Here is a 57,671-nt window from a genome sequence, read left to right as displayed (position 1 = left end):
CGCGAGAACGTCGCGTGGACCCCCTCGATGAATTGCAACACCTCGGCGGGAGGCAGGCTGTTGTTCGCCACATACGCGGCGACGATGTCGGCCGTCACCGAGATGAGCCCCGCCTTGCTCAAGACCTGCCCGACATCACTGCTCATGCGTTGACCTCCAGCTTCGACCAATATGTCATATTCTTTACATGCCGCGTCTCAAGATGAGGTTCAAGCACAATTCCGAACCGCTGCCGAATACTGAACATCTATTTTTCCCTTCCGGTCGCCGGCCTCTCCGTCCGCGGGCTGCCGGCGACCGTGGACGGGGCCTGCGGCTTCGGACCTGGATGGGCGCCTTTTCGGATGAATCGGATGGATTGACAAAGAGATAGGGCGGCGGACACGCAACGGACCGCGCCGTGTGGGCTTGCCCGATATTCGGGGAAACTGCCCAGGGAGGCCGGATACGACCCCTGGCGGCTGCCTACTTATAGTGCAGGCAGGGTTGCAAGAGCTGCAAGTGCAGCCCCGCTGCCGAGCGTGTATTGTGCGCCGGCGGGCGGTCCCGTCTCCCTCCCCATCCCCTTAACACCCTGTCCAGCCACGATCGAGCAGAGTTGCTATTTTGACCACGCCTGCCGAGGATCCTTCCTCCCCCGACCGTTCATCCGCGCCCGGCGCGGCTGCCGGAGAACCGACGCAGCCGGCGCGGGATCGTGCCGCGAACGCGCCCAATCCCGACCGGCGGGGGGTCGGCATCCTGCTCGTCATCGCCGGCTCGATGGCGATGACGGGCGTCGATTCGTCCGCGAAATGGCTGCTGCTAAACGGCTTCGGCGCGGGGCAGTCCATCTTCGTCCGCTTCCTGCTTCCGTGCATCGTGCTGACGCTCATCTTCCTGCCCCGCCACGGCCTCGCGGTGGTGCGCACGCAATCGCTGAAGCTCGAGGTCGCGCGCGCGGTCAGCATGATCACCATCACCGGGCTCAACTTCATGGCGCTGCGGCATCTGCCCATGACGATCACCGGCTCGATCGCGTTCTCCTCGCCGCTGATCATCTGCCTGCTGTCGGGATTTGCCCTCGGGGAGCGGATCGACTGGCAGCGATGGATAGCTGTGATCGCCGGCTTCGTCGGCGTGCTCATCATCATCAATCCGGATTCCGTCCCGTTCCATCCGGCGATGCTCTATTCGCTGGGAGTGGCGGTGATGCTGGCGGTCTACGCCATCCTGACCCGCAAGCTCGCCGGCGTCGATTCCAACGTGACGCAGCAGTTCTACGCGTCCTTCGTCGGCCTTCTCTTCTCCCTGCCGTTCGCCTTCCAGCAGTGGACGTGGCCGCAGTCCGCGCCGGAATGGTTCGTCTGCGCGCTGATCGGCACGGCGGGCCTGCTCGGCCATATCCTCTACTCGGCGGGCCACCTGTTCGCGCCCGCCACGACGCTGGCGCCGTTCACCTACACGCAGCTGATCTTCATGGCGCTGGTGAGCTGGCTCGTGTTCGCGCAAGGACCAGACGTCAGTTTCTTCATCGGCCTGCCGATCCTGGTCGGCTCGGGACTGTTCATCTGGTTTCGCGAATTCAGCATCGCGACCCGCGGGCGCAGCGCCTGATCGCGTTTCTCCCGAGCCGGGAGAAGCGGAACCGGCGCATCCGCATCGCTTCTCCCCCTGCGCCTTTCGGTCAGCCGAGCGTCGGATAGTCCGTGTATCCGTGCTCGCCGCCGCCATAGAGCGTATCCGGCACGATTTCGTTGAGCGGCGCGTTCTCCCGGAAGCGGCGCACAAGATCGGGGTTGGCGATGAAGGGCTTGCCGAACGTGACGAGATCCGCCCTGCCCTCCGTGATCGCCGCCTGCGCCAGATCCCGCGTATAGCCGTTGTTGACGATCCACGCCCCTGCGCCGCCGGCCTCCCGGTAGGCGGCCTTGAGCGCAGCGTAGTCGAAGGGCGCATCCCCCTGCCGGTAGTCGCGGGCGCCTCCGGTCGCACCCTCGACGACATGGATGTAGGCGAGGCCGAGCTTGGCGAGTTCGCGCACATAGGCCTCGAACAGCGGCTGCGGGTCGGGGTCGCTGGCGTCGTTGGCGGGCGTCACGGGCGAGATGCGGATGCCGGTGCGCTTGCCGCCGATCTCCTCGGCGATGGCGCGCGTCACGTCGAGCGGAAAGCGAATGCGGTTCTCGATGCTGCCGCCGTATTCGTCGGTGCGATGGTTGGAGCCCGAGCGCAGAAACTGGTCGAGCAGATAGCCGTTGGCGGAATGGATCTCGACGCCGTCGAAGCCCGCGACGTCGATCGCGCCGCGCACGGCCTTGCGGTAATCTTCGACGATGCCGGGCAGTTCGGAGACTTCGAGCGCCCGCGGCTCGGAAACATCGGCGAACTTGTCCTTGCTGCCGGAGTCGATCAGGTAGGTCTTCGCCTTCGCGCGGATGGCGGAGGGCGCGACGGGCGCCTGGCCCCCGGGCTGCAGCGAGTTATGCGAGATGCGGCCGACATGCCAGAGCTGCACGAAGATATGGCCGCCGGCTGCGTGGACCGCGTCCGTCACCTTGCGCCAGCCCTGAAGCTGCTCGGGCGCGTAGAGGCCCGGCACGTCGGCATAGCCCTGTCCCTGCTGGGTGATGGCGGTCGCCTCCGTGATCAGCAGGCCGGCGGTCGCGCGCTGGGTGTAATAGAGCACCGACAGGTCCGTCGGCACCGCGCCGGGCGAGCGGTTGCGGGTGAGCGGCGCGAGCGCGATGCGGTTCGGCAGGGTCAAATCGCCAACGGTTACGGGATCGAACAGGGTCGCCATGATGATCGTCCTCATGAGTGCGCGAGGCGGCGGAGAGGGCTGCCTTGCATGCGCCGATTGCTGCATGTGCGAAACATAGTATGGCGAAGCACAAGCCTCGCAAGCGCGCTCGCCGCCGGACAGCGCGTCTCCGGCGCGGGCCGTGCGTCTCCGCACGTCAATGGTTACAACGGCATCCAACGGAAAGCGTGAGGGGTGCGTGCCGTAACAATCTTCCGCGCGCCGGCCTCCGGGCTCATGGTTTATTGTTATTTTGGCTGCGCCCGTCCACGCCGTCTGGACTTGGACAATGGCCGGGATACTATGACGGGCAAGGCATCCCGTTCATGAGCGATGCCGGTGAACAACGCTTTGGAACAAACAAGGCTTGGAAACAGAAGGGGAGCGACCATGACGGTGAGGTCGGTGCCGGCGGCGTCCGGCGGCGGGCGGCTAAGCCTGCATGTGCCGGAACCCGAGGTGCGCCCCGGCGGCGCGCCGGATTTCTCCAACGTGCGCATCCCCAGGGCGGGCGCGGTGCCGCGTCCCGACATCGACGTCAACCCCGAGGACATCCGCGATCTCGCCTTCTCCATCATCCGCGTGCTGAACCGTTCAGGCGAGGCGACGGGGCCGTGGGCGGGGCTGCTCACCGACGAGGAACTGCTCGTCGGCATGCGCGACATGATGACGCTGCGCACCTTCGACGCGCGCATGCAGATCGCCCAGCGCCAGGGCAAGACCTCCTTCTACATGCAGCATCTGGGCGAGGAGGCGATTTCCTGCGCCTTCCGCAAGGTGCTCTCGCCCGGCGACATGAACTTCCCCACCTATCGGCAGGCGGGACTACTGATCGCGGGCGGCTATCCGCTCGTCGAGATGATGAACCAGATCTACTCGAACGCCCGTGATCCGCTGAAGGGCCGGCAACTGCCGATCATGTACGCATCGAAGGAGCACGGCTTCTTCACCATCTCCGGCAATCTGGCGACGCAGTTTCCGCAGGCGGTGGGCTGGGCCATGGCGTCGGCCATCATGAACGACGACAGGATCGCCGCCGCCTGGATCGGCGACGGCTCGACGGCGGAATCGGACTTTCACGCCGGCCTCGTGTTCGCCTCCACCTACCGGGCGCCGGTGGTGCTCAACGTGGTCAACAACCAGTGGGCGATCTCGACCTTCCAGGGCATCGCGCGCGGCGGCTCGGGCACGTTCGCGGCGCGCGGGCTCGGCTTCGGCCTGCCGTCGCTGCGCGTCGACGGCAACGACTACCTCGCGGTTCACGCCGTGGCGAAATGGGCGGTGGAGCGGGCGCGGCGCAATCTCGGGCCGACCCTCATCGAATACGTCACCTACCGGGCGGGCGCGCACTCGACGTCGGACGACCCGTCCGCCTATCGCCCCAAGGACGAATCCGACGCCTGGCCGCTCGGCGACCCCATCATCCGGCTCAAGAACCACCTCATCCTGCGCGGGGTGTGGTCCGAGGATCGCCACAAGCAGACGGAGGCGGAAATCCTCGATACCGTCATCGCCGCCCAGAAGGAGGCCGAGAGCTCCGGCACGCTGCATTCCGGCGGCAAGCCTTCGGTGCGCGACATGTTCGAGGGCGTCTATGCCGAAATGCCGCCGCATCTCGTGCGCCAGCGCCAGCAGACGGGGGTTTGAGTCATGACCCGGACAGCTTTGGCCCGCATGTCGATGATCGAGGCCGTGCGCAGCGCCATGGACGTCTCCATGGAACGCGACGGGACCGTCGTCGTCTATGGCGAGGACGTGGGCTATTTCGGCGGCGTGTTCCGCTGCACCCAGGGGCTGCAGCAGAAATACGGCAAGACGCGCTGCTTCGATGCGCCGATCAGCGAATCCGGCATCGTCGGCACCGCTATCGGCATGGCGGCCTATGGGCTGAAGCCCTGCGTCGAGATCCAGTTCGCGGACTACATGTATCCGGCCTACGACCAGATCACCCAGGAGGCGGCGCGCATCCGCTACCGCTCCAATGGCCAGTTCACTTGCCCGATCACCATCCGCATGCCGACGGGCGGCGGCATCTTCGGCGGCCAGACCCACAGCCAGAGCCCGGAGGCACTGTTCACCCACGTCTCCGGCCTGAAAACCGTCGTGCCCTCCAACCCCTATGACGCCAAGGGCCTCCTGATCGCCGCCATCGAGGACCCGGACCCGGTCATCTTCCTGGAGCCCAAGCGCCTCTACAACGGCCCCTTCGACGGCCACCACGAGCGGCCGGTGACGCCGTGGTCGAAGCACCCGGCCGGCGAGGTGCCGGAGGGGCACTACACCGTGCCGCTCGGCAAGGCGGCCGTCGCACGTCCCGGCTCCGCCGTCACGGTGCTGGCCTACGGCACCATGGTCTACGTGGCGCAGGCGGCGGCCGAGGAAACCGGCATCGACGCCGAGGTCATCGACCTGCGCACGCTGCTGCCGCTCGACCTCGAAACCATCGTTGCCTCTGTACGCAAGACCGGACGCTGCGTCGTGGTGCACGAGGCGACGCTGACCTCGGGCTTCGGCGGCGAGCTCGCAGCGCTGGTGCAGGAGCACTGCTTCTACCATCTCGAAGCCCCCATCGCCCGTGTCGCCGGATGGGACACGCCCTACCCGCACGCGCAGGAGTGGGACTACTTCCCCGGCCCCGCCCGCGTCGGCCGCGCGCTTGTACAGACGATCGAAGGCTGATTGGGAGGGCTGATATGGGCGAATACGTGATCCGCATGCCTGATGTCGGCGAAGGCATCGCCGAGGCCGAACTCGTCGAGTGGCAGGTCAAGCCCGGCGACCTCGTGCGCGAGGACCAGGTGCTCGCCGCCGTCATGACGGACAAGGCCACCGTCGAGATCCCCTCCTCCGTCCACGGCGAGGTGCTGTGGCTCGGCGCGGAGATCGGCGCGAAGGTCGCCATCGGCGCGCCGCTCATCCGCCTCAAGGTCGAGGGAGAGGGCAACGTGGGGGCGGATGAGGCCGTGCCCGAGGCGCGGGCTTCCGCCGAGTCACTCTCCGTCGCATTGCCCGCCCCCGAATTGCCTGCCGCCGAAACCGCCGCCGCACCGGCACCCGCCGCCCGGCCGCAGCCGCCGAAACCGCCTGCTCCCGCCGCCAAGGTCGCCTCCAAGGCGGCTCCCAAGACGGCCGTCGCAGCCGCGGTAACGGCCGCTCCCCGGCCCGAGGGCGAGAAGCCGCTGGCCGCGCCCTCCGTGCGCCAGCGCGCCCGCGAGGCCGGCGTCGACCTGCGGCAGGTGGCGGGTTCCGGCCCCGCCGGCCGCATCACCCATGAAGACCTCGACGGCTTCATTGCCCGCGGCGGCCAGACCGCGCCCGCGCGCGGGCCGGGGCTTTCGCCGCGCACCGGGGTGGAGGAGATCCGCGTCATCGGCCTGCGCCGGCGCATCGCCGAGAAGATGGCGCTGTCGAAGTCGCGCATTCCGCACATCATGTATGCGGAAGAGGTGGACGTGACCGCGCTCGAGGATCTGCGCACCGCGCTCAACAAGGACAAGAAGCCCGAGCAGCCACGCCTCACTATCCTGCCCTTCCTGATGCGGGCGCTGGTGCGCGCCATTGCCGACCATCCGCAGATGAACGCCCGCTTCGACGACGAGGCCAGCGTGATCCATCGCCATGCCGGCATTCATATCGGCATCGCGGCGCAGACGCCTGCGGGCCTCGTCGTGCCGGTGGTGAAGCACGCGGAGGCGCGCGACCTGTGGGACTGCGCCATCGAGCTCGACCGCCTGTCACAGGCGGCGAAGGCGGGCACCGCGAGCCGCGACGATCTTTCGGGCTCGACCATCACCATCTCATCGCTCGGCCCGATGGGCGGCATCGTCTCGACGCCGGTGATCAACCATCCCGAGGTCGCCATCGTCGGCGTCAACAAGATCGCCGTCAGGCCGGTCTGGGACGGCGGCACGTTCGTGCCGAGGAAGATCATGAACCTGTCGTCGAGCTTCGACCACCGCGTCATCGACGGCTGGGACGCGGCGAGCTTCATCCAGCGCCTGCGCGCCCTTCTGGAAACGCCCGCGCTCATCTTCGTGGAGGGCTGACGATGCCGAACCCCGCAACCGCCAGGGAAATCACCTGCAAGCTGCTGGTCATCGGCGCCGGGCCCGGCGGCTACGTCACCGCCATCCGCGCCGGGCAACTGGGCATCGACACCGTGATCGTGGAGGCGCGCAAGGTCGGCGGCACCTGCCTCATGGTCGGCTGCATCCCCTCCAAGGCGCTCATCCACGCGGCCGAGGAATTCGACCGCATCAACCATCTGGCCATGGGCGACAACCCGCTCGGCATCGCCGCCACCGCGCCCGCCATCGACCTCGCCAGAACAGTCCAGTGGAAGGACGAGATCGTCTCGCGCCTCAACAGCGGCGTGGCGGCGCTGCTGAAGAAGGCGCGGGTGAAGATCGTCACCGGCCAGGCACGCTTCGTCGACGGCCGCACGGTCGCGGTCGAGACCGATGTCGGCACGCGCATCGTGCGCGCCGAGACGGTCGTCATCGCCACCGGTTCCGCGCCGGTCGAGCTGCCGTTCCTGCCCTTCGGCGGCGACGTCATCTCGTCGACCGAAGCGCTGGCGCTCACCGAGGTGCCCGGGCGGCTCGCCATCATCGGCGGCGGCTACATCGGGCTGGAGCTCGGCACCGCCTTCGCCAAGCTCGGCAGCCGCGTGACCGTGGTGGAGGCGGCGTCGCGCATCCTGCCGCAATACGACACCGACCTGACGCGCCCCGTCCTGAAGCGCCTTAACGCGCTCGACATCGCGGTGCTGACGGACACCAAGGCGCGCGGCCTCGACGGCGCCGGCAAGCTGCTGGTGGAGGGCGCGGACGGCGCGGAAAGAAGGATCGCCGCCGACAAGGTCCTCGTCACGGTGGGCCGCAGGCCGGTGACCGAGGGCTGGGGCCGCGAGGAGCTGCTCATCGACATGGACGGCCGTTTCCTGCGCATCGACGCGCAATGCCGTACGTCGATGCGCGGCATCTACGCCATCGGCGACGTCACCGGCGAGCCGATGCTGGCGCACCGCGCCATGGCGCAGGGCGAGATGGTGGCGGAGATCGTCGCCGGCCACCGGCGGCAATGGGACAGGCAGGCGATCCCGGCCGTGTGCTTCACCGATCCCGAGATCGTCAGCGTCGGCCTGTCGCCGGACGAGGCACGGGCTGCCGCGCGCGAGATCAAGGTGGGCACCTTCCCCTTCAGCGCCAACGGCCGCGCCATGACGAAGCTCGCCGAGGACGGTTTCGTGCGCGTGACGGCGCGCGCCGACAACCACGTCGTGCTCGGCATCCAGGCTGTGGGCGCCGGCATCTCGGAACTCGCGGCGGCCTTCGGGCTGGCGCTGGAGATGGGCGCCCGCCTCGAAGACATCGCCGCCACCATCCACGCGCACCCGACGCAAGGCGAGGCGCTGCAGGAGGCGGCGCTGAGGGCGCTCGGGCGGGCGATTCATATGTAATGATGAGCCTAAACTCAACACAATAATTTATACAGAAATATTAACATTAGAATTTAAGCACATAAATATTCTTATAAAATAATAATATTTAATATTATTAAACATCTGTAATAGAATATGAGATTTATTTCTTGATTTAATTTTCTGTTGCAATATTGTTTCCATATCATTATGCTTGTTGATGGATATTTATTGTTGCGCAATGTTTGAGGGTAATATGTCTGAGTCAATTGGTAGACCACATTTTACGACACCTTCCGCAACTGCCCTTCAGGACTCCACACCCACGGGGGCGACGGCGACGGGCCAGAGCAGGCGAGAGGACGGGTCGCCCCAAATCGTAACGCAGGGGGAGGCGCAGCTGCCCAAGACGCCCTCCAGCCGTGCGGCCAATACCGTTGTTACGGCGGAAAGCAGACCACGCTACATGCAGGGGACCGAAAGTTCCGCCCGGAGAGAGGACTACACACAAGCCCTCTACCAGTATGACATAGCCGATGGCCGAAAGGCTGCACAGCAACGCCGGGATGACAGGGATTATTTCAAGGGGAACGGGGAAGGCGACCAGACGGTCACCTCCCGTGCCCGGTTTGAAGCAACTTCGGTCGTGCGCCAGTTTAATGCTTATAAACTGGAACAAAGACAGGCGGAAAAGACCCTAAAGTAAAGACGAATAAAACTCTGCTCGGCGGTCTCCGGGCAAGCTCGACGCGTTTCTCGACAGCGCGCCTCCGTCGCAAGGTGAAAGCGGAGCGCTCTTGTGCCCGAGCAGGATGCAGAAGCCCGGCTGGGCCAGCCTGTGCAACGGGGCGAGATCCGGCTGTCCACCTGCTAGATGCAAAGGATATACCATGTCCATCAGCAATAATTCTGTTTCTTACCGCCCGCCCCGTCAGCAATCCGACACGGGATTCTCGCCATCCCCCGCGAGCGAGACGGCGACGTCACACCGCCCCTCTCCGGCCCTGATCGCCGGGGGACAGCTGGTCATCAAGGCGGAGGCCGACAGGAAACACCGGCGCGTGACCGCCCCAAAAGCGATCCCGAAACAGGCGCATGCCGAAGCGCCGAAGCCGACTTACACGTTCCGGCAGTCGGACATTCTCGCCCGGATGGGATGGGAAATCGCGCACAACGGAGGTGACGACGACAGGACCATGGTGGTGAAATACTGGCCCAAGGACAGCGTCCTGCCCAGGGCCCTGCTCGTGGTGCGCTATCCCGCAGGGACAGTCCATCCGTGGGCAACGATCAGGGCCGGCACGATACGGGTGCCGCGTGCCCGCGCCACGCCGCCCCGGCAGCAGCCCGTGATCCAGACGCGGGAGACGACCGCTCCCCCGGTGCCCGGCCCTCGTGCGCGAAGGGGTAGCGACGCCGGCCTGGAACACCTGTCCGACGCCGCGCGGCTCCAGCCATTGCCCGCCGGCGACAAGGGCTGATGCCCCGTTCTCGATGATCGATCCCGCGCAACGCGGCGTCGGCCCCCGCCGTTGCCGCGCCGTGTCGTGTATTGCGCTTGTCATTGGGGCTGAGTAAGCTTGATCAGCACCTCAGTCTGGACATCCAGCTACAGCGCATGAGGAACGACAATGAGCGAGATCGCGGTCAGAACGCCCCTGCAATATCTCGACAAGGCTGTCAGCAGCCTGCGGGAACTCGGCCTCGTGCAGAACGGCGCGGCGGAGGAGTCGCCCATCACCGGCTTGCTTCAGAAAATCGCCGATATCGAGCCGGACAAGATTGCCATCATCACCCGCACCCTGCAGCAGATGAGCGTGTTCAACGAGGTGGTGCGCAACCAGGTGTCGCAGATCTCGGTCGGCGAGCGCTACGAGACCATCGCCCGCTCCTTTGACTCCATCCGCGACGACGCCAAGCGCCTTGTCGACCAGCTCGACGACGGCAAGATCGACCTGTTCGAACGCGCCACCAACGTCTGGATCAAGGTGTCGCGCGGCGACATCGGCGCGCGCTTCGACACCATCAAGGACACCTACCTCTCCGTCTCGAAGGACACCCGCGACGCCATCGAGCGCGAGCATATCATCCTTGAGGCCTATCGCGATTTCCGCGGCGCGCTCAAGCAGGCCGAGGTCGCGGCGCTCGAAATCCTCAAAACCGCCGAGGGCAAGCTCGACGCGGCGCGGGCCGGACTCAAGACCGCCTCCGACAACGTGGCCAATTTCCCGGCCGAGGACGACGTCAGCGAGCGGGCGAAGCTCGAACTGCTGCGCGACGAACACCTGCGCCACGTGCAGAGCGAGGAAGCCCGCTACCAGATCGCCAAGGACCTCGCCGACAACCTCACCATCAGCTACAACACCTCCGAGGTCGTCATCGCGCGCCTCCAGCAGACGACGAACGCCAAGGAGCGGGTGTACCAGCAGGCGGTGAGCTTCTTCACCACCAATGAATCCGTGCTGACCGCGCTGCGCGCCTCCTTCACCGGCCTGTTCGGCCTGCACGAGGCCACCGAGACGCTGAACGAACTCAAGGAAGGCGTCTCCAAGTCGCTCGAGGTGCTGGCCGACATCGGCGGCAAGGTGCAGGAGGAAGCGCTCAAGGCCGGCTACGGCCCCACCGTGCGCGCCGACGCGGTGAAGAAGCTCGTCGACAGCGTGGTGAACTATCAGGTCCGCTCCATCGAGATCGTCAAGGAACTGCGCGAGCAGTCCACGAAGAACAGCGAGGAAATCCGCGCCGCCGTGGAAGACGGCAAGCGCCGCATCGCCCGCCTCGCCGAGGAGGGCAATGCCCTTGTCATCGACGGCTGATGCGCCGGGTCAGGCAAGTACCGGCAACAGCGCCGGCAAGCTCGACGAGGTCATGCTGGCCATGGACGTGGTGGACACGCTGCGTCACAACGAAAACCTCGCCCTGAGGGAGCTCGGGCAGGACGGCCGCGACGGGGACCTCAAGGAGCGCCTGCGCCGCATCTATGAAAGCCAGGGCCTTGAGGTCTCCGACCGCATCCTGGACGAAGGCATCAAGGCGCTGAAGGAAAGCCGCTTCACCTATGAGCCGGCGCAGACGGGCTCGCGCCGGCTCGCGCATATCTGGGTGCGGCGCGGGTTCTACGGCAGGATCGCCGGCATCGTCGTCCTGCTGCTCGCCGCCTGGATCGGCGTGTCGTCGTGGCAGCGCGCCAGCCACGAACGGGCCGTCGAGGCGGCGCGCGTGGAGTTGGCCGAGACCCTGCCACAAAGGCTCGAGGAGATAGCCAACCGGGCGCTCGCCGAGGCGCGCACGGACGATGCGCAGGCACGGGCGCATGCCCTGCTGGAAGACGGGGTGGCCGCCCTGTCGAACGGCGACGCCGACGCGGCGCGGGGCGTGATCGCCTCGCTGGAGCGGCTGCGCGCGGAACTCGCGCAGACCTACCGGCTGCGCATCGTGTCGCGGCCCGGCGAGGACACCGGCGTCTTCCGCATTCCGGATGTCAACACCAACGCGCGCAACTACTATCTGATCGTCGAGGCGGTGACGCCCGACGGCACGGTGCTGTCGCTGCCGATCCGCAGCGAGGAGGATGGCAAGGTCCGGACGGTCACCCGCTGGGGCGTGCGTGTGCCGGAGCGCACATTCGAGGCCGTGCGGCGCGACAAGCAGGACGACGGCATCCTCCAGAACGACACGCTGGGCGAAAAGCCGCGCGGGGCGCTGGAACCCGTCTATCATATGAACGTGTCGCAGGGCACGATTACGGAATGGTGAGGCCATGCTGAGCGCGGGCGATACGTTCAGGGTCATCGAGCAGGCTGTGGGGCGCGTGCAGGCGGACGAGGGTCGGGTGGCCTCGGTCATCGAGCAGACGACGGCGGAGGCCGCACGGCTGCGCGGCGAGCAGGCCGCGCTCTACCGCGATCTGGCGCGCCTGCGCCTCGACGCGCTGGGCCAGCAGCAGGTGGCCGGCAAGCTCGACGCCGCCGAGCGGCAGGCACTAGCGACGTTGGAAGCGCACAACCGCCAGGTGGCGGCCATCCGCCAGCAGCACGAGGGGCTGGCCGAGGATCTGGCGGCGCTGCGCCGCGAGCGCGCCGCCCGCGCCCAGGCGGTGCAGGAGGCGGCCGCCAGCATCGACGCGCAGCAGGAGGCGACCGAAAACCGCCTTGCCGAGGACGTCGCATGGCAGGCGCAGTCGGCGAAGCTGGAGGGCGCGCTGGCGAGGGCGCAAGCGGCGGAGGAAAAGGCGGAGCAGGCCGAGGCCGATCGCGACGCCAAGTCGAAGCCCTATCTCGCCGACCGCCTCTTCGCCTATCTGTGGGAGCGCGGCTACGGCACGCCCGCCTATCGCGGCGGTTTCCTGACGCGCTGGGGCGACGACTACGTCGCCCGCCTCATCCGCTATGAGCCGGCACGGCAGAATTTCTTTCTGCTCAACGAGATCCCCAAGCGTCTGCGCGAGCATGCCGAACGGTTGAAGGCGACGGCCGAGGAAGAGGGCGCCCGCCTTCAGGCGCTGGAGCGCGCCGGGCTGGAGACCGACGGCATCGCCGCGCTGGAGGCCGCGCAGGCCGAGGCGGTGGCGGCGCTCGACGCGCACGACGCGAAGCAGGCCGAGCTGGAAAAAGCGCTTGCCGCGACCGAGGCGCGGCGCGCGGCGCTGACCGAGGGCGAGAACTCCGGCCTGACACGCGCGCAGGAGGAGCTTGCGGATTCGCTGAAGCGCGAGGACCTGCGCAGCCTGCTGCGCGAGGCGCTCAAAACGCCGACCCCCGAGGACGAGCGCATCGTGCGCCGCCTGCAGGACATCGAAACCGCGCTGGAGCGCCTCGCCAAGGAGGCGGAGGAGGCGCGCAAGGTCGCGGTGGACCTCGCCCGCAAGCGCGTGGAGCTGGAGCGCTCGCGCGAGGACTTTCGCCAGTCCGGCTACGAGCGCCAGGGTGGCGGCTTCGTCAACGACAAGCTGATCGGCGACATTCTCGGCGGCATCATCGGCGGCGTGCTGTCGTCGCGCGATCTTGGCGACGCGCTGCGCAGCGGCTACCGGCGCGGCCACCAGCCCCGCGACCAGCGCTGGAACCGCCCGCCGCCCACCCGCGGCGGCTGGGGCGGCGGATTCGGGACGGGAGGCGGCTTCGGCGGCGGGCGCTCATCGCGCGGTTCGTCGGGCGGCGGCGGTGGCGGGTTTCGCACCGGCGGACGGTTTTAAGGCACCCGCGCCCGGTCCTTCAGACGGCAATCCGGCCGATCGGCAATCGCTCAAGACACGAAAGGCGCTCCCGCTTTCTCCAGTGCCGCCCTGAGCGTGCCCTGAACGGCGTCGCGATGCAGCCCATACGCGCGCACGACATCGGGATCCGTTACCTGCACATGCGGCGAATCGGCGCCGTTGACGAGACGCTGCACGAGGGCTGCGACGACGGCAAGCCGCCGGTCGCCGCCGCCCATGTCGGCGGCAGCGTGGTTGAGGGCGCTGCATGCGCCGCGCAGAAAGAGGTTGTTGATGTAGAGCGTGGTGATGGCCTTGTTCAAAGTGGCCGGACTTCCGCGCTCAGCGGCGATCCTCCGCGCGTATTGGCCGCTCACCTTGAGATAATCATCGCCGGCGCGTCTGAAGACGCTCACGGCGTCGCCGGAGTCGAGCAGCCGGTCCACCAGCCGGTGCGCCGTCTCGACGAGGGCCTTCTGTTGTTCGGATGTCAGGGTCGCGACGAGGACCGGCCCCTGCTTATCGGACCCCAGAATCTCATCGAGCTCCGTCCGGAGCGACGACGCCATTTCCTGCCCGTAGGCAGCCCCGGCGAACGCACCGTCCCGAACGCTCGTCAGGTAGGCGCCCGGATCGTCATCCCGGCTCCTGTTGTCGCTGCGCAGGAAATTGCCGAGGCCGCGCCTGACCTCCTCGGCATCGCGGGAGGAGAGGAAGGCAATATCCTGCGTCCAGTTGGCGAGAACGGCGGACGGGATCACCGGAGCGCCGCTTCTTGAACGCGTCACGACGACAGGGGTGACCGCCTCAGCCTCCACGGCGGGCGTCGGCAGACGGACAACCTGCCTGTCGCCGCCGGATCGCTCCCGGGTCGGCGGGGCGAGAAAGTCATCCGCGAGCACCAACACCTCCGGAGCCCCCGGAAGCACAGCGACGACGCGTTGCCTGTCCTCGCCCGGCAGCGCGGCGGTCGTTTGCACTATGGGCGTGGCCGCGGCGAGCGCGCCGGAAGCCGTCAAGCGCCGCGCCTCCGGAGGATCGGGCGTCTGACGAGGGTCCACGGGAAGGGGTGGCACATCTGTGACGGACATCAATTCCCCCGCAAGACCGTACGCAGCGTCAGACGGAACGCCGTATTGTCGGTGGCGGGTTTCTATACCCGCCGTCGCTGTCGTCGTCGGATTCGTCCGACAGGGAGGACAGGTCAGACAGGAGGCTGACGTCCGTGTCGGATACCTCGCCGTCGACATCTTCGTCAGCGGTTCTCTCGACTTGGGGACCGGCCGACACCGCGCGTGCGGTGATCAGCTTGTCCGATGATACGCCTGCACCAGTGGGCAGGGACTGGCTTTTCGTCACGGACGGCTGCCATTCGACGATCTCGCCATCGGGACCGCGCCCCTTGCCCAACGTACCCTGCTGCGCGGAATCGGCAGTGGAAGCAACGCCCTGCCCCACGGACGGCGCACGGGATGACACGGAAAAATCCGACATTTCACGCTCCACAAGATGACTGATAGCGATAATTAAGGCATAATAACGACATTAATGTCTCATATGCGGCAGAATACGTCAATATGTGTGTCGTGAATGTGAGCCGCTCCCCTCCGCCCGCATAAATCCGGCAGGCCCGGTGTCGATTTTTCAGGAATACTGCTTTTCGGGCACGAGCCGCCATGAGCCATCGATCGGACGGCAGGTCGGACGACTAGCTGGTCTCGGTGGGGACGGCATCGCTGCTGTTTGTCATCGATTCTGCGGATGACGAAGCAAAGCTCCGATTCTGCACCACCGACGCCGTATGGCCGGAACGACCGGTGGCCCCGGTTTCATGCAGATCACCGTTCCCGACGTTTGAGGCCGGATGGCCAGTTCGCATACCGTCAGAATAAATGCCCGACATTTCAACGCTCCACTGAAATCCGCAAAAACAAATATGTCAGAATAGCGTCATTATCGTCGCATATGTGACGATCCATGTCAGTGTCGTGGCGTCATTGCGGTAGATACGCGCAATCCGACTCTGCCGGTCTGGCAGCAGCGCAGGGCCGAGAGCCGCGGCGGCGATTGCGCGGGCGTGGTCCGCCGCGCGGTGTCAGGCCGGGGTGGCGGCCTTCGCGGTGGTGGGCCGTGCCGAGTGGCGCGCCTCCCCGGCCTCCGTTACGAGCAGCGATCGCGCTACTTCGCGGACGATGCCCGCCACCGCGGCGAGCACGTCGTCGAGCGCCGAGCTCTTGCGCCAGAACAGGGCGACCTGCCGGCCGGGCGGCGTGCCGGAAAAGCGCAGCAGGCGGATGCCCTCCGCATGCGGCACGGGGGCGGTGGCGGCGAGCTGTGGCAGCAGGGTGATGCCCGACCCGGCGAGCACCATCTGGCGCAGGGTCTCGAGGCTCGTGGCGCGGAAACGCGCCGCCTCGGCCCCGCCCGCCAGATGGCAGACGTCGAGCGCCTGCTCACGCAGGCAATGGCCGTCCTCGAGCAGCATCAGATCGTGCCGGGCGAGTTCCGCCACGTCAATGGTCGCGCGCCGCGCCAGCGGGTGGCGGCGCGGGACGGCGAGCAGAAACGGCTCGTCAAACAGTGCCTCGCAGTGCAGTTGGGCGTGCTGGACGGGGGTGGCGAGGATCGCGGCGTCGAGCCCGCCCGCGTCGAGCCGTTCGAGCAGCACATCGCTCTTGTCCTCGACCAGCAGCAGTTCGAGCCGGGGGAAGCGCTCACCGATCCGCGGCACGACATGGGGCAGCAGATAGGGGCCGAGCGTCGGGAACACGCCGAGCCGCACCGAGCCGGCACCGGGCTGGCGGCACCGGCGCGCCGTCACGCGGATCTGCTCGATCTCGTGCAGGGCGCGGCGGGCGCGCTCGACGATCTCGACGCCGGCGGCCGTCAGCATGACGTTGCGCGGCGCGCGCTCCACCAGCGCCACGCCAAGCTCCTCCTCCAGCTTGCGGATCTGGGTGGAGAGCGTCGGCTGGCTCACGAGACAGACTTCCGCCGCCCGGCCGAAATTGCGGTGCTGGGCCAGGGCGACGAGATATTGCAGCTCCCTGAGGTTCATTCCGTCAGGCAGCCTCGGGTCTCGCCGCCTCGGGAAGCGTGCGGATCAGGTGGTCGAAGGCGGCGAGCGAGGCTTTCGCGCCCTCGCCGATGGCGATGACAATCTGCTTGTAGGGCACAGTCGTGGCGTCGCCCGCCGCGAACACGCCCGGCAGCGAGGTCTGGCCGTGGGCGTCGACCACGATCTCGCCGCGCGGCGTCAGATCCACCACGTCCTTCAGCCACTCGGTGTTGGGCAGCAGGCCGATCTGCACAAAAATGCCCTCCAGCGGCAACGTGCGCAGCTCACCGGACCTGCGGTCCTCGTAGACGAGACCGTTGACCTTCTGCCCGTCGCCGGTCACCTCCGTGGTGCGGGCGGAGGTGATAATGTCGACGTTCGCCAGCGTGTTGAGCTTGCGCTGCAGCACCTCGTCGGCGCGAAGCCGTCCCTCGTACTCGATCAGCGTCACGTGGCTGACGATGCCGGCAAGGTCGATCGCCGCCTCGACGCCGGAATTGCCGCCGCCGATCACCGCCACGCGCCTGCCCTTGAACAGCGGGCCGTCGCAGTGGGGGCAATAGGCCACGCCCTTGTTGCGGTAGGTGTCCTCGCCGGGCACGTTCATCTGCCGCCAGCGCGCACCGGTGGCGAGGATGACGGTCTTCGAGTGCAGCTTCGCGCCGCTCGCGAGCCCGACCTCGACGAGCCAGCCGGTGACTGAGAGCCGCTCGGCGCGTTGCAGGTTGATGATGTCGACCTCGTATTCGCGCACGTGCTGTTCGAGCGCCGTGGCGAGCTTCGGCCCTTCGGTATGCGGGATGGAGATGAAATTCTCGATCGCCAGCGTGTCGAGCACCTGCCCGCCGAAGCGCTCCGCCACGACGCCGGTGCGGATGCCCTTGCGCGCCGCGTAGATCGCGGCCGCGGCGCCGGCGGGGCCGCCGCCGACAACGAGCACGTCGAAGGCGTCGCGGGCGTTGATCTTCTCGACATCGCGCGCGGCCGACGCCGTGTCGATCCTGGCGATGATCTCCTCCAGGCTGGTGCGGCCCTGCCCGAACACCTCGCCGTTGAGGTAGACGGTGGGCACCGCCATCACCTGCCGCGCCGCGACCTCGTCGGGAAAGGCCGCGCCGTCGATGGCGACGTGCCGGATGCGCGGGTTGAGCACCGCGAGCAGGTTCAGCGCCTGCACCACGTCCGGGCAGTTCTGGCAGCTCTGCGAGTAATAGGTCTCGAAGGTGAAATCGCCGTCGACGGCCTTCGCCTGATCGATGATCGCCTGCTCCACCTTGGGCGGATAGCCCCCCACCTGCAGGAGCGCCAGCACGAGCGAGGTGAACTCGTGTCCCATCGGCAGGCCGGCGAAGCGCAGGCTGATGTCCTGGCCGGGCGAGGTCAGGGCGAAGGAGGGCGCGCGCTCGCCGTCGCCGGAAAGCTCGGTCACGGTGATCTTGTCGGACAGGGCGCGGATATCGGCGAGCAGGCCCTGCAACTCGCGCGACCTCGCGCCGTCGTCGAGCGAGGCGACGATGTGCACCGGACGCACCACCCGCTCCAGATAGGTCTTGAGCTGGGCTTTCAGGCCATCGTTCAGCATGATCATCCTCCGGGGTCGTGTGAGAGGGAAAAGGCGGCAAACCGCAGGCCATCGCCATCCGGTGGCCTCGGGTCTGCGGCCCGCACACCCTCCGCGGCGGCACGGGCCGCCGCGGAAGGCACATGCGGCAATCAGATCTTGCCCGATCAGATCTTGCCGACCAGGTCGAGCGAGGGCGCGAGCGTCGCTTCGCCTTCCTCCCACTTGGCCGGGCAGACCTCACCCGGATGCGCGCGCACGTACTGGGCGGCCTTGACCTTGCGCAGCAGCTCCTCGGCGTTGCGGCCGATGCCCTCGGCCGTGACCTCGACGATCTGGATCACGCCGTCGGGATCGACGAGGAAGGTGCCGCGATCGGCGAGGCCCTGATCCTCGCGCAGCACCTCGAAGTTGCGCGACAGCGTCGCGGTGGGGTCGCCGAGGAGCGCGTACTGAACCTTGCCGATGGTCTCGGAGGTGTCGTGCCACGCCTTGTGGGTGAAGTGCGTGTCGGTGGAGACGCCATAGATCTCGACGCCGAGCTTCTGGAACTCGCCGTAATGGTCGGCCAGATCGCCGAGCTCGGTCGGGCAGACGAAGGTGAAGTCAGCCGGGTAGAAGAAAAACACCGACCACGTGCCCTTCACGTCGGCATCGGTGACCTCGATGAACTTGCCCTGCTTGTAGGCCTGCGCCGTGAACGGTTTGATCGGCGTATTGACGAGAGACATGGCGGCTCCTTGCGTTGATCACGGTGTAACTGGCAGGCGGGAGCGGATACGCAATGGGCAGCCCCCGCCTTCGCAATGCAACATTAGGAGACACGTTCACGAAAATAAAATAGATAAAATCATGGGTTATCGATAGATCCAGGCTATCGCAGCGCATCACGGCCGGCCAGGAAACGGCCGCTTCCAACGGCTTGGCACGAATAATGCGTTATCCGGCAATGGATTGCGATATCGAGTGGCAGGAATGCGTCTGGCGCATAGCATGTCGGCCCGCAGGCCGGTAGCGAGTGCGACCGTTTGCCTCATCGGGCGGTTGCGCGGACGCAAGCCCGCCCAGGGGGCGGGCATGGGGCGGGCATGGGGGCGGGCAGTAAGTGCAGGCATGGCGTCGGCCGTCGGCGGTGGGGCGAGCCGTCGCCGGCAGCGTTCCCCGCCACGGGCGGGCCGGCGCAGGGATCACGTCTTCGTGATGATCAAGACGCTCGGCCGGGGCAGCGAGACCGGCGACCGCCTCGCACGGACGGTGCTCCAAACCCGTTATGCCGACGTCGTCGCCCCAACTATCCCCGTCCGGATATCGGGCCGCGTGGCCCACAACCCCCGACGAAACCTCCGCCTGTCACCCCCGGCGGAGGTTTCGCCGACGAGCGCGCCGGAACATGTTGCGCCGCAACATGTTTGCACGGCTTCGATTCGCCGAAAGTTTCGTTCGTCCGGTCAACCTCTACTTCACATACATGAAATCTTTGTAAGATATTATTAATTCCTATCTGGAAGTATCTCATATATATTTACGTGGTATGTTTCCCGGAAAGAATTCTATGCCGGGAGCCGCAAGGCGCCGGAGTGGCCGCGCCCCTTCCCGCGGCCGCGATGACAAGCGCGTGATGACCGGCACCCGGGCCCGTGCAGGGCGCAAAAAGAAATTGTGCAACTGCGAAATAGGGCTCACAATTCGGATGATGGTAAGGGAATCGCATGATTCCCTGCCATGGATATGTTGCTTTTCCGGCGCAGTGCTTATGTGAAGTCATGTGGAAACGCGCAATATGGCTTTGCAGTCCGGATAGGTCGGGGAGCAGAATAGCTCGAAGGAGCGGGTTTTCAGGGGTATCCATTTTTTCAAGGTTGAGGGTCAGCAATGGCAGCGAACGGCGATCTCTTCACCAGCTACGCACAGGCTTTCGAAGCGCGGCGGCAGGTTGAAATGTCCCTTGAGGAATACCTCAAGGGCTGTCGCAGCGATCCCATGTTTTACGCCAGCGCGCCGGAGCGTCTGCTGGCGGCCATCGGCGAGCCCGAGATCATCGACACCTCCCGCGACCCGCGTCTCGGCCGGATCTTCATGAACCGGACGATCCGCAAATACAAGAGCTTTGCCGAATTCCATGGCATGGAGGAGACGATCGAGCGCATCGTCTCGTTCTTCCGCCACGCGGCGCAGGGGCTGGAGGAGCGCAAGCAGATTCTCTATCTGCTGGGGCCCGTCGGCGGCGGCAAATCGTCACTGGCCGAACGAATCAAGGCGCTGATGGAGGTCCATCCCATCTACGTGCTCAAGGCCGGCGATCAGGTGAGCCCGGTGTTCGAGAGCCCGCTCGGCCTCTTCGACACCTCGCTCGCGCCGCGTCTGGAGGACGATTACGGCATCCCGGCGCGCCGCCTCACCGGGCTCATCAGCCCGTGGTGCCGCAAGCGGCTGGAGGAATTCGGCGGCGACATCTCCAAGTTCAAGGTGGTGCGCATCCTGCCCTCGCGGCTGAGGCAGGAAGCCATCGCCAAGACGGAACCGGGCGACGAGAACAACCAGGACATCTCGGCGCTGGTCGGCAAGGTCGACATCCGCCAGCTCGAGCACCTGTCGCAGAACGATCCGGACGCCTACAGCTACTCCGGCGGCCTCAACCGCGCCAACCAGGGCATGCTCGAGTTCGTCGAGATGTTCAAGGCGCCGATCAAGATGCTGCACCCGCTGCTCACCGCGACGCAGGAAGGCAACTACGTCGGCACGGAGAACATCGGCGCGATTCCGTTCACCGGCGTCATCCTGGCGCACTCGAACGAGTCCGAGTGGCAGAACTTCAAGAACAACAAGAACAACGAAGCCTTCATCGACCGCATCTACGTCATCAAGGTGCCCTACTGCCTCAGGGTGCACGAGGAGCAGAAGATCTACGAGAAGCTCGTGCGCGGCTCCGAACTGTCGGAGGCGGCCTGCGCGCCCGGCACGCTGGAGCTCCTGGCGCGCTTCTCGGTGCTGTCGCGCCTGCGCGAGCACGAGAATTCCAACCTGTTCTCGAAGATGCGCGTCTATGACGGCGAGAACCTGCGCGAGATCGACCCGCGCGCCCGCAGCCTGCAGGAATACAAGGACGCGGCCGGCGTCGATGAAGGCATGGACGGCATCTCCACCCGCTTCGCCTTCAAGGCGCTGGCGGCGGCCTTCAACTACGACACCACCGAGGTCGCGGCCGATCCCGTGCATCTGATGTACGTGCTCGAGCAGATGATCCGCCAGGAGCAGCTCCCGGCCGAAACCGAGAAGCGCTATCTGGAGTTCATCAAGGGCGAGCTCGCGCCCCGCTACGCCGAGTTCATCGGCCACGAGATCCAGAAGGCCTATCTCGAATCCTACCACGACTACGGCCAGAACCTGTTCGACCGTTACGTGGCCTACGCCGATGCGTGGATCGAGGATCAGGACTTCAAGGATCCCGACACCGGGCAGCTGCTCGACCGCGAGCTGATCAACCAGGAGCTGACCAAGATCGAGAAGCCGGCCGGCATCGCGAACCCCAAGGATTTCCGTAACGAGGTGGTGAAGTTCGCCCTGCGCACGCGCGCCCACCACGGCGGGGCCAACCCGTCGTGGACGAGTTACGAAAAAATCCGCGAGGTGATCGAGCGGCGCATGTTCAGCCAGGTAGAGGATCTCTTGCCGGTCATCAGCTTCGGCTCGAAGAAGGACGGCGAGACGGAGAAGAAGCACGACGAATTCGTGCATCGCATGAGTGAAAGAGGATATACTGAGCGGCAGGTGCGCCGCCTGGTCGAATGGTACATGCGCGTGAAGCAGGCGGGCTGACCGTTCGCGGGCCGTTCCGGGGAGAGTGCCCGGCACTTTTCCGTCCGGAATGGCGGCGGAGCGGCAAAGAGAGGGAGGTTCGACGATTTGACAGAAGCGGCGGACCTCATCGGTTTCAGGGAAGAGGCGGCGCACGCCGTGCCGCTTCGGACTCCATCGGGGTGATGCTTCTGTGCATATAATCGATCGACGCCTCAATCCGGGAGGCAGGAGTTTCACCAACCGGCAACGGTTCCTGCGCCGGGCGAAAAACCTGGTTCAGCGGGCCGTCCGTGAGGATTTCAAGAACCGCAGCATCAGGGATCTGGACCAGGGCGGCGAGGTCACCATCGTCCGCGAGGGCGTGCACGAGCCCGTCCTGCGCCGTGGCGCCGGCGGCGGCAGGCGCGACTATGTGCTGCCGGGCAACAAGGAATACGTCGAGGGCGACAACCTGCGCCGCCCGCCGCCCGGAGGCGGTGGTGGCAGCGGGCCGGAGGCGGGCGAGGGCAGCGGCGAGGACGCCTTCCGCTTCCTGCTGACGCGCGAGGAATACCTCGACCTGTTCCTCGACGATCTCGAACTGCCCAACCTCGCCAAGCGCAAGCTGACCGGCGCCGACACCAAGGAGCCGCGCCGGGCGGGCTATTCCACCACCGGCTCGCCGTCGGCCCTGTCGGTGACGCGCACCATGCGCAACGCCCTGTCGCGGCGCATCGCCCTGCACCGGCCGGGACGCGAGACGCTCCGCGAGCTCGAGGAGGAAATCGGCGCGCTCACCGCGAGCGGCGACGATCCGCTGCGGCTGGAAGCCCTGCGGGCCGAACACCAGCGCCTGCTGACGCGCAGCCGGCGCATCGCCTACATCGACCCCATCGACCTGCGCTACCGCCGCTACGAGCTGACGCCGCGCCCGGTGGCGCAGGCGGTGATGTTCTGCCTCATGGACGTGTCGGGCTCGATGAGCGAGCACATGAAGGACCTCGCGAAGCGCTTCTACGCGCTGCTGCACATCTTCCTGCGCCGCAGCTATCGCAACGTCGACGTGGTGTTCGTCCGCCACACCGACCACGCCGAGGAGGTGGACGAGGATACGTTCTTCCACAGCCCGGAGACGGGGGGCACCATCGTCTCGACGGCGCTCGACGAGATGCTGCGCGTGGTGCGCGAGCGCTACGACCCGGACGACTGGAACATCTACGTGGCGCAGGCGTCGGACGGCGACAACATCGGCACCGACAGCTCCCGCGTGGCCAAGCTCGTCAACGAGCAGATCCTGCCGATCTGCCAGTATTTCGCCTATCTCGAAGTGGGGCGCGGCGACAGCAACCTGCCGGCAGGCGTGGTGACGCGCACCACCGACCTGTGGCGCACCTACGAGACGCAGGTGCCCGGGGGCGGCCACTTCGTCATGCGCAAGGTCTGGCACCGGCGCGAGATCTACCCCGTGTTCCGCGAGCTGTTCCGCCGCAACGGCGCCGACGAGGGAGGGGCGTGATGGTCGCCATCTCCGACAAATATCCGCTGCTCTACGAGGGGAGCGACTGGGATTTCAGCACCATCCAGCGCATCCACGACACCGTCGAGGAAGTGGCGCGCAGGAAGCTCGGCCTCAACACCTATCCCAACCAGATCGAGGTGATCACGGCCGAGCAGATGCTCGACGCCTACGCCTCCACCGGCATGCCGCAGCTCTATCGGCACTGGTCGTTCGGCAAGCAGTTCGCCCACCACGAGATGATCTACCGCAAGGGCATGGGCGGGCTCGCCTACGAGATCGTCATCAACTCGAACCCCTGCATCAGCTACATCATGGAGGAGAACACCGCCATGATGCAGACGCTGGTGATCGCCCACGCGGCCTTCGGCCACAACCATTTCTTCAAGAACAACTACCTGTTCCGGCAATGGACCGACGCCGAGGGCATTCTCGACTATCTCGCCTTCGCCAAGCGCTACATCACCCAGTGCGAGGAGCGCTACGGCCTTTCGGCCGTGGAGCGGCTGCTCGACGTGGCGCATTCGCTGCAGAATCAGGGCGTGCACCGCTACCCGCGCCGCGCCCGGCTCGACCTCAAGGCCGAGAAGCAGCGCGAGGTGGAGCGCCAAGCCTATCAGGAACAGGTGTACAACGACCTGTGGCGCACCGTGCCGGGCCAGTCGCAGCGGGCGGTGGGCCGCTCGTCCGCCGAGCGCCGGCGCGCGCTGCTCAAGCTGCCCGAGGAGAACATCCTCTACTTCCTCGAGAAGACCGCGCCCCTGCTGCAGCCGTGGCAGCGTGAGGTGCTGCGCATCGTCCGCCACGTGGCGCAGTATTTCTATCCCCAGTCGCAGACCAAGGTGATGAACGAGGGCTGCGCCACCTGGTGCCACTACCGGATCATGACGCAGCTGCACGAGCAGGGCTCCATCAACGACGGCGCGTTCCTGGAATTCCTGCAGTCGCACGCCAACGTCATCATGCAGCCCACCTACGACCAGCCCTATTACAGCGGGCTGAACCCCTACGCCATCGGCTTCGCCATGATGCAGGACATCGTGCGCATCTGCGAGACGCCCGAGGACGAGGACCGCGAATGGTTCCCCGACATCGCCGGCCGTGGCGACGCGGTGGAGGTGCTCAAGCACGTGTGGGCGAATTTTCGCGATGAAAGCTTCCTGGCCCAGTATCTCAGCCCGCGCCTCATCCGCGAGTGGCGGCTGTTCCATCTGGAGGACGACGCCAGCCGGCCGACCATGGTGGTGGGCGCGATCCACGACGAGCGCGGCTACCGGCGCATCCGCAACGCGCTCGCCCGCCAGTACGACATCGGCTGGCAGCAGGCGGACATCCAGATCGTCGATGTCGACCTCGATGGCGACCGCCAGCTCACCCTGCAGCACGCGACGGTCAACGGCGTGCTGCTCTACGAGAAGGACATCGAGCAGGTGCTGCAGAACCTCGCCGCCGTCTGGGGCTACCGGGTGGTGCTGCGCGAGATCGACCCGGCGACGGGCAAGCTCTTGAAGGAGCACGCGGTCAAGGCGCCGCAGCGTGACGGCCTGATCGTCTGAGCGAAAGGGGCACGGGCCGCCGCCGGCGGCCGACGTCACCGTTGCAGGACGTAGGTCCCCGGCGCGTCGCCCATCGGGGGAAATCCCCTCTCGGCTGCGCCCGGCGCGCGGGCGGGCACGCGTTCCGGCAGGACGCGGTCAGCGAGCCACTGCGCCCACGCCGGCCACCACGATCCCTCCCGCACTTCCGCCGCCTGCGCCCATTCCTCCGGGCTCAGGCAGATGTCGTCGGCCCGCTTCTGGGCGATGCGGAAGCGTCTGCGCGGCCGCCCCGGCTCGCTCACGATGCCCGCATTGTGCCCGCCGCTGGTGAGCACGAAGGTGACCTCCGTGTCGCTGAGGTAGTGGATCTTGTAGACGGAGCGCCACGGCGCGACGTGGTCGCGCTCCGTGCCGACCACGAACAGCGGCGTGCGGATGTTCTGCACCGCGGCCGGGCGGCCGTCGACCAGGAAACGCCCGACCGCCAGCTCGTTGTCGAGATAGAGCCGCTGCAGATATTCGGAATGCATCCGGTAGGGCATGCGGGTGGAATCGGCGTTCCATGCCATCAGGTCGATCATCGGCGTGCGCTCGCCGATCAGGTAATCGTGCACGAGGCGCGACCAGATGAGATCGTTGGAGCGCAGAAGCTGGAACGCGCCGGCCATCTGCTCGGAATCGAGATAGCCCCGGTTCCACATCATGCTCTCGATGAAATGCACCTGGCTGTGGTCGATGAACAGGGCGAGTTCGCCCGGCTCCGAAAAATCCGTCTGCGCGGCGAGAAGCGTCACCGTGGCGAGGCGGTCGTCGCCCCCCCGCGCCATGGCGGCGGCGGCGATCGTCAGCAGGGTGCCGCCGAGGCAGTAGCCGGCGGCGTGGATCTTCTGGCCGGGGACGATGGCGTTGATCGCGTTGAGTGCAGCCATCACGCCTTGCCGGCGATACTCCCCCAGGGTGAGATAGCGGTCCTCGACGCCGGGGTTGCGCCACGAGATGCAGAAGACGGTATGGCCCTGGGCGACCAGATACCGGATCAGCGAATTGTGCGGCGACAGATCGAGAATGTAGTACTTCATGATCCACGCCGGCACGATCAGCAGCGGCTCGGCGAAAACCGTCTCGGTGGTCGGCGAATACTGGATCAGCTCGATCAGATGGTTGCGGTAGACGACCTTGCCAGGCGTGACGGCGACATCGTGGCCGACGACGAAGTTCTCCGATCCCACGGGCGGCTGCCGCGTCGCCTGCAGCGCCGCGTCCTCCAGCCAGTTGTGGAAGCCCTGAACGAGGCTCGCGCCCCCCGTCTCCATGGTCTTGCGGATCACTTCCGGGTTGGTGAAGGGATTGTTGGAGGGCGAGAACACGTCAAGGATCTGCCGGGCGCAGAAGGCGATGACATCCTCGTGATGCGGTGTCACGCCCGGCACGTCGCGGGTCATGCTGTCCCACCATTCCTGATGGAGCAGGAACGCCTGCGACCAGAAACGGAACGGCGCCTCCTGCCACGCGGGATCGCTGAACCGGCGGTCGCCCGGCTGGGGGGCGATGCATGGCGGGGTTTCGTGATCGATCACCGACGCGGCGATGCAGTTCAGCAGGCGGAGCGCCTTGTTCGCCGCCCTGTAGGCGAGCTCGGCGCGCTTGCCGGGGGCGTGCGCGAGGTGGATCGCCCAGTCGAGATAGGCGATCGACAGGGCCGCCGGCGACAGGCCGCCGGTGAACTGGGCGCTCAGCGCCTCGCGGATGCGGTCGATGGCCTTGAACCCTTCCTGCTCCGCAATGGGCTCGGGCAGAGGAATGAGGTGCGACAGCCGCCGGGTGGTCGAGGGAGCGGACGGAAGAACGGCGGGAAGAGCGGGTGACGCGGCGGTGTCCGATACTGACGGCATTGTGGTGCTCTCCCGATGCATGGCCATCCGCCGGCCAGAGCTTTCCGGGGCGGCGCCGGCAGTCTTATCGGGGCGAGTATCGGCTGTCGTTGACGCTTGTCAATGCGCCCGGGCGCCGCCAAACTCATTGATAGCGACGCGATGGCGGCGATCTTCCGTATTCGCCCGAAGAGGGGACCGAAAACCGACACAAAACATTTGTATCGGGTCGCTAGGAGCTCACCCAAGCGACGGTGCCGCGGCATCCGCTTTTTGGTTTGATGCTTGAGAGGGATCGACACTATGGAAAAGACGGATGTCGTTGCCGCCCTCGGGCAATCGAAGCTGCTGCTGCCGGCGCGGATCAAGGCCGCGCTCGCGGCCAACGACCGGCTCAAGTTCGCGCTGACCGCGCTGCAGGCCGCCGCAGCCCATGCCGCGGACAGCACGGCGCCGCTGCTCGACCTGCGCCACGACTACGCCGCCGCGCGCGTCGATGCGCCGTGGATGCTGGCCATGCAGGACAAGGCGTGGATGGAGAACGGCACGCTGCATCTGGCCGACCTGCCGAAGCTGGGCGAACGCCTCGACGAGGATATCGGCCTGATGGCCCGGCCGCTGGAGGAGAGCACGGACGCGCCCCACAGGGCGCAGCTCGAACGGGTCGCGCACTGGCGCGGCTGGCTGAAGGGGCTCGACGCCGGCGTGCTCGACGCCGCCCGGCTCGCGGCGCTGACGAGCGGGCGGCGGGACGGCGACGACACGTTCCACATTCTGGTGATGGACCTGCACAAGAGCCTGAACCAGCTCGCGGCGGACCTGTCGGACGAGACCGTCGACGGCGCCCATGTCTGGCAGATCGGCGCCGACGACCGGGAGCGCGTCGCCGCCTTCATGCGCGGGCTCAACCGCACGCGGGGCCTGAAGTTCGACCATCCCGGCCTTGACACCGCGGCGACGCGCGACGGCCCCGTCCTGCTGATCCAGAACGACATCGGCACCAACGACGTGCATGTGCTCGTGGTCAAGGTCGAAGGGCTCGCCATCACCCTCACCTATTCCGACCTGCACGAGCGCCGCTTCACGTTCTTCCGCAACCTGCTGGCGGAGATCGGCGCGCAATGGTCGGACATCGGCACGCGCCGCAACGCCGGCCTCAACCTCGGCGCGGACTACATCGTCGGCAACGCGCGCTTCGACTGCGCCGACACGGCGGCGCTCGATACCGCGCTGGAGGGGCTTGCGGGGCGCATCGTGTTCCTGATCGACTGGAACCGGGCGCGCAAGCGGCTGAACCGGCTCGTCGCCAAATCGCTGTCCATCGAGGTGCTCACGCAGGCCGCGCGGCACGAGACCGGCCACATGGGCTGGCTGCTCGCGGGAGCCGAACGGCTCGTGTTCGATGCCATGGAAGCCCTCTCGCCCGACCATTTCCACATCGGCGACCAGCTCGACACGGTGCTGGGCGCGGAGGAGGCGCGCGACTTTCTGGTGGAGACGCTGGCGCTGTGCGCCCAGGCGATGCTTGCCGGGCAGACGACAAGCCTCATCGCCGATCAGGTGCGGCTGCTGCTGTCGCGCCATGTCAGCCGCCACCGCGACGAATTCGCGCTGCTCGGCGAGCATGCCGCCTACTGCCATGCGCTGGCGGAAGGCATCCGCGACGCCCTCGCCTACGGCCACGAGACCGACCTCGCGGCGACGCAGAAGCTCGCCGAGCGCGCCAAGGCCTGGGAGCGCAAGGCCGATCATCTCGTCATCCGCCTGCGCGAGCAGGCGGAGGTCAACCCGCGCCGGCTGCCGTTCCGGCGGCTGATCGAATGCGCCGACGACGCGGCCGACGCGCTGGAGGAAGCCGCCTTCCTGCTGTCGCTGATCGCCGAGGACCATTCCCGGGGCTGGAACGACGAATTGCGCGCCGTGCTGCGCCGGCTCGCCGACAAGGTGCTGGAGGCGGCGCAGGACCACGTCAAGGCGCTGGCGGTGGCGCGCACGCTGACCGAGGCGAGCCTCGCCGGGGACCAGGACGAGTTCCTCGCCGCGTGCTGGCGGGTGGTCAACGCCGAGCGCTCGTGCGATGCGCTGACGCGCGACGTGCGGCGACTGTTCGCGCGTCACGTGTCGGATGCGGCCTCCCTCAGCCTCGGCAACGATTTCGCCGGCGCGCTGGAGGCATCGACCGACGCGCTGCTGCGGACCGGCTATGCCATGCGCGGCCTCGTCTTCACGCGGGTCGGCGCCGATCGTGAAGGGAGGCAGGCGTGACAGAGCAGGAGCCGGTCAACCAGGAGCCGGTCTACCGGCGGATCTACAGGATTGCCGGGGGCGAGACCCTCGACGCCGGCGCCTCGGCCGAGGCGCTCGGCTTCAAGGCCTATAACCTCGCCCGGATGGCAGCGCTGGGCCTCAACGTGCCCCCCGCCTTCGTACTCGGAACGGGCTTCTGCGCCGCGCCCGGCACGGTCACGCCCGCGCTGTGGCGGGAGGCGCTGGACTGGCTCGAATCCGCGACGGACCTGCGCTTCGGCGATCCCCGGCGCCCGCTGCTGCTGTCCGTGCGCTCGGGCGCGCCGGTGTCGATGCCGGGGATGATGGACACGCTGCTCAACATCGGCCTGACCGAGACGACGCTGCCGGGGCTGATCCGCCTGACCGGCCATCCCCGGCTGACGTGGGATGCCTACCGGCGGCTGATCGCCGGCTACGGCGAGGTGGTGGCGGGCATCGAGGCGAACGCCTTCGAGGAGGACCTCGACGCCGTGCGCAAGGGGCAGGCGCCGGGCGAGGACGAGCGGTCGCTCGACTTCGCCGCGCTGCGCGACCTGGCGCAGCGCCATCTCGACACCTACCGGCGGCTGGCGGGCGAGGCTTTCCCACAAGATGCGACGGCGCAGCTGCAGGCCGCCATCCGCGCGGTGTTCCACTCGTGGTCGAGCGCCAAGGCCGTCGCCTATCGCAAGATGCGCGGGCTCGACGACGCCATGGGCACGGCGGTGACGGTGCAGCGCATGGTGTTCGGCAATGCCGGCGGCGTCTCGGGCGCGGGCGTGGGCTTCACCCGCAACCCGAGCGACGGCGAGCCCGCGCCGTGGGTCGACTTCCTGTTCAACGCCCAGGGCGAGGACGTGGTCAGCGGCCGGCGTAGCGCCCAGGGGCACGAGCGGCTCGCGTCGGTCGCGCCCCAGGTGTGGGACGAGCTCGTCGCGGCGACGAAGGTACTGGAGCGGCATTTCGGCGACATGCAGGATTTCGAGTTCACCGTGGAGAACGGCGAGCTCTTCCTGCTGCAGACGCGCGACGGCAAGCGCACGCCCCAGGCGACCGCCCGCATCGCCCTCGACATGGCCGACGAGGGGCTGATCGACGCCGACACCGCACGCGCCCGTACGCGCGACCTCGACGCCGCCGCGCTGACGACGCGGGTCATCGTGGCCGAGGACGGCGCGCCGCCGACCGCGCTTGGCCACGGCGCGACGGCCGCGAGCGGCGTGGCGAGCGGCGCCGCCGCGCTGGACGCGGCGCAGGTGGATGCCCTGCGGGCGGAGGGCAAGCGCGTGATCCTGGTGCGGCGCAACGCTGAGACCCATGACGTCGCCCTTCTCGACGTGGCGGACGGCCTCCTCACCCGCCACGGCGCGCGCACGTCGCACGCCGCCGTGGTGGCGCGCCAGCTCGGCAAGGTCTGCCTCGTCGGCTGCGAGGCGCTGCGCATCGACGAGAAGACCGGCAGCATCGGCTTCGGCGAGCGCTGGCTCGACCCGGGCAGCAGCATCACCCTCGACGGCAACAGCGGCGCGATCTACGCCGGCACCCTGAAGACCGCCGAGCAGGCCCCCGAGGAACTGCTGCGGCGGCTCGGCAAGCTGCACGGGCGATAGAGCGCCTATCGTTCAAACGGAATCGTTTGAACGATAGGAATTCACTCAAAATCAATAAGTTAGAGCATCACGCGTCGGGATCGTCGTTGTCGATCAGATAGCGCCGGTTGGCGGCGGCGGCGATGAACTGCTCGATCCGGCCGCTCTCGCGCCGGAATATCAGGGCCTGATCCCAGCGCGGCCGTTCGATGTGCTTGCAGCCGTCGGTGAGCGCGAAGAACGCCCGATAATCCCGTTCGGTCACGACGAGCGGCGGCAGGCCGTGCGACACCAGCGCATAGCTGGCGATGAGGGTCGCCGTGCGGCGGTTGCCCTCGATGAAGAGCTGCGGCGAACTCGTCACGTGCAGAAAGATGCCCGCCGCCAGCGCCTCCGGCCCGCTCGCGCGATGGCGCAGCAGCCATTCGATCCGCTCGCCGATGCCGCCGACGGAATCGTCGTAGAAGCGGCGCTCCGTCTGCTCGATATGGACGCGGAACTGCTGGCGCCGCTCGGGCGTCCTGCCGCACAGAACCAGATGGTTGAGCTCCAGCCAGTGTTGCGAGCTGCCGTAATTGAACAGGTCGACGCCCTCGCGCAACAAGTCGTTGACATAGGCGTAGCCGTTCATCATGCGGCGGATCACATCGACGGAGAGCGGTTCCTTGTCGTCGAAGCCCGCCGCGTCGGGCCGCTTCGACACCTTCATCAGACCCGCCAGCGCCCCCCCTATTTCCTGAAGGTTCATCACCAGCCCCATCCGGTTTCTCCCGCGCCAGCCACGGTGGGCCGTGTTGTTCGGCCCATGCGGGAGAGTCATGAAACGCGGAACGCCATTCAACACATTCAAAACATTGCCGATCATAATATAAACCCTCATCAAATAAAATATACTAATGTTGTTTATAAAAGATATTGTATTCTGATGTAGAAATATTCTATAAAAAATTACATGTTCATATCGAAACAGGGCCGCCTTCCGCCGCAAGAGCCCGGAACACAGTCTGTCTGAATACTTGCAGAAAGCGGCCCGAACGTCAAATGTCGTTTGCGATACCGCGGCGGCCCGGTGGGTCCGTTAAAGCAGCGGACGTTCGAATTGAATCGGATCGCCGCTCTATCTTTTGTTTACTCATCAAGCCGAAAAGTGTGTGCACTTTTCGGCTTGATGCTATAGAGGGCATCTTTAAGCGAATTCTGATCGATCGAACGTTTCCATTTGACCGGAAAGCGCTCCGGGCAACGGCGCCTCACGCATCGGGCGGGCGCGCCGCGCCGGCCGGGGCAGCGCCGTCGGCAAGGTAGCGCCGGTCCGCCGTCGCGCGGATGAACTCCTCGATCCGGCCGCTCTCGCGGCGGAACGTCAGGGCCTGATCCCAGCGCGGCCGCTCGATGAGCTTGCAGTCGTCGGTGAGCGCGAAGAAGGCCTGATAGTTCCGCTCGGTGACGACGATCGGCGGCAGCCCGGCCGATACCAGCGCATGGCTCGCGATCAGGGTCGCCGTGCGGCAGTTGCCCTCGATGAAGAGTTGCGGCGAGCTCGTTATATGCAGGAAAATGCCCGCCGCCAGCGCCACTGGCCCGTCGGCGCGCCGGCGCGACAGCCACTCCATCCGCTCGCCGATGCCGCCGACGGAATCGTCGTAGAAGCGGCGCTCCGTCTCCTCGATGTGATGGCGAAACTGCTCCCGCCGTTCGGGGGTCGTGCCGCACAGAACGAGATGATTGAGCTCCAGCCAGTGATGCGAACTGCCGTGGCTGAACAGGTCCACCCCGTCGCACAGCAATTGGTCGACATAGGCGTAGCCGTTCATCATGCGGCGAATGATGTCGGAGGACAACGGCTCCTTAGTGGCGAAACCGTCCGCCTTGGGCCGCACCGCCACAGCCATCAGGCGCGTCAATGCGTCCTCGATCTCCCGGAGGTTCATCGCCGGCCGGACACCGCCCCCGCCCTGCCGGGGCAAGCCTTCCGCATCACGGGCGGAAGACGCGAGGCTCGGACCGCCCATCAGCTTGAACACGTTGTCGAACATGAAATAAAAACCGTTCAGGCTAAAGCTGTCGATGACATTCTGAACGATTTTCGTATTCAGCTTGATATACTCATCGAGAAAATTCGAACCGGATTTCTCTCCCGCAGGCGTATCCGGCTTGGCGCCCGGCTTGGCGCCCGGCTTGGCGTCCGGTTTGGCGCGCGTGCCGTCGTCCGCCTGACGATCGTCGTGCGGCGAGCCGGGCGTCGCATCTTGTCGAGGAGGGTTGGCCACAATGGATCGCTTAACGTTGGAGCGCTTCCGATCAGCGCCCGCTCGAATGATGACCGCAAGAGCGCTGCCGAAGCCCGGTCGATCGGATCTTGCCCCGGACCGGCGGATCGCGCAGCGACCGCGCGAAGGGCCAATCCCCTTCGTCGTGCGCTGCGCCCGGCCGGGACGGCATCCTGGAAGATGCCCGCCATCCCGGCCGCGCCGATTGACTGCGCGGGCGCTATGATCGCGCGTCAGCGCAGCTCCGCCAGGATCGCCTGCGCGCGGCTCACGACGGGTGCGGGCAGCGGGATATAGCCGAGCTTGTCGGCGAGAGCCTGGCCCTCGACCAGCCCCCAGCCGACGAAGCGCCTCAGGCCGTCCGTGATCGCCGGGTCCTTGTTCTCCCGGCGCAGCAGCATCCAGCTGTAGGAGACGATGGGATAGACCGTCTCGCCGGCCGGATCGGGGATGAGCTGGCGTCCGTCCGCGGGCAGGGTGTCGACCACCGAGGCGAGGGCCGCGGCGCCCGAGGCGCCGTCCGCGCGCACGAACTGGCCGGCCTTGTTCTCGACCAGCGCGGTGCGCAGGCCGAGTTGCGCGGCGAAGGAATATTCGACGTAGCCGATCGAATATTCCGCAATGGCGATGCGCCCGGCGACGCCCTCGTTGCCGGACACGATCTGGGCGTTGCCCGGCCACGCGACGGTGGTGCCGACCTCTTTCCAGGTATCGCTCACCGTCGCGAGGTGGTTGGTGAGGGAGAAGGTCGTGCCGCTCGAGTCGCGGCGGCCGACGAGGGCAATGTTCTTCTCCGGCAGCGTGACGCCCGGGTTGGCCTCCTGCAGGAGCGGGTCGTTCCAGGTCTTCACCTGGCCGCTCAGAACGGCGACCAGCGCCTGCCGGCTGAGGCGCAGATCCTCGGTCAGGCCGGGAATGTTGTAGGCGAGCACGACCATGCCGGCGGTGGTGGGCACGTGCAGCGCGCCCTCGGGCACCTTTGCGGCCTGCTCGTCGGTCAGGGGGCGCTCGGTGCCACCGAAGGCGATCTCGCCGGCGAGGAAGCGCCGGATGCCCTCGCCGCTGCCGACGGCGTCATAGCTGACGACGATGTCGGGATTGGCACTGTTGAACGTGCTGATCCACTCCTTGTAAAGGTTGGTGGGGAACGTCGCCCCCGCCCCCTTGAGCTCGACTGCCTGCGCTCCGCCTGCAAGGCAAACGACCGCGGCAAGCGCCGCTGTCCGCAGCGCCCTGTTGAGACCCGTGCATTCCATGGCCCCCTCCTTAGCTGAACTGGCCGGACACGTATTCGCGCGTGAGCTGTTCGCGGGGATTGGCGAAGAGCTCGCCCGTCGGGCCCTTCTCCACGAGATAGCCGGTGCGCCCGCCCTTGGAGACATCGACGGAGAAGAACGCCGTGATGTCGGCCACGCGCTGCGCCTGCTGCATGTTGTGGGTCACGATGGCGACGCTGTAGTCGGCCTTCAGCTCCAGCATCAGCTCCTCGACGATGCGGGTCGCGATCGGGTCGAGCGCCGAGCACGGCTCGTCCATCAGCAGCACGGTGGGCTCGATGGCAATGGCGCGGGCGATGCACAGGCGCTGCTGCTGGCCGCCGGAAAGGGCAAGGCCGTTCTGCTTCAGCTTGTCCTTGACCTCGTTCCACAGGCCGGCGCGGCGCAGGGAGCGCTCCACCTGCTCGTCGAGGTTGCCCTTGAAGCGGTTGAGGCGCAGGCCGAAGGCCACGTTCTCGTAGATGCTCATCGAGAAGGGGTTCGGCTGCTGGAACACCATGCCGATGTGGCGGCGCACCGACACGGGGTCGATGTCCTTGGCGTAGATGTCCTGCCCCATGAAGTCGACCCGGCCCTCGAGGCGGAAGATCGGGATGAGGTCGTTCATGCGGTTGAGGCTGCGCAGCACCGTGGACTTGCCGCAGCCCGAGGGGCCGATGAAGCCGGTGATCTTGCCCTTCTCGATGCCGATGACGGCATCGCGCACGGCGAGGAAGTCGCCGTAGTAGATCTTGTCGATGTTCGCCGAGATCGCATATTGGGATGCGTCGACAGCCGTAGCCCGGTCTGCGGCGGCGGATGGGGTGGACAGGTTGAGGGTCATTGGCCTACTCCGACGGCAGCGTTAGACTTTCCGGTTCCCGAAGAGCCGGCTGAGGATGTTGAAGACGAGCACGATCAGCACCAGCACGAGCGATGCGGACCAGGCGAGCTGGATCTGGTTCGGGAAAGGCATGCCCGAGAAGTTGTAGATGAGGATCGACAGCGACGCCGTCGGCTCGACCAGACTCTCCAGCCAGAAGTTGCTGAACAGCGCCGTGAACAGCAGCGGCGCCGATTCACCGGCCGCCGAGGCGATGCCGAGCATGATGCCGGTCATGATGCCGGGGAGCGCGGTGGGCAGCACCACCTTCCACACCGTCTGCGTCGTGGTGCAGCCGATGCCGGTGGCGGCGTCCTTCATGCGCTGGGGCACCATGCGGATCGCCTGCTCCGAGGTCAGCATCACGGTGGGCAGCATGCCGACGGCGAGCGCGACACCGCCGGCGAGCGCCGAGAACGTCCCCATGGCCTGCACCATCGCGCCGAACACGAACACACCGACGAGGATCGAGGGGAAGCCGGTCAGCACCTTGGCGACGAAGCGCACGCCCTCCGACAGCTTGCTGTCGGGCGCGATCGCGCCGAGATAGGCGCCGCCCAGGATCCCGATCGGGATGGCGAGCAGCGAACCGATGCCCACCATCACCAGCGTGCCGATGATCGCGTTGCCGAAGCCGCCGCCCTGCATGAAGCCGGCCGGGGGAAGCTGCGTGAACAGGTCGAGGCTGAGCCGCGCGCCGCCCTGCGAAATCAGCATGTAGAGCACGGAGAACAGCGGCACCGAGGCAACGAGCGCCAGGAACCAGACGAACACCGTCAGGAGTAAACTGCGCAGGTTGCGCGCTTCGGTGAAGGAGCGGCGCATGCTGGGCATGGGCCGCGCACCAATCGCAGCGCGGGAAAGATCGGCTGTCGTGACGGTCATTGATTGCCCCCTCAGGTCGTCTGTTGCTTGCCCGCGAACGACATGATGATCGTTCCCGCGACGTTAACGATGAAGGTGATGAACAACAAGGCCAAGGCCGCGAACATCAGCGCCTCGCGCTCGATTTGGCCCGCCTCCGGGAAGGTCGAGGCCAGAAGCGACGCCAGGGTGTTGGCGGGCGAGAACAGCGAGAGGCTGATCTGGTTGGCGTTACCGATGATCATGGCGAGCGCCATGGTCTCACCCAGCGCGCGGCCGAAGCCCAGCACGAGCGAGGCGAAGATGCCGCCCGAGGCGGTCGGCAACATGACCTTGAGGATCGCCTCCCAGCGGGTGGTACCCATGCCGTAGGCCGCTTCCTTGACCTTGTAGGGGATGAGGCGGAAGGCGTCCTGCGAGATCGCGGCCACCGTCGGCAGCACCATGATGGCGAGCACGATGACGGCGGGCGCCATGCCCGGGCCGCCGAAGGACGTGCTGAAAAAGGGAATGAAGCTCAGATACTCGTGCAGCCAGTTCGCCAGCGGCCGGATTGCCGGAATGACGACGAAAATGCCCCACAGGCCGTAGACCACGGAGGGGATGGCGGCCAGCATCTCGACGATGGTGCGGAACACCTGCGCCAGCGCCGGCGGCAGGAAGTCCTGCGTCAGGAAGATGGCGATGGAGACGCCGAAGAAACCGGCGATGACGAGCGCGAGGATCGAGCTGTAGAGCGTACCCCAGATCTCGGCCAGGATACCGAACTCGCCCCGCCCCGGCGCCCAGACGGCGCTCGTCAGGAAGCTGAAGCCGTGCTTGGAGATTGCGGGAGTCGCTTCGCCGCCAATGATGATGAGAACCGCGACGAGCAGCAGGATCGTGCCGATACCGCAGGCAAGGGCCAGCCCCTTGAAACCGCGGTCGGCCGCGTATTCGGCGCCGGAAGGGTTTTGCGAAATGGATTTCTCGGACAGTGAGGTAAGCTTGAGCTGAGCCATCTTGCGTCACCTTGTTGATGAACCATCGGCCACGAACAACCCGCAATGAACGACCCGCCGTGCGCTTGCAGCCCTGTTGCGGATCGGCCGACAACGGATGACCTCGTCGGCGCAGTGTGCTCCCGGGCCCCAAAAGCCCGGGAGCTGTGTCCGTTCATGCCGCCAACGGCTTACTGGATGTTGGCGGACTCGGCGATAACCCGGTCGACGACAACCTGCGGCAGCGGGATGTAGCCGAGCTCGTCGGCCATCGCCTGGCCGTCCGTCGCCGCCCACTTGACGAAGTCGCGCAGGGCAGCGGCGATCTCATCGTTGCCGTGCTTCTTGAAGAACAGCAGCCAGGTGAAGGTCGCGATCGGGTAGGCCTTCGGATCCTCGGGGTCCGTCACCCAGATGCGCAGGTCGTCGCCGGAGAAGTCGGCGCTGGCGAGCGCGGCCTGGCCGGCCTCGCCACCGGCCTTCACGAACTCGCCCGACTTGTTCTCGAGCAGCGCGAAGGGGGTGTTCGACAGCTTGGCGAAACCGAATTCGATGTAGCCGATGGCGCCCGGGGTCTGGGCGACGGTCGCGGTGATGCCGTCGTTGCGCGGCGCGCCGACGAAGTTCGGCAGGCTCGGCCACTGCACTGTGGTGCCCGCGCCAAGCTTCTCCTTGAAGGATTCGTTGATGGCGCTCAGGTGCTGGGTGAACACGAAAGTGGTGCCCGAGCTGTCCGAACGGCGCACGACCGTGATCGTCTGGTCGGGGAGCGTCACGCCGGGGTTGGCTTCGACGATGCGCGGGTCGTTCCAGCGGTTGACCTCGCCCGTGAAGATCAGCGGGTAGACCTCGCGAGGCAGCCTGAGTTCGTCGACGCCGGGCAGGTTGTAGGCGAGGACGATTTCACCGGCCGTCAGCGGCAGAGCCACGACACCGCCTTCGACCTGAGCGATCTGCTCGTCGGTGATAGCCGCGTCGCTGCCGGCGAAGTCGATAAGGCGCTGAGTGAACTGCTGGACACCGGCGCCGCTGCCCGTCGACTGATAGTCGATCCGGACGCCGGGCGTGATCTGGCTGTACTTCTGGAACCAGGCGGAATAGAGCGGGAACGGGAAGCTGGCGCCCGCGCCGCTGACGCGGACGTTCTGTGCGAGAGCCGGTGCGCTCGCGACGACCATACCGACGAATGCGGCAACAACATAACGGAGGAAGGCGGATTTCATGTTCAACTCTCCAGGCTGATTGCGGTGGATTATTGGACACGAGTTCGCGACAGATTGATTACAAGAGCCGGCCAAAATCGGTCAAAAAATATTTATCCATTTAAATACAATCACTTACGTGGAAAAAATTTTGACGCCTAATATATGCCTGCGCCTTCGGCGAGAAGAAGGCGATGTGTTGATTATCCGTCATGCGGAGTCGGATAATTGCCGCCCATATTTACATCAAATAAGCATATAATGTTCACCCGTGTGACATTTTAGTATGGATATGCGCATCCTCCAGCAATTCCACCCGGAAATACCTGTAGAGCTGCGCGGCCGATATGTTCCCCCGCCGCTTGCGGCTTCTCCGGCATCACAAAGGGGGGCGTACCGCCGTTCCGTGCTTCACGTATATGGAAAACGGGACGGTTCATCGCGCCCGTCGCTCCCCCTGGCCTCCCGTCCGGCCTTCCGTCCGGCCTGAAGACGCAGGGGGCGAAAATCCGTCAATAAACTGCATCAGAACACGGCTATGAGTGGCCAGGAGTTTCACACCGGAACGAGTTTCACACCGGAACGCCCGTCCTTCAGATGGAAGCCTCTGATCGGTCGGCATTCGCTCAAGGATTGGGATCGTGGAGCATCGTCCGGCCGCCCCTGATCGGACCATGCCCCACGGCCATCGCGCATACGGAACACGCTCATGCTGATCGAAGACTTGCGGCTCGAGGACTTGCGGCGCGCGTCCCTGGGTGAGGCCGAACCTCTCGACCGTCTCAATGCCCTGCTCAAGAGCGGTTCCGAGGCGGAGCTCACCGCCGTGAGCGCGCTGCTGCCCTCCGAGGTGGCGCGGCTCATTCTGCTGCTGAAGCCCAAGCGCGCCCGCGCGCTGCTGCGGCTGGTGCCGGATGCGCCAAGCCTCGCCGCCCTTGAGGAGCTCGATCCCTCGATCCGGGAGAGCCTGCTCGACGCGGACGGCGAAAAGCGCATCGCCCGCATCACCGCCAAGATGCCGGTGGCGGATGCGGCCGATTTCCTCGCCGACGCGCCGGACCACATCGTCGAGGCCGCGCTCGCCGCCCACCCCCTGGCGGAGGAGGTGCGCGCCGCCCTCGCCTACATCGACGAAACGGCGGGCGCGGTCATGCGCCGGCGTCTCGTCGCCGTGCCGCAGGACTGGACCGTCGGCCAGGTGATCGACGAGATCCGCCGCAACGCCGATACCATCGACCGCCTGTATGCGGTCTACGTCACCAACGGCGGCCGCCAGCTCGTCGGCTATCTCAAGGTGCGCGATCTGGTGCTCTATCCGACCGACACGGTCGTCGGCACCGTCATGCGTTCCGACATCGTCACCGTCTCCGCCGATACGGACCGGGAGGAGGTGGCGCGCATCGCCGAGCGCGAGCACCTGCCGGTGCTGCCGGTGGTCGACGCGAGTGGCGCGCTGCTCGGCATCATCACCGCCGAGGAGCTGCGGGAAATCGACCGCGAGGAGGCCGAGGAGGACATGAAGCTGATGGCGGGTCTTGCCGCCGATGCCAGCGCCATGGACGGCCCGCTCCGGATCGTGCCCCGCCGCCTGCCGTGGCTCACGGCGGGTCTCATCGGCTCCAGCATCGCCGCCCTCGTCGTCGGCTCCTACGAGGAAGCGCTGACGGAGGCCGCGATTCTGGCGAGCCTCATTCCCATCGTCATGTCGCTCGCCGGCAACGCCGGCATTCAGGCGTCGACCATCACGGTGCAGGCGCTGGCGTCGAACGCGCTGTGGGTGGGCGACATCGCCGGCCGCGTCGTGCGCGAGTTGGGCGGCGCGCTGATCAACGGCGCGATCGTCGGCCTCATCATCGGCGCCGGCATCCTGCTGCTGTCCAACTTCCTCGACATCGACCGGCCAGCGCTGCTGGCGATCACGGCCCTGCTGTCGCTGGTGGTGGTCACCGTTCAGGCGTCGGTGGTGGGCTCGATGGTGCCGCTGGCGCTCAAACGCCTGGGGCTCGATCCCGCCGTGGCCACGGGCGTCTTCATCACCACATCCAACGACGTCGTGGGCGTGCTGATCTTCTTCATCATCGCGACCTCCATCTATATCTGAGGTCGGCCGCCGGGCATCACTCACCCCCAGCCCGGCACGCCCTTGATCTCCAGAAAATCGTGGATGCCCCAGTCGGCGTATTCGCGCCCGTTGCCGGACTGCTTGTAGCCGCCGAAGGGCGCGTGCACGTCCCATTCGGGATAGTTCAGGAAGACGGAGCCCGCCCGCAGCCGCCGCGCCACGCGGCGCGCCCGCTCGATGTCCTGCGACTGGACATAGGCAGCAAGGCCGTACACCGTGTCGTTGGCGATGCCGACGGCGTCCTCCTCGTCCGCGTAGGACAGGATGGAGAGCACCGGCCCGAAGATTTCCTCGCGGGCGATGGTCATGTCGTTGGTGACATGGCCGAACACGGTCGGGCGCACGTAGTAGCCGCGCGAAAATCCTTCCGCCCGGCCGGGGCCGCCGGTGACGAGCGTCGCGCCCTCGGCAATGCCGGCCTCGATCAGGCGCTGGATTTTGTCGTATTGCACCGCGCTCACTACCGGCCCGTGGGTGGTGTTCCCGTCGCGCGGATCGCCCACCTTGACGCTTTCCGCCACTCTCCGCGCGATCGCCAGCGCCTCCTCGTGACGGTCGGCTGGCACCAGCAGGCGGGTCGGCGCGTCGCACGACTGGCCGGAATTATCGAAGCAGCCGAGCACGCCCTTTCTGACCGCGCGCTCGAAATCGGCGTCGGGCAGCACGATGTTGGCCGACTTGCCACCGAGTTCCTGCGCCACGCGCTTGACCGTGTCGGCCGCCGTCCTGGCGACGATGATGCCCGCCCGCGTCGAGCCGGTGAAGGAGACGAGATCGACATCGGGGTGACCGGCCAGCACCTGCCCCACATCGGGGCCGGTGCCGTTGACGAGGTTGAAGACGCCCCTCGGCACGCCGGCCGCCTCCACCACCTCGGCGAAGATGACGGCGTTGAGCGGCGCGACTTCGGACGGCTTCAGCACCACCGTACAGCCCGCCGCAAGCGCGGGGGCGACCTTGCAGACGATCTGGTTCAGCGGCCAGTTCCACGGCGTGATGAGGCCGGCGACGCCGATCGGCTCGCGCAGGATGCGCGTCGTGCCGCGGCTCTCCTCGAAGGTGAAGTTTTCCAGCGCCTCGATGGCGGCTTCGAGATGCGCCCGCCCGGCCGCGGCCTGCGCCTTGCGCGCGAAGGTGATCGGCGCGCCCATCTCCCGGCTCACGGCCCGGGCGATGTCCTCGTAGCGCTCGTTGTAGGCCGTCAGGATGCGCCGCAGCAGCGCGAGCCGCTCGTCGCGGGAGGTTGTCGAAAACGCCTCGAACGCCGCCTTCGCGGCCGCCACTGCCCTGTCGACGTCGGCAGCCGCGCCAATGGAAATCTGCGCGAACGCCTCTTCCGTGGATGGGTCGATGACGTCGAGCACCCTCGGCTCGGCCGGATCGACCCATACGCCGTCGATGAAGAATTTCAGCGCGTTGCCGTCCAGATCGTTGCTCATGCCGCTTTCCTCCTGATTGGCGACGTCAGCCGGGCGATGGCCGCGCCTCGTTCAACTCGCGGCCGAGGATCTCGACCAGCTCGGCCGCGGGCAGCGCGCGCACCAGCGGCGCGCCCTGTCCCGCCCAATAGGCGCCGTAGCCCCCTTCGTCCGCGAGCTTCGCCGCCGCGTGCAGCGCCTTGCCGGCGTCGTAGGCGACGGGATAGGCCGGTACGTGGGCCGCCGCCACGGCCTCGCCCCAGGTCGTGAACCGGTTGGAGAGGCAGCGCGCCGGACGGCCGGAGATCACCCGGGTCATGACGGTATGATACGCCGACGACGACTCCAGCGCCGCCCGGTAGCGCTTGTCCGCCTGCGATTCGTGGCAGGCGACGAAAGCCGTGCCGAGCTGCGCCGCGACCGCGCCGAGATCGAGCGCCGCGGCGATACCCGCGCCGTCCATGATGCCGCCGGCCGCGATCACCGGCACCGACAGCTCGCGCACCAGCAGGCGGGTGAGTGCGACGGTGCCGAGCCGGTCGTCGGGGGCATCGGGATCGAACGCCCCGCGATGGCCGCCGGCCTCATAGCCCTGGGCCACCACCGCGTCGATACCCGCCGCCTCGACCGCGCGCGCTTCGAGGAGGTTCGTGGCGCTGGCGAAAAGCACGATGCCGGCCTGCCTGAGGGCCGCGATCCTCTCCGCCGATGGCAAGCCGAAGTGGAAGCTCACCACCTCCGGCTTCTCGCGCAGGAAGAGCGCCAGCATGTCGTCGTCCACGACGAAGCTGCGATAGATCTCGTCGATGGCCTGCGGTGGCTCGGCGCCGTAGCGGCGGAATTCGGGCGCGAGCCGCGCGAGCCACGCCTGCTCCACCGCGGCGTCGCGCACGGCGGGCTGGTGGCAGAAGACGTTGAGATTGACGGGCCCCTTCGTGAGCGCCCGGGTATCGGCCAGCGCCTGCCAGGCGGCCTCGGCCGTGCCGGCCCCGACGCCCAGCGAGCCGAGGCCGCCGGCGTTGCTGACGGCCGCCGCCAGCGCAGGGGTGGAGACGCCCGCCATCGGCGCCTGCACGATCGGCAGTTTCAGTTCAAGACGCCCGCCGGCAATCGTGACTGCATGGGACATGGCTCATCTCCCTTGGCGGCAAACCGTGCCGCGTCGTCCATTTTTACAGGAGATAACGGGCCGCCGCCAGCGGGGGTCAGGCGGCTTGTCCGTGGGTGCGCCCGCTGCCGCCGAGATACGCGTCGAAGCAGGCGGCGACCGTGCGGATCAGGAAACGGTGGTCGTCGCGGACGCGGATGACGTCGCCATCGACGGTCGCGATGCCGTCTCGGCACAGCGCGTCGAGCCCATCGTTGCCCTCCACGAGGAAGCCTGCGTCCACGCCTTGGGCGCAGCCGACGGCGGCGAGATCGACGGTAAAGTCGCACATCAGCCGCTCGATCACGGCGGCGCGCAGCCGGTCCTCGCGGGTCAGGCGATAGCCCTTGGCAGTGGCGAGGCCGCCGTTGCGGACACGCCGCGCGTAGGCGCCGGTCGCGACCTCGTTCTGCGCGAAGCCCTGCGGCATCTGGCCGATGGACGACGCGCCGAGCCCGATCAGGGCCTCGCTGGCGTCGGTCGTGTAGCCCTGAAAGTTGCGCCGCAGCCGGCCCGCCTCCTGCGCCCGCGCCAGTGCGTCGTCCGGCAGGGCGTAGTGATCGAGGCCGATGCGCCGGTAGCCGGCGCCGACGAGTGTCGCGGCGATGGCCTCGGCCTGGGCGTTGCGCGCGCGGGCGTCGGGCAGCGCGCGCTCGTCGATCAGCCGCTGGTGCTTCTTGAACGCGGGCACGTGCGCGTAGCCGAACACGGCGAACCGCTCCGGCCGCATGGCGACGGCGGCCAGCGCCGTGTCGATGCAGGAGCGCTCCGTCTGGTGCGGCAGGCCGTAGATCAGGTCGACGTTGATACCGGTGATACCGGCGGCGCGCAGGTCGGCCATCGCCTGCGCCGTGCGCGCGGCGCTCTGGATGCGGTTGATGGCCTGCTGCACCTTGGGGTCGAAGCTCTGGACGCCGAGGCTGGCGCGGCGCACGCCGCCCTCCCCGAGCGCGAAGGCCATGTCGCGGGTGAGCGTGCGCGGGTCGATCTCGACGGCGATCGCCGTGCCGTCATGAAGGCGGAAATGCCGGCGCAGGATGCCCATCAGGTCGAGGAAAGCCTGGGGGCGCATGATGGTGGGCGTGCCGCCGCCGAAATGCACGTCGTCGACGATCGCCCGCTCTCCGGCGCGCTCCGCGACGAGGCGGATCTCCTCCCCGAGCACGGCGAGATAATCCTCGACCGGATCGTCGCGCCGGGTGATGCTGGTGTGGCAGCCGCAATACCAGCACATGACGCGGCAGAAGGGGACATGCAGATAGAGCGCCGTGCGCGTATCGGGCGCGAGCGCGTCGAGCCACTCGCCGTACTGGCGCGCGTCGACAGCGGAGGAGAAAAGCGGTGCCGTCGGATAGCTGGTGTATCGCGGCAGGCGGGCTGCGCCATATTTCTCCAGCAGCGGCGTGGTCATGTCTTTTTCCACTTTATGAATGCATCCGGGCTTCACCTTGTCTAAGCCCCTGGGGCGGACGGTTCCTTGACGCAGGCCAAAGATGCCGGCCAAAGCCGGCAGCGGACAACCACGGTTTCAGCCGGTGGGCGGCTCCGGCGGATGCTGCGCCAGCAGGCCGACGACCTCCTCGTCGGACACCTGCCGGAAGTCCTTGTAGAAATAGCCGATCGCGCCGAAATCCGCGTGGTCTTCGAGGCAGACGACCTCGTCGGCCTCGCTCTTCAGTTCCGCCAGCGCATCCGTCGGCGCGACCGGGATCGCGAGCACGACCCTGGCCGGCCCCCGCGCGCGCACCGCCTGCAGGGCGGCGCGGGTGGTCGCGCCGGTGGCGACGCCGTCGTCGACGACGATGACCGTGCGCCCGGCGATCTCCGGATGGGCACGCCGGCCGACATAGCGCTCGCGCCGCCGCTCGATCTCCACGAGTTCCCGGTCGCGTACCCGGTTGAACACCGCCTCGCTGACGCCGCTCGCGGCGACGATGTTCCGGTTGACCACGGTCAGCGGCGCGGGGCCGTCCACCACCGCGCCCATGGCGAGTTCCGGGTGGAACGGCACGCCGATCTTGCGCACGAGGACGAGGTCGAGCGGCGCATCGAGTTCCCCGGCGATCTCGGCGGCGACGGGCACGCCGCCGCGCGGCAGGGCGAGCACCACCGGCCTTTCCGCCTTGTAGGGCGAAAGCGCCTTCGCCAGTCGCTGGCCTGCGTCGATACGGTCCCTGAACGGCATGGCGATGTCCCGGTTACGCGCCGGACGGCGCGGATGGTGATCTTGCCGAAGCGGATGGCGCAAGATGGCGCTCGAACCAGCCGGCGGCAAGCTCGATCACGGCCTCCATGGCGCCGGGCTCCGGAAAGAGATGCGTCGCGCCGGGCACGACCTCAAGCGCCTTCGTCCCTGTCAGGTGCACGAGGGCTTGCCGGTTCAGCCGCAGGACATCACGATCCTCGCCGCCGACGATCAGCAGCACCGGCGCGCGCACCGCCGCCAGCGCGTGAGCGGCAAGGTCGGGGCGGCCCCCGCGCGAGACGATGGCGCCGACTCGGCCGTCGAGCCCCGCCGCCGCGACGAGAGCGGCGGCGGCCCCGGTGCTGGCACCGAAGAAACCGAGCGGCAGATCGGCGAGATCCGGCTCGCCGTCGATCCAGCGCACGGCGTGGGTCAGACGTTCCGCGAGCAGCGCGATGTCGAACACATTGGCGCGTTCGGCCTCCTCATCGGCGGTCAGCAGATCGAACAGCAGCGTCGCCATGCCCCGCCCGTTCAGCGCTTCGGCGACCATCCGGTTGCGGGGACTGAGGCGACTGGAGCCGCTGCCGTGGGCGAACACCACCAGCGCTGCCGCCTCTTCAGGCACGCAGAGGCCACCGGCGAGCCGCAGCGGGCCGATGGACACCTGACGGTCGTGGGCGGGGGCAGGACGGGCGGCCCCTGAAAGACCGGAGGGCGCGGAAAGACGGCCGGGCATGGAATGTTGGCCGCACATGGAGAGATGGGTGGGCATGGCCTCTCCTCCTCAACTGCCTGACTACCGCTTTGCGCGGCGGCGCGCCTTGATCGGCATCAATGGCCGGGCGGGAGGTCAGCCTTGCGGGCTATCCGCGGCGGCGCTCACCGGAGCGCACCGGACAACGGCTTCGGTGATGGCGGCAAGCGTGGCGCAGCCGGTCTGGGTCATGGCGACCTCGAGTTCGGCGCGCAGCAGCGTGAGCATGTGCGCCACGCCCGCCGCCCCGGCGACAGTGAGCGCATGCAGGACGGGGCGGCCCACCAGCACGGCATGCGCCCCGAGCGCCAGCGCCTTGACGATATCCGTGCCCCGGCGCACGCCGCCGTCGAGCAGCAGCGGGACATCGCGCGGCAGGCGGCGCGCGATGTCCGGCAGCACCTCGATGGTCGCAGGGGCCGCGTCAAGCGCGCGGCCGCCATGGTTGGAGACGATGATGCCCCGCGCGCCGGCGTCGAGCGCGCGCAGGGCGTCGTCCGCGTGCATGACGCCCTTGACCAGCACCGGCAGCGCCGTCGCGCGGCACAGGCTGGCGAGCGTTTCCCACACCGGCGCGTGGCGGAGCATGGCGCTGAACACGGGGCTCTCGCCCGGCGGCGCCTCGACGGACCGCAAGGCGTCGGCGGGCAGGTTGACGGCCGCGATGCCGGGCGGCAGGCGGAAGCCGGCGCGCTGCTCGTCGTTGCGCAGGCCCGCCACCGTGGCATCGCCCGTGACGACGAGCGCCCTGTAGCCCGCCGCCTCGGCCCGGCGCACGAGGGCGAGCGTGACCGGCCATTCCTGATGCAGATAGAGCTGGAACCACAGCGGCGATGCGGCGACAGTGGCGATCTCCTCCAGCGTATGGCTCGCCTGCATGCTGACCACCGCCCAGCCGCCGACCGCGCCCGCGCCGCGCACGGTGGCGATTTCCCCCTGGGGGTGGGCGAGCCGGTGATAGGCCGTCGGCGCGAGGATGACGGGATAGCGGAACGCCTCGCCGAACAATTGCCCGCCGGTTGTGGCGTCCGCCATGTCGGCGAAGATCCGGCCGTTGAGCCGGAGAGTGTCGAAGGCCTCGCGGTTGTGCCGGTGCGCCAGCCCGTCGGCCGCGGCGCCGGCGATATAGGCCCAGCGGTCCCTCGGGAGCCGCGCCGCCGCGTAACGTTCGTAGTCGCCAAGCGAGACGATGTCGGCGGGGATGGCGGTCATGGTCTTCATCCTCTCATACCGTCGGCCGCGGTCTTCGACCGATGCCGGGTGGGTGTCGATCATGCGCCGCGCAGGCATCACCAGAGGCCGGTGAGCGAGGCTCATCGGCCTTTGGTCTCACCTGCCCCGCCAGAACGACCCGAGCCGCGCCAGCAGCGAGCGGCGCGGCATGCGCGCCCCGCCGGCGAGAAAGGCGGCCGGCAGCGCGGCGGAACGCGCCGGATCGGGAGCGGCGCGGAAGGTGATGACGCCGCCGGCCAGAAGCGCATCGTAACGGGCGATGTCGGCCGGATCGCGGGTTTCGCAGGCGCGCGCCAGGCAGCGGCGGCCGAGCGCCTGTATCGCCTCGTGGGGATGGCGGAGCAGCCCGTCCGCGACGTCGCGGCAGAACACCGGCGTTGCCGCCTCGACGGCCCGCGCCAGGCGTCCGCGCGCCTCCTCGGCATTCCCCTGCGCCAGCAGCAGCAGCGCGAGGTTGAAGTGGCCGCGGAAGTCGCCACCGTCCGCCCCGCGCCGATACCAGCGCGCCGCGGCAGCGGGGTTGCGGCGCCGTTCCCAGCCCTCCTCGCAGAAGCGGCCGATCATGGTCATCGCCTTGGCGTGCCCCTGGCGCGCCGCCTGCACATAGAGCGCCAGCGCGCCGCGCGCGTCCTGGGCGACACCCTGCCCGTCGAGCAGCAGCCCGGCGAGGTTGAAGCGCGCCCATGCATGGCCCCGGCGCGCGGCGCGCCGGTACCACACCGCCGCCAGCGCCGGATCGGCGGGCACGCCCCAGCCGAGTTCATGGCAGCGGCCGATCATGTTGAGGGCCTCCACCCGCCCGCCCGCCGCCGCCTGGCTGAACCAGCGATACGCGGCCCGCGTATCGCGCTCCACGCCGTGGCCGTCGAGATAGAGCTGGGCGAGGATGAGCTGGGCGTCCGGAAAGCCGAGGCGCGCCGCCTCCGCGAGCCGCCTCGCCGCCTCGCGCGGCGTCTGTCCCAGCGCGATCGTCAGCGGGCCGCCGGCGCACAATGATATGTCGGGAGCGGGCGGAGGGGAGGCCGATGCCCCGCCGCTGGCGGGCGTCGGCCCCTCCCCGGCTAGGTTTCGGCCCATTGGCGCAGGAGATTGTGGTAATGGGCGGTCAGCTTGATCACCGCCGGGTGTTCGTCGGCGTGGACTTGCCGCAACTGCTGGATGGCGTCGTCGAGGTCATAGAGCATGGCCCGCCGCTCGTCGCTGCGGATCATGGACTGAGTCCAGAAGAAGCTCGCCCAGCGGCTGCCGCGCGTCACCGGCGTGACGCTGTGCAGGCTCGTCGCCGGATAGACCACGATATGGCCCGCCGGCAGCTTCACCTTGTGCACGCCATAGGTGTCGTGCACCACGAGCTCGCCGCCGTCATAGTCCTCGGGCGGCGTCAGGAACAGCGTCGACGACACGTCGGTGCGCATCAGCCCGGACGGCACGGAGCGGATGGCGTTGTCGACGTGGGCCTCGAACTTCATGCCCGTGTCGTAGCGGTTGAACATGGGCGGCAGGATGCGCAGCGGCAGGGCGGCGGAGGTGAAGGCGGGATGGCGCCCGAGCGCGCGCAGCACGATCTCGCCCGCCTCGCGCGCGGCAGGCGAATCCTGCGGCACCTGGAGGTTGAGCTTGATGCGCGCCGCCTGCCCGCCGGCGGTGGTGCGCCCGTCGATCCAGTCCGTCGCCTCCAGCACATGGCGGCAATGCGCCACCTCGGCGGCCGTCAGCAGGTCGGGGATGGTGATGAGCATGACGCGGTTTCCAGGATGCCCGCGCCGCCGCTGCGGCGCGGGACGGACGATCGAAACGTCGAACTTCGGAAAGCCGAACTTCAGAAAGTCGCCTTGGCGGTCAGCAGGAAGGTTCGGCCGGGGGCCTGCACCATGTGCCGCGCGCCGTGCGAGCGCAGGAACACCTTCTCGTTGAAAATGTTCTGGGCGTTGAACTGCAGCTCGAAGTGCTCGTGCACCTTCCACCGCGCCACGGCGTCGAACTGCCAGTGCGAGGGCAGCTGGCCGTTGACGGCGGTCAGGCTCGGGTTGAAGTCGCTCGTCCAACGCTCGCCGACATAGGTCGCGCCGCCGCCGACGAGAATGGCGTCGGTGATCTGGTAGGTGGTCCAGATGAAGCCCGAGTGCTTGGGCGTGAGCGCCATTTCCTGCCCGTCGGTGGGATCGCCCGGCTTCTCGATCTCGGTGTCGATATAGGCATAGCCGGCGTTGATCGACCACTTGTCGGTGATCCGCCCCGTGGCCTGCAACTCGATGCCGCGCGCGATGCGGGTATCGTCACGCTTGATGAACTCGCCGGTGGCGCTGTCGTAATCGTTGGCGTTGGTGCGCTCGATATGGAAGATGGCGGCGCCGAGGCCAAGCCGGTCGTCGAGCAGGCTGAACTTCGCGCCCGCCTCGATGGAGGTCGTGCGCTCGGGGTCCGAGGCGATGCCGCTGGTCGAGGTGACGCTCTGGTAGCCGGTCGAGGGCGAGGCAGGCAGCTCGGCGGTGCCGGCCGAGATATAGTAGGTCTGGTTTTCGGCGGGCTTGTATTCGAGCGCCGCCTGCCAGCTGAACAGCCTGTCGCTGCCCTTGTAGACGCCGGTGACGGTGCCGGCACCGTTCCTGCTCTCGGAATCGATGGAGTAATCCTCGAAACGGCCGCTGCCGACGACGAAGAACCCGTGCCCGAGCTCGATGCGGTCGTAGACGGAGATACCGGCCGTATCGACGACGTGATTGTCCGTGCGGCTGCGCGTGCGCGTCTGGGGCGCGAAGGCGAAGGCCGGGAAATGGACGTTGAGGAGCGTCGGGGGGTTGGGCGTCGACACGTTGTAGGCGAACTGGTCGTAGACCTCGCGGCTGAAATCGACACCGATCACCGCCTGATGCTTGAAGGGGCCGGTCTCGAACTTCGCGTTCAGGGTCGTCTGGTTCTGGTAGGTGTGGGCGACCTGGCCGCGGGACTGGCGGACGTGGTTGGTGCTGACGCAGGAGGCGGTCAGCGCCGGGCAGTTCAGCGGGCTGTAGAGGGTCGACGGCTGCATGACCGTCACGAAGCGGTCGAGATCATAGCGGCCGATGCGGCTGACGTTGAGGATGTCGAAGTTGTCGTTGAACCTGTGCTCGATGCGCAGGGTGCCGACATCGGCGACCATGTCCTCGAAATCGTTGGTATAGCCGTAGTAATTGGCCTGCCGCACGCCGAGCTTCGTCACCGGACGGGCGATGCCGTCGCCACCCTGGGCGATCGATACGCCGAAGCGCGGAACGCCGTTGTCCGGCCGCCCGTCCTCGGACTGGTGCAGGTAGTCGATCGAGATCTTGGTGTCGCTGTTCAGGCCGAAGGTGAACGACGGCGCGATGCCCCAGCGCGTGAGGTCGGCGTGGTCGCGCTTGGCGAACTCGCGGTCGAAGCCGAGCACGTTGAGGCGCACGGCGATTTCGTCATTGACGGCGTAGTTGGCGTCCACGGTGCCGCGATAGTAGGAATCGGTACCGATGGTGCCGTTGAACTCCACGAAGCTGTAAGGCTTGGGCCGCTTGGTTTCGAGGTTGATCGAACCGCCGCCGCCGCCGCGCCCGAGGGTGGAGCCGGAGGGGCCCTTCAGCACCTCGACCTGCTCCAGGTTGAAGGCGTCGCGGTTGTAGATGCCGATGTCGCGGATGCCGTCGGTGAAGATGTTGCCCTGGGCGCTGAAGCCGCGGATGTTGAAGTTGTCGCCGCGCTGGCCGCCGCCGCCGCCCTCGCCCGCGCTCATGGTGATGCCGGGCACCTGGGTGACGATGTCCGAGAGGCTGGCGAGGCCGCGCTCCTCGATCACCTCGCGGCTGATCACGTTGATGGTCTGCGGCGTGTCCTGAATGCTGGTCGGCAGGCGGGCGAGGCCGGTGCTGCGCTGCAGGGTGTTGACGGGCTGGTCGCCGACGACGGTGACCGTGGGCAGCGCGAGACCGTTCTCGCCTTCTCCGTTCTGGCTCGTCTCGGCGGCGTTCTGGCCGTAGGCAGCTGTTGCCGAGAACACCGAGGACAATATCAGCAGCGGCGCAACGACCCGGCCCTGCGAACCGCCAGAATCGTCACCCAACGCACCCTCTTCAACAGAAAACTCCGTCATCGCCCGTCCCTCCATCTCGTCAAGCACAATCAAAGAGCCGCAAACCCGTCCCCGCGGAGACAGATTCGTCTTTAACCTATCCGCAGAATAGCTCAGGCAACGCCTATACGATCAAATATTGATCGTCAACAAAATAACACAATAATGCGCGACTATAATCGCTATAGTTTTTAATTATTATAATTATTTTTATACGTTGTTTCTTTTGTCGGGTATTCCTGTAATGGGAGCGGGCTCAATTGGGGGACGGTCTTCAATCGATCCGAAGTATTGATTTTGGTCAAAAAAGCATAGAACTATACCCCTGCCGGTTCGTAACCTATTCTCTATTGGCGTATCGGTGGAATGAACGCGTCCGCGGCCGGCTACCGGGACATGATATGACGCAAGCGCGATGAGGCAAAGCCTGCGGGGGCGGGCGGCGCCCGGCTCATCCGTCGCGGCGGAAGCCGTATTTGTCGAGCTTGGCATAGAGCGTCGAGCGTGCGATGCCGAGCCGCTTCGCGGTCAGCGAGATGTTGCCGCCCGTCTGCGCCAGTTCGCGCTCGATGACCGCGCGCTGCGCCTCGCTCCATTGCTGCAGCCGGTCGTCGCCGGCGCCCGGCGCGGACATGTCCGCATGGACAGACCCCGCCGCCTCGCCGCGCGCCGGCCCATGCCGGCCGCCCGCAACGGTGCGGACGATTTCCCCGGGGACCTCGCGCATCGTCAGATACGCGCTGCCGAGGACGACCATGTTCTCCACCACGTTACGCAGCTCGCGCACATTGCCGGGCCACGGATAGCGCCGGAACAGGTCGCGCACCTCGTTGTCGAGCATCGGCGTCGGCAGGCCCATGGCGCGGGCGCTGCGATGCAGCATGTGCTCGGCGATGAGCAGCACGTCGTCGCCGCGCTCGCGCAGCGGCGGGATGACGAGCCGCAGCGTCGCGATCCGGTAGTACAGGTCGCGGCGGAAATTGCCGCCGTCGACTTCCGACAGCATGTCCCGGTTCGTCATCGAGATCAGGCGGACATTGACGGACCGGCCGACGTTGGAGCCGACGCGGTAGACGACGCCGTCCTCCAGCACCCGCAGCAGATAGGGCTGCAGGCTCATCGGCATCTCGCCGACCTCGTCGAGGCACAGGGTGCCGCCGTCCGCCGCCTCCATGCGCCCGGCCCGGCCCTGATCGTCCGCGCCGGTGAAGGCGCCCTTCTCGTAGCCGAAGATCTCGCTGGCGATGAGATCGCGCGACATGCCGCCGCAGTTCACGGGGATAAACGGGGCCCCCGCGGCGGCGCCCATGGCGTGGATCGCCCGGGCGAACAGCTCCTTGCCGACGCCGGTCTCGCCTTCGATCAGCACCGGCGCGCGGCTCGCGGCCATGCGCCGCACCCGCTCGAACGTCTCCCGCATGGCCGGGCTCTCGCCCAGGATGTCGTCGAGGGCGACGGTGTCGCCGGCCGGGGCTTTCACGGCGGCGGGGCGCGCCCGGCGGCGGCTCGGGAAGGTGAGCACGGCGCCGATCTGGCCATCCGTCAGGCTCTGGCCCTCGGCCATGCCGTGGCGCTGCGCGGCACCGATGATCTCGATCTCGGCGCTGGGCAGGCTGCCCTGAACCAGCGATTGCCACAGGCTGAGCGGCACGCCGCGCAACTGGTCGATGGAGCGCCCGGCGGCGATGTCGGGATGATCCAGCGCCAGCGCCGCCAGACCCGCATCGGTGGCGTAGATGATGGCGCCACGGCTGTCGAGCACCACGATCTCGTCGTTCTGCCAGCGCGAGCGCCGCGACAGGAAAACCCGCAGCAGTTCCTCGCGCGTGTCCTGCACGTTCTGCAGCAGCAGCGCCTCGATCTGCTGGCTGACGGAGACGGCAAGCGCAAGGCTCTGCGGATTGAAGGTCTTGACCGGCCCGGATATGTCGACGACCCCGAGCATGTCCTGATCGACCGGATGCCGGATGGGGCTCGCGGCGCAGGTCCAGCGCTGCACGTCCTCGCAATAGTGCTCCGCGGCGTGGATCTGGACCGGGCGCCTGACCGCGATCGCCGTTCCGATGGCGTTGGTGCCGATGTCGTTCTCGGCCCATCGCCCGCCCCGCTCCAGATGGATGTCGCGGCCGGAGTCAATGACGCGCGGATCGCCCCTCGTCTCGATGATGAGGCCGGCCGCGTCGGTGAGAATGATCATGGAATTCGCGTCGGCCAGAAAGTCCGCCGTGCGCGCCAGCGCGCGGCGGGCGGCGTTCAGCAGCGCACGGTTCTCGTGCTTGCGGCGGTAGAGCTCGGGTTCCGGCAGCTTCGGGGCGTTGCGCCGGCGGGCGATGCCAGAATAGCCGCGCGAGCGCACCCACGATTCCGCGATGTCCTGCCGGAAATCCGGCGGCACATGGCCCTCGGAAACGAACGACTCCCATGCCTGCCGAATCTTGCGTTCGTTCACAGCAGTTTCCTTCCCGTCGTGCCGCCGCGCGGGCCGATAGCCGTATCGGCGGCGGCACGGCGCATCAGGAGGAAGGCGCAGACGGGCGTGCATGCGGCACCTGCCGCCGGTCGCCGCCCCGGGGCGCCCATCGCCGGCGCGCCCGTTGTCTGTCGACCGTCCAACGTTTCCCCCACCCGCCGCGCTTCTCTGTGGCCGGCGCAATTGGGCCACGTAGCATAACCGTGTTTACGGGCGATTGCCAAGTCGTGTTGCGTGCGCTGCCGGTTTCACATCAATACATTGATCTATCCTGTCCGGAATCCGGACAGGGCATTGTCCGATATCCGGCGGACACGACACCGCGCCGACAGGAGCCGGGCACGGCCCTTCTCCTCCGAAGAAGGGCGAACGCCTTGACGTTCGCCGGATTTTCCCCGTCGCGGCGCCTTGGCTCGCCCCCTGGCACGCCCCTTGCTCCCTGAACGGCGAACCGATCGGCAGGCGATTCGGCTTCGCACAAGAATACCGACCCAAGAATACCCACCCAAGGGAGGTAACTTCATGAATGTCCATAACAAGGACTTGCCCGCCCGGAGCGTGCAGGTGCTCGGCATCGACGCCGGCGGCACGATGACGGATACGTTCTTCGTCGATGCAGAGGGCGAGTTCGTCGTCGGCAAGGCGCAGAGCACGCCGCAGAACGAGGCCATCGGGCTGATCGAATCCAGCATCGACGGCCTCTCCGCCTGGAACATCGCGCTCGACGACGCGCTTTCGCAATTGCAGACGGGCGTCTATTCCGGCACCGCCATGCTCAACCGCGTGGTGCAGCGCAAGGGCCTGAAATGCGGCCTCATCGTCAACCAGGGCCTCGAGGACTTCCACCGCATGGGCCGCGCCATCCAGGCGTATCTGGGCTATGCCTACGAGGACCGCATCCACCTCAACACCCACCGCTACGATCCGCCGCTGGTGCCGCGCCATCTCACGCGCGGCGTCGTGGAGCGCACCGACATGTTCGGCACCGTCATCATCCCGCTGCGCGAGGATACGGCGGCGAAGGCCGCGCAGGAGCTGATCGACCAGGATGTCGAGGGCATCGTCATCAGCCTGCTGCACAGCTACCGCAATCCCGCGCACGAGCGGCGCGTGCGCGACATCGTGCTGGAGACGGTGAAGCGGAGCGGCAAGACCATCCCCGTGTTCGCCTCCGCCGATTATTACCCCGTGCGCAAGGAAACCCACCGCACCAACACCACCATTCTGGAAGGCTACGCGGCCGAACCCTCCCGGCAGACGCTGAAAAAGATATCCGACAGCTTCAAGGAGCGCGGCACCAAGTTCGACTTCCGCGTCATGGCGACCCACGGCGGCACCATCTCGTGGAAGGCGAAGGAACTGGCGCGCACCATCGTCTCCGGCCCTATCGGCGGCGTGATCGGCGCCAAGTATCTCGGCGAGGTGCTGGGATACAAGAACATCGCCTGTTCCGACATCGGCGGCACCTCCTTCGACGTGGCGCTGATCACGCAGGGAGAGCTCACCATCAAGAACGACCCGGACATGGCGCGGCTCGTGCTCTCGCTGCCGCTCGTCGCCATGGACTCGGTGGGGGCCGGCGCGGGCAGCTTCATCCGCCTCGATCCCTACACCAAGGCGATCAAGCTCGGCCCGGATTCGGCCGGCTATCGAGTGGGCGTCTGCTGGGCCGACAGCGGCATCGAGACGGTCAGCATCTCCGACTGCCATGTGGTGCTCGGCTATCTCAACCCGGACAACTTCCTCGGAGGCACCATCAAGCTCGACCGCGAGCGGGCGATCGCCGCCATCAAGGAGCAGATCGCCGACCCGCTCGGCCTGTCGGTCGAGGACGCGGCGGCGGGCGTCATCGAACTCCTCGACTCGGACCTGCGCGACTACCTGCGCTCGATGATCTCGGGCAAGGGCTATAGCCCGGCGAGCTTCGTGTGCTTCTCCTACGGCGGCGCCGGGCCGGTGCATACCTACGGCTACACCGAGGGTCTCGGCTTCGAGGACGTGATCGTGCCCGCGTGGGCCGCGGGCTTCTCGGCCTTCGGCTGCGCGGCCGCCGACTTCGAATACCGCTACGACAAGAGCCTCGACATCAACCTGCCCCCGGACGCGCCGGACAGCGACCGCGAGGCGGCCTCGAAAACGCTCCAGCAGGCGTGGGAGGAGCTGCGCGAGAACGTGCTGGAGGAGTTCAGGCTCAACGGCTACTCGCCGGAGCAGGTCACGCTGACGCCCGGCTACCGCATGCAGTATCGCGGCCAGCTCAACGATCTCGAGATCGAGTCGCCGCTGCCCGCGGTTTCCACCACCGACGACTGGAACCAGCTCGTCGACGCCTTCAACGACACCTATGGGCGCGTCTACGCCGCTTCCGCCCGCTCGCCCGAGCTCGGCTATTCGGTGACCGGCGCCATCATGCGCGGCTCGGTGCCGATCCCGAAGCCGAAGATCCCGAAAGAGCCGGAGCATGGTCCGACGCCGCCCGAGGAAGCCTATCTCGGCACGCGAAAATTCTACCGCAGGAAGCGCTGGGTCGACGCGCAGCTCTATCGCATGGAGGCGCTGCTGCCCGGCAACCGCATCGCCGGTCCCGCGATCATCGAATCGGACGCGACCACCTTCGTCGTGCCCGACGGGTTCGAGACGTGGCTCGACGGCCACCGCCTGTTCCACCTCAAGGAAGTGTGAGCCGAGCCGCAACGACAATTTCGGAGAGGAAACATCATGAACGTCAATGTTCGCAAGGAAGCCCTCGCAGAGTCGGCGCGCGGCATCGTGCGCGGCGGCGAGACGCTGAAAGAGCACCGCGACCGGCTGATGGACGCGACCAAGACCACCGGCCACTACGCCGGGCTGGAGAGGCTGGAACTGCGCGATTCGCAGCCCATTCTCTACAACAAGCTGTTCTCGCGCCTGCGCGCCGGCGTCGTCGACGCGCGCGAGACGGCGAAGAAGATCGCCGCCTCCCCCATCGTGGAGCAGGAGGGCGAGCTGTGCTTCACGCTCTATAACGCGGCCGGCGACTCGATCCTGACCTCGACGGGCATCATCATCCACGTCGGCACCATGGGCGCGGCGATCAAGTACATGATCGAGAACGGCTGGGAGCAGAACCCCGGCGTCAACGACAAGGACATCTTCTGCAACAACGACTGCCTGCTCGGCAACGTCCACCCGTGCGACATCCACACCATCGTGCCGATCTTCTGGGAAGGCGAGCTGATCGGCTGGGTCGGCGGCGTCACCCACGTCATCGACACCGGCTCGGTCGGGCCGGGCTCGATGTCGACGGGGCAGGTGCAGCGCTTCGGCGACGGCTACCAGATCACCTGCCGCAAGATCGGTGCCGACGACACGCTGTTCCGCGACTGGCTGCACGAGAGCCAGCGCATGGTGCGCACCACGCGCTACTGGGTGCTGGACGAGCGCACCCGCGTCGCCGGCTGCCACATGATCCGCCAGCTCGTCGAGGACGTGATCGCCGAGGAAGGCATCGAGAACTACTGGAAGTTCGCCTACGAGGCGGTGGAACACGGCCGCCAGGGTCTGCAGAACCGCATCAGGGCGATGACCATCCCCGGCAAGTACCGGCAGGTGGGCTTCGTGGACGTGCCCTACGACCATCCGGACGTGCGCGTGCCCTCGGACTTCGCCAAGGTCAACACCATCATGCACACGCCCTCCGAGATCACCATCCGGGGCGACGGCACATGGCGGCTCGACTTCGACGGCTCGTCGCGCTGGGGCTGGCACACGTACAATGCGCACGCGGTGAGCTTCACCTCCGGCATCTGGGTGATGATGACGCAGACGCTCATCCCCTCCGAGATGATCAACGACGGCGCGGCCTACGGCACCGAGTTCCGCCTGCCCAAAGGCACGTGGATGAACCCGGACGACCGGCGCGTCGCCTTCTCCTACGCCTGGCACTTCCTCGTCTCGTCGTGGACGTCGCTGTGGCGGGGCCTCAGCCGCTCCTACTTCGGGCGCGGCTATCTGGAGGAGGTCAATGCCGGCAACGCCAACACGTCGAACTGGTTGCAGGGCGGCGGCTTCAACCAGTATGACGAGATCCACGCCGTCAACTCGTTCGAATCCGCCGCCGAGGGCACGGGCGCGAGCGCCGTCAAGGACGGCCTCGACCACGCCGCCGCCATCTGGAACCCGGAAGGCGACATGGGCGACATGGAGATCTGGGAACTCGCCGAACCCCTCGTCTATCTCGGGCGCAAGATC

The 57,671-nt window shown here is 67.2% G+C and carries 43 protein-coding genes (2 of these 43 cut by a window edge); 18 read left to right on the top strand and 25 right to left on the bottom strand.

Annotated elements, in window-relative coordinates; genetic code table 11:
- Positions 1 to 146, bottom strand: partial view of a MucR family transcriptional regulator gene (locus ACUSIJ_RS02410; RefSeq protein WP_449306765.1) — the 5' end (the start) only. 544 nt of this gene lie to the left of the window's left edge; only the first 146 of its 690 coding nucleotides appear in the window; the start codon lies at positions 144 to 146; the stop codon falls past the left edge of the window.
- A gap of 460 nt (positions 147 to 606) precedes the next feature.
- Between ACUSIJ_RS02410 and ACUSIJ_RS02405 the strand changes: the two genes are divergently transcribed.
- Positions 607 to 1,596: a DMT family transporter gene (locus tag ACUSIJ_RS02405; protein WP_449306764.1), complete on the top strand. Its 990-nt coding sequence runs from the start codon at positions 607 to 609 to the stop codon at positions 1,594 to 1,596.
- A 70-nt stretch (positions 1,597 to 1,666) separates the two neighbouring features.
- Here the strand turns inward: ACUSIJ_RS02405 and ACUSIJ_RS02400 are convergent, their stop codons facing one another.
- The gene (locus ACUSIJ_RS02400; protein WP_449306763.1) at positions 1,667 to 2,782 is read right to left on the bottom strand and encodes an alkene reductase; all 1,116 of its coding nucleotides are present in this window, start codon (positions 2,780 to 2,782) and stop codon (positions 1,667 to 1,669) included.
- 390 nt (positions 2,783 to 3,172) lie between these two features.
- Here ACUSIJ_RS02400 and ACUSIJ_RS02395 point away from each other — a divergent pair, with 390 nt between their 5' ends.
- The 9 genes from ACUSIJ_RS02395 (at position 3,173) to ACUSIJ_RS02355 (ending at position 13,398) form a co-directional block, all read left to right on the top strand.
- Positions 3,173 to 4,429 (top strand): thiamine pyrophosphate-dependent enzyme, encoded by a 1,257-nt coding sequence (locus ACUSIJ_RS02395; protein ID WP_449306762.1) that lies wholly within the window; start codon positions 3,173 to 3,175, stop codon positions 4,427 to 4,429.
- A gap of 18 nt (positions 4,430 to 4,447) precedes the next feature.
- Positions 4,448 to 5,461: an alpha-ketoacid dehydrogenase subunit beta gene (locus ACUSIJ_RS02390; protein WP_449306984.1), complete on the top strand. Its 1,014-nt coding sequence runs from the start codon at positions 4,448 to 4,450 to the stop codon at positions 5,459 to 5,461.
- A gap of 14 nt (positions 5,462 to 5,475) precedes the next feature.
- A complete protein-coding gene (locus tag ACUSIJ_RS02385; protein ID WP_449306761.1) occupies positions 5,476 to 6,828 on the top strand; it encodes a dihydrolipoamide acetyltransferase family protein in 1,353 nt (450 codons plus the stop codon).
- Positions 6,829 to 6,830: 2 nt separating this feature from the next.
- A complete protein-coding gene (gene lpdA / locus ACUSIJ_RS02380) occupies positions 6,831 to 8,243 on the top strand; it encodes a dihydrolipoyl dehydrogenase (protein ID WP_449306760.1) in 1,413 nt (470 codons plus the stop codon).
- A gap of 427 nt (positions 8,244 to 8,670) precedes the next feature.
- Positions 8,671 to 8,910, top strand: a complete 240-nt coding sequence (locus ACUSIJ_RS02375; protein ID WP_449306759.1) for a hypothetical protein — start codon at positions 8,671 to 8,673, stop codon at positions 8,908 to 8,910.
- A 184-nt stretch (positions 8,911 to 9,094) separates the two neighbouring features.
- The gene (locus ACUSIJ_RS02370; protein ID WP_449306758.1) at positions 9,095 to 9,685 is read left to right on the top strand and encodes a hypothetical protein; all 591 of its coding nucleotides are present in this window, start codon (positions 9,095 to 9,097) and stop codon (positions 9,683 to 9,685) included.
- Between the two features lie 150 nt (positions 9,686 to 9,835).
- The gene (locus tag ACUSIJ_RS02365; protein ID WP_449306757.1) at positions 9,836 to 11,020 is read left to right on the top strand and encodes a cell surface protein; all 1,185 of its coding nucleotides are present in this window, start codon (positions 9,836 to 9,838) and stop codon (positions 11,018 to 11,020) included.
- A complete protein-coding gene (locus ACUSIJ_RS02360; RefSeq protein WP_449306756.1) occupies positions 11,004 to 11,960 on the top strand; it encodes a DUF6384 family protein in 957 nt (318 codons plus the stop codon). Before ACUSIJ_RS02365 ends, ACUSIJ_RS02360 begins: the two co-directional genes overlap by 17 nt.
- A 4-nt stretch (positions 11,961 to 11,964) precedes the next feature.
- The gene (locus ACUSIJ_RS02355) at positions 11,965 to 13,398 is read left to right on the top strand and encodes a hypothetical protein (RefSeq protein WP_449306755.1); all 1,434 of its coding nucleotides are present in this window, start codon (positions 11,965 to 11,967) and stop codon (positions 13,396 to 13,398) included.
- Positions 13,399 to 13,448: 50 nt separating this feature from the next.
- On the opposite strand, the gene ACUSIJ_RS02350 is transcribed toward ACUSIJ_RS02355, so the two are convergent.
- From ACUSIJ_RS02350 to ahpC, 5 genes are all read right to left on the bottom strand, one after another.
- A complete protein-coding gene (locus ACUSIJ_RS02350; protein WP_449306754.1) occupies positions 13,449 to 14,417 on the bottom strand; it encodes a hypothetical protein in 969 nt (322 codons plus the stop codon).
- A 100-nt stretch (positions 14,418 to 14,517) separates the two neighbouring features.
- Positions 14,518 to 14,892, bottom strand: a complete 375-nt coding sequence (locus ACUSIJ_RS02345; RefSeq protein ID WP_449306753.1) for a hypothetical protein — start codon at positions 14,890 to 14,892, stop codon at positions 14,518 to 14,520.
- Between the two features lie 601 nt (positions 14,893 to 15,493).
- Entirely contained in the window at positions 15,494 to 16,456 is a 963-nt protein-coding gene (locus ACUSIJ_RS02340; protein WP_449306752.1) for a LysR substrate-binding domain-containing protein, read from the bottom strand.
- 4 nt (positions 16,457 to 16,460) lie between these two features.
- Positions 16,461 to 18,038, bottom strand: a complete 1,578-nt coding sequence (gene ahpF / locus ACUSIJ_RS02335; RefSeq protein WP_449306751.1) for an alkyl hydroperoxide reductase subunit F — start codon at positions 18,036 to 18,038, stop codon at positions 16,461 to 16,463.
- Positions 18,039 to 18,184: 146 nt separating this feature from the next.
- Positions 18,185 to 18,748, bottom strand: a complete 564-nt coding sequence (ahpC, locus tag ACUSIJ_RS02330; protein WP_449306750.1) for an alkyl hydroperoxide reductase subunit C — start codon at positions 18,746 to 18,748, stop codon at positions 18,185 to 18,187.
- 1,141 nt (positions 18,749 to 19,889) lie between these two features.
- On the opposite strand from ahpC, the gene ACUSIJ_RS02325 reads away from it, so the two are divergent.
- From ACUSIJ_RS02325 to ACUSIJ_RS02315, 3 genes are all read left to right on the top strand, one after another.
- A complete protein-coding gene (locus ACUSIJ_RS02325) occupies positions 19,890 to 21,833 on the top strand; it encodes a PrkA family serine protein kinase (protein WP_449306749.1) in 1,944 nt (647 codons plus the stop codon).
- Between the two features lie 172 nt (positions 21,834 to 22,005).
- The gene (locus tag ACUSIJ_RS02320) at positions 22,006 to 23,310 is read left to right on the top strand and encodes a YeaH/YhbH family protein (RefSeq protein WP_449306748.1); all 1,305 of its coding nucleotides are present in this window, start codon (positions 22,006 to 22,008) and stop codon (positions 23,308 to 23,310) included.
- Positions 23,310 to 24,866, top strand: coding sequence for a SpoVR family protein (locus tag ACUSIJ_RS02315; protein ID WP_449306747.1), 1,557 nt, complete (start codon positions 23,310 to 23,312; stop codon positions 24,864 to 24,866). Before ACUSIJ_RS02320 ends, ACUSIJ_RS02315 begins: the two co-directional genes overlap by 1 nt.
- A gap of 35 nt (positions 24,867 to 24,901) precedes the next feature.
- Here ACUSIJ_RS02315 and ACUSIJ_RS02310 read toward each other — a convergent pair whose 3' ends face one another.
- A complete protein-coding gene (locus ACUSIJ_RS02310) occupies positions 24,902 to 26,740 on the bottom strand; it encodes a PHA/PHB synthase family protein (RefSeq protein ID WP_449306746.1) in 1,839 nt (612 codons plus the stop codon).
- Positions 26,741 to 27,022: 282 nt separating this feature from the next.
- Here ACUSIJ_RS02310 and ACUSIJ_RS02305 point away from each other — a divergent pair, with 282 nt between their 5' ends.
- Positions 27,023 to 28,984 (top strand): DUF47 family protein, encoded by a 1,962-nt coding sequence (locus tag ACUSIJ_RS02305; RefSeq protein ID WP_449306745.1) that lies wholly within the window; start codon positions 27,023 to 27,025, stop codon positions 28,982 to 28,984.
- Positions 28,981 to 30,597, top strand: coding sequence for a PEP/pyruvate-binding domain-containing protein (locus tag ACUSIJ_RS02300; RefSeq protein ID WP_449306744.1), 1,617 nt, complete (start codon positions 28,981 to 28,983; stop codon positions 30,595 to 30,597). The genes ACUSIJ_RS02305 and ACUSIJ_RS02300 overlap by 4 nt, the downstream gene beginning before the upstream one ends.
- A 67-nt stretch (positions 30,598 to 30,664) precedes the next feature.
- Here the strand turns inward: ACUSIJ_RS02300 and ACUSIJ_RS02295 are convergent, their stop codons facing one another.
- The 7 genes from ACUSIJ_RS02295 to pstS (ACUSIJ_RS02265) all read right to left on the bottom strand — a co-directional run bounded on the left by ACUSIJ_RS02295 (position 30,665) and on the right by pstS (ACUSIJ_RS02265) (position 38,052).
- Positions 30,665 to 31,336, bottom strand: coding sequence for a hypothetical protein (locus ACUSIJ_RS02295; protein ID WP_449306743.1), 672 nt, complete (start codon positions 31,334 to 31,336; stop codon positions 30,665 to 30,667).
- Positions 31,337 to 31,826: 490 nt separating this feature from the next.
- A complete protein-coding gene (locus ACUSIJ_RS02290) occupies positions 31,827 to 32,846 on the bottom strand; it encodes a hypothetical protein (RefSeq protein ID WP_449306742.1) in 1,020 nt (339 codons plus the stop codon).
- A gap of 233 nt (positions 32,847 to 33,079) precedes the next feature.
- On the bottom strand, positions 33,080 to 34,102 hold the full coding sequence (pstS, locus tag ACUSIJ_RS02285) for a phosphate ABC transporter substrate-binding protein PstS (RefSeq protein WP_449306741.1): 1,023 nt from the start codon (positions 34,100 to 34,102) through the stop codon (positions 33,080 to 33,082).
- Between the two features lie 10 nt (positions 34,103 to 34,112).
- Positions 34,113 to 34,946 carry a phosphate ABC transporter ATP-binding protein PstB gene (pstB, locus tag ACUSIJ_RS02280; protein ID WP_449306740.1) on the bottom strand — a complete coding sequence of 278 codons (834 nt, stop codon included), beginning with the start codon at positions 34,944 to 34,946 and terminating at the stop codon, positions 34,113 to 34,115.
- 21 nt (positions 34,947 to 34,967) lie between these two features.
- The gene (pstA, locus tag ACUSIJ_RS02275) at positions 34,968 to 35,870 is read right to left on the bottom strand and encodes a phosphate ABC transporter permease PstA (RefSeq protein WP_449306739.1); all 903 of its coding nucleotides are present in this window, start codon (positions 35,868 to 35,870) and stop codon (positions 34,968 to 34,970) included.
- Positions 35,871 to 35,881: 11 nt separating this feature from the next.
- On the bottom strand, positions 35,882 to 36,850 hold the full coding sequence (pstC, locus tag ACUSIJ_RS02270; RefSeq protein ID WP_449306738.1) for a phosphate ABC transporter permease subunit PstC: 969 nt from the start codon (positions 36,848 to 36,850) through the stop codon (positions 35,882 to 35,884).
- A gap of 170 nt (positions 36,851 to 37,020) precedes the next feature.
- Complete coding sequence (gene pstS, locus ACUSIJ_RS02265) at positions 37,021 to 38,052, bottom strand: phosphate ABC transporter substrate-binding protein PstS (protein ID WP_449306737.1); 1,032 nt, start codon at positions 38,050 to 38,052, stop codon at positions 37,021 to 37,023.
- A gap of 688 nt (positions 38,053 to 38,740) precedes the next feature.
- Between pstS (ACUSIJ_RS02265) and mgtE the strand changes: the two genes are divergently transcribed.
- Entirely contained in the window at positions 38,741 to 40,132 is a 1,392-nt protein-coding gene (gene mgtE / locus ACUSIJ_RS02260) for a magnesium transporter (protein ID WP_449306735.1), read from the top strand.
- A 20-nt stretch (positions 40,133 to 40,152) separates the two neighbouring features.
- Here mgtE and ACUSIJ_RS02255 read toward each other — a convergent pair whose 3' ends face one another.
- The 10 genes from ACUSIJ_RS02255 to ACUSIJ_RS02210 all read right to left on the bottom strand — a co-directional run bounded on the left by ACUSIJ_RS02255 (position 40,153) and on the right by ACUSIJ_RS02210 (position 53,420).
- Complete coding sequence (locus ACUSIJ_RS02255) at positions 40,153 to 41,592, bottom strand: aldehyde dehydrogenase family protein (protein ID WP_449306734.1); 1,440 nt, start codon at positions 41,590 to 41,592, stop codon at positions 40,153 to 40,155.
- A 25-nt stretch (positions 41,593 to 41,617) separates the two neighbouring features.
- A complete protein-coding gene (locus ACUSIJ_RS02250; RefSeq protein ID WP_449306733.1) occupies positions 41,618 to 42,700 on the bottom strand; it encodes an NAD(P)H-dependent flavin oxidoreductase in 1,083 nt (360 codons plus the stop codon).
- A gap of 76 nt (positions 42,701 to 42,776) precedes the next feature.
- Positions 42,777 to 44,129 carry an oxygen-independent coproporphyrinogen III oxidase gene (gene hemN, locus ACUSIJ_RS02245; RefSeq protein WP_449306732.1) on the bottom strand — a complete coding sequence of 451 codons (1,353 nt, stop codon included), beginning with the start codon at positions 44,127 to 44,129 and terminating at the stop codon, positions 42,777 to 42,779.
- A gap of 117 nt (positions 44,130 to 44,246) precedes the next feature.
- Positions 44,247 to 44,903 carry a phosphoribosyltransferase gene (locus ACUSIJ_RS02240; RefSeq protein ID WP_449306731.1) on the bottom strand — a complete coding sequence of 219 codons (657 nt, stop codon included), beginning with the start codon at positions 44,901 to 44,903 and terminating at the stop codon, positions 44,247 to 44,249.
- 13 nt (positions 44,904 to 44,916) lie between these two features.
- Entirely contained in the window at positions 44,917 to 45,678 is a 762-nt protein-coding gene (locus tag ACUSIJ_RS02235) for a dienelactone hydrolase family protein (RefSeq protein WP_449306730.1), read from the bottom strand.
- A gap of 78 nt (positions 45,679 to 45,756) precedes the next feature.
- A complete protein-coding gene (locus ACUSIJ_RS02230) occupies positions 45,757 to 46,872 on the bottom strand; it encodes an alpha-hydroxy acid oxidase (RefSeq protein WP_449306729.1) in 1,116 nt (371 codons plus the stop codon).
- Between the two features lie 117 nt (positions 46,873 to 46,989).
- Positions 46,990 to 47,970, bottom strand: a complete 981-nt coding sequence (locus tag ACUSIJ_RS02225) for a tetratricopeptide repeat protein (RefSeq protein ID WP_449306728.1) — start codon at positions 47,968 to 47,970, stop codon at positions 46,990 to 46,992.
- A complete protein-coding gene (locus ACUSIJ_RS02220; RefSeq protein ID WP_449306727.1) occupies positions 47,955 to 48,632 on the bottom strand; it encodes a Fe2+-dependent dioxygenase in 678 nt (225 codons plus the stop codon). Before ACUSIJ_RS02220 ends, ACUSIJ_RS02225 begins: the two co-directional genes overlap by 16 nt.
- Positions 48,633 to 48,712: 80 nt before the next feature.
- Positions 48,713 to 50,992, bottom strand: coding sequence for a TonB-dependent receptor (locus tag ACUSIJ_RS02215; RefSeq protein WP_449306726.1), 2,280 nt, complete (start codon positions 50,990 to 50,992; stop codon positions 48,713 to 48,715).
- A 430-nt stretch (positions 50,993 to 51,422) separates the two neighbouring features.
- Positions 51,423 to 53,420 (bottom strand): sigma-54-dependent Fis family transcriptional regulator, encoded by a 1,998-nt coding sequence (locus ACUSIJ_RS02210; protein WP_449306725.1) that lies wholly within the window; start codon positions 53,418 to 53,420, stop codon positions 51,423 to 51,425.
- Between the two features lie 543 nt (positions 53,421 to 53,963).
- Between ACUSIJ_RS02210 and ACUSIJ_RS02205 the strand changes: the two genes are divergently transcribed.
- Positions 53,964 to 56,123 (top strand): hydantoinase/oxoprolinase family protein, encoded by a 2,160-nt coding sequence (locus ACUSIJ_RS02205; protein WP_449306724.1) that lies wholly within the window; start codon positions 53,964 to 53,966, stop codon positions 56,121 to 56,123.
- Between the two features lie 36 nt (positions 56,124 to 56,159).
- Positions 56,160 to 57,671 carry the 5' portion of a hydantoinase B/oxoprolinase family protein gene (locus ACUSIJ_RS02200; RefSeq protein WP_449306723.1) on the top strand. 816 nt of this gene lie beyond the right edge of the window, so 1,512 of the gene's 2,328 nt are visible here — the first part of the coding sequence; its start codon is at positions 56,160 to 56,162; the stop codon falls past the right edge of the window.

It is taken from the genome of Pseudochelatococcus sp. B33 (genome assembly GCF_053570585.1).
The sequence above is the reverse complement of the archived record's forward strand: the minus strand, read 5'-3'. Positions and strand labels throughout refer to the sequence as shown.

What these genes read in the sequence shown, in the direction of transcription:
- ACUSIJ_RS02315 (WP_449306747.1), top strand. Translation starts at nt 23,310, where the DNA reads ATGGTCGCCATCTCCGACAAATATCCGCTGCTCTACGAGGGGAGCGAC.
- ACUSIJ_RS02225 (WP_449306728.1), bottom strand. Translation starts at nt 47,970, where the DNA reads ATGGGCCGAAACCTAGCCGGGGAGGGGCCGACGCCCGCCAGCGGCGGG.
- ACUSIJ_RS02375 (WP_449306759.1), top strand. Translation starts at nt 8,671, where the DNA reads ATGCAGGGGACCGAAAGTTCCGCCCGGAGAGAGGACTACACACAAGCC.
- ACUSIJ_RS02305 (WP_449306745.1), top strand. Translation starts at nt 27,023, where the DNA reads ATGGAAAAGACGGATGTCGTTGCCGCCCTCGGGCAATCGAAGCTGCTG.
- pstS (WP_449306741.1), bottom strand. Translation starts at nt 34,102, where the DNA reads ATGGAATGCACGGGTCTCAACAGGGCGCTGCGGACAGCGGCGCTTGCC.
- ACUSIJ_RS02255 (WP_449306734.1), bottom strand. Translation starts at nt 41,592, where the DNA reads ATGAGCAACGATCTGGACGGCAACGCGCTGAAATTCTTCATCGACGGC.
- ACUSIJ_RS02385 (WP_449306761.1), top strand. Translation starts at nt 5,476, where the DNA reads ATGGGCGAATACGTGATCCGCATGCCTGATGTCGGCGAAGGCATCGCC.
- ahpF (WP_449306751.1), bottom strand. Translation starts at nt 18,038, where the DNA reads ATGCTGAACGATGGCCTGAAAGCCCAGCTCAAGACCTATCTGGAGCGG.
- lpdA (WP_449306760.1), top strand. Translation starts at nt 6,831, where the DNA reads ATGCCGAACCCCGCAACCGCCAGGGAAATCACCTGCAAGCTGCTGGTC.
- ACUSIJ_RS02325 (WP_449306749.1), top strand. Translation starts at nt 19,890, where the DNA reads ATGGCAGCGAACGGCGATCTCTTCACCAGCTACGCACAGGCTTTCGAA.
- ACUSIJ_RS02310 (WP_449306746.1), bottom strand. Translation starts at nt 26,740, where the DNA reads ATGCCGTCAGTATCGGACACCGCCGCGTCACCCGCTCTTCCCGCCGTT.
- pstS (WP_449306737.1), bottom strand. Translation starts at nt 38,052, where the DNA reads ATGAAATCCGCCTTCCTCCGTTATGTTGTTGCCGCATTCGTCGGTATG.
- ACUSIJ_RS02205 (WP_449306724.1), top strand. Translation starts at nt 53,964, where the DNA reads ATGAATGTCCATAACAAGGACTTGCCCGCCCGGAGCGTGCAGGTGCTC.
- ACUSIJ_RS02215 (WP_449306726.1), bottom strand. Translation starts at nt 50,992, where the DNA reads ATGACGGAGTTTTCTGTTGAAGAGGGTGCGTTGGGTGACGATTCTGGC.
- ahpC (WP_449306750.1), bottom strand. Translation starts at nt 18,748, where the DNA reads ATGTCTCTCGTCAATACGCCGATCAAACCGTTCACGGCGCAGGCCTAC.
- ACUSIJ_RS02235 (WP_449306730.1), bottom strand. Translation starts at nt 45,678, where the DNA reads ATGCCCACCCATCTCTCCATGTGCGGCCAACATTCCATGCCCGGCCGT.
- ACUSIJ_RS02395 (WP_449306762.1), top strand. Translation starts at nt 3,173, where the DNA reads ATGACGGTGAGGTCGGTGCCGGCGGCGTCCGGCGGCGGGCGGCTAAGC.
- ACUSIJ_RS02355 (WP_449306755.1), top strand. Translation starts at nt 11,965, where the DNA reads ATGCTGAGCGCGGGCGATACGTTCAGGGTCATCGAGCAGGCTGTGGGG.
- pstA (WP_449306739.1), bottom strand. Translation starts at nt 35,870, where the DNA reads ATGACCGTCACGACAGCCGATCTTTCCCGCGCTGCGATTGGTGCGCGG.
- hemN (WP_449306732.1), bottom strand. Translation starts at nt 44,129, where the DNA reads ATGACCACGCCGCTGCTGGAGAAATATGGCGCAGCCCGCCTGCCGCGA.
- ACUSIJ_RS02220 (WP_449306727.1), bottom strand. Translation starts at nt 48,632, where the DNA reads ATGCTCATCACCATCCCCGACCTGCTGACGGCCGCCGAGGTGGCGCAT.
- ACUSIJ_RS02240 (WP_449306731.1), bottom strand. Translation starts at nt 44,903, where the DNA reads ATGCCGTTCAGGGACCGTATCGACGCAGGCCAGCGACTGGCGAAGGCG.
- ACUSIJ_RS02370 (WP_449306758.1), top strand. Translation starts at nt 9,095, where the DNA reads ATGTCCATCAGCAATAATTCTGTTTCTTACCGCCCGCCCCGTCAGCAA.
- ACUSIJ_RS02365 (WP_449306757.1), top strand. Translation starts at nt 9,836, where the DNA reads ATGAGCGAGATCGCGGTCAGAACGCCCCTGCAATATCTCGACAAGGCT.
- ACUSIJ_RS02230 (WP_449306729.1), bottom strand. Translation starts at nt 46,872, where the DNA reads ATGACCGCCATCCCCGCCGACATCGTCTCGCTTGGCGACTACGAACGT.
- ACUSIJ_RS02400 (WP_449306763.1), bottom strand. Translation starts at nt 2,782, where the DNA reads ATGGCGACCCTGTTCGATCCCGTAACCGTTGGCGATTTGACCCTGCCG.
- ACUSIJ_RS02345 (WP_449306753.1), bottom strand. Translation starts at nt 14,892, where the DNA reads ATGTCGGATTTTTCCGTGTCATCCCGTGCGCCGTCCGTGGGGCAGGGC.
- ACUSIJ_RS02250 (WP_449306733.1), bottom strand. Translation starts at nt 42,700, where the DNA reads ATGTCCCATGCAGTCACGATTGCCGGCGGGCGTCTTGAACTGAAACTG.
- pstB (WP_449306740.1), bottom strand. Translation starts at nt 34,946, where the DNA reads ATGACCCTCAACCTGTCCACCCCATCCGCCGCCGCAGACCGGGCTACG.
- ACUSIJ_RS02295 (WP_449306743.1), bottom strand. Translation starts at nt 31,336, where the DNA reads ATGGGGCTGGTGATGAACCTTCAGGAAATAGGGGGGGCGCTGGCGGGT.
- pstC (WP_449306738.1), bottom strand. Translation starts at nt 36,850, where the DNA reads ATGGCTCAGCTCAAGCTTACCTCACTGTCCGAGAAATCCATTTCGCAA.
- ACUSIJ_RS02340 (WP_449306752.1), bottom strand. Translation starts at nt 16,456, where the DNA reads ATGAACCTCAGGGAGCTGCAATATCTCGTCGCCCTGGCCCAGCACCGC.
- mgtE (WP_449306735.1), top strand. Translation starts at nt 38,741, where the DNA reads ATGCTGATCGAAGACTTGCGGCTCGAGGACTTGCGGCGCGCGTCCCTG.